At 65.4% G+C, this 57,535-nt stretch carries 52 protein-coding genes and 3 pseudogenes (1 of these 55 cut by a window edge); 27 read left to right on the forward strand and 28 right to left on the reverse strand.

Translation table 11 applies throughout. The features are described from left to right. The 4 genes and pseudogenes from ACLP4W_RS08470 to ACLP4W_RS08485 all read left to right on the forward strand — a co-directional run. Positions 1–137, forward strand: a pseudogene (locus ACLP4W_RS08470) (enoyl-CoA hydratase/isomerase family protein); the annotation flags it as partial. 19 nt (positions 138–156) lie between these two features. Continuing rightward, positions 157–2,520, forward strand: a complete 2,364-nt coding sequence (locus ACLP4W_RS08475; protein ID WP_442385696.1) for a CaiB/BaiF CoA transferase family protein — start codon at positions 157–159, stop codon at positions 2,518–2,520. Further along, a complete protein-coding gene (locus tag ACLP4W_RS08480) occupies positions 2,517–3,281 on the forward strand; it encodes an SDR family NAD(P)-dependent oxidoreductase (RefSeq protein WP_442385697.1) in 765 nt (254 codons plus the stop codon). Before ACLP4W_RS08475 ends, ACLP4W_RS08480 begins: the two co-directional genes overlap by 4 nt. 6 nt (positions 3,282–3,287) lie before the next feature. Further along, the gene (locus ACLP4W_RS08485; protein WP_442385698.1) at positions 3,288–4,646 is read left to right on the forward strand and encodes a hypothetical protein; all 1,359 of its coding nucleotides are present in this window, start codon (positions 3,288–3,290) and stop codon (positions 4,644–4,646) included. Here ACLP4W_RS08485 and ACLP4W_RS08490 read toward each other — a convergent pair. From ACLP4W_RS08490 to ACLP4W_RS08520, 7 genes and pseudogenes are all read right to left on the reverse strand, one after another. Then, complete coding sequence (locus tag ACLP4W_RS08490) at positions 4,606–5,736, reverse strand: M24 family metallopeptidase (RefSeq protein WP_442385699.1); 1,131 nt, start codon at positions 5,734–5,736, stop codon at positions 4,606–4,608. The genes ACLP4W_RS08485 and ACLP4W_RS08490 overlap by 41 nt on opposite strands. Beyond that, positions 5,726–6,961: a M24 family metallopeptidase gene (locus tag ACLP4W_RS08495; protein WP_442385700.1), complete on the reverse strand. Its 1,236-nt coding sequence runs from the start codon at positions 6,959–6,961 to the stop codon at positions 5,726–5,728. The genes ACLP4W_RS08490 and ACLP4W_RS08495 overlap by 11 nt, the downstream gene beginning before the upstream one ends. Before the next feature lies 1 nt (position 6,962). Continuing rightward, positions 6,963–8,129, reverse strand: a complete 1,167-nt coding sequence (locus ACLP4W_RS08500; RefSeq protein ID WP_442385701.1) for an amidohydrolase family protein — start codon at positions 8,127–8,129, stop codon at positions 6,963–6,965. Between the two features lie 16 nt (positions 8,130–8,145). Beyond that, a complete protein-coding gene (car, locus tag ACLP4W_RS08505; RefSeq protein ID WP_442385702.1) occupies positions 8,146–11,691 on the reverse strand; it encodes a carboxylic acid reductase in 3,546 nt (1,181 codons plus the stop codon). A 17-nt stretch (positions 11,692–11,708) separates the two neighbouring features. Then, positions 11,709–12,664, reverse strand: a pseudogene (locus ACLP4W_RS08510) (SDR family oxidoreductase). Further along, positions 12,658–13,881, reverse strand: coding sequence for a cytochrome P450 (locus ACLP4W_RS08515; RefSeq protein WP_442385703.1), 1,224 nt, complete (start codon positions 13,879–13,881; stop codon positions 12,658–12,660). The pseudogene ACLP4W_RS08510 and the gene ACLP4W_RS08515 overlap by 7 nt, the downstream one beginning before the upstream one ends. A 41-nt stretch (positions 13,882–13,922) precedes the next feature. Further along, positions 13,923–14,600: a TetR family transcriptional regulator gene (locus tag ACLP4W_RS08520; RefSeq protein ID WP_442385704.1), complete on the reverse strand. Its 678-nt coding sequence runs from the start codon at positions 14,598–14,600 to the stop codon at positions 13,923–13,925. 146 nt (positions 14,601–14,746) lie between these two features. Between ACLP4W_RS08520 and ACLP4W_RS08525 the strand changes: the two genes are divergently transcribed. Both ACLP4W_RS08525 and ACLP4W_RS08530 read left to right on the forward strand, forming a co-directional pair. Continuing rightward, positions 14,747–15,223 (forward strand): nitroreductase family deazaflavin-dependent oxidoreductase, encoded by a 477-nt coding sequence (locus ACLP4W_RS08525; RefSeq protein WP_442385705.1) that lies wholly within the window; start codon positions 14,747–14,749, stop codon positions 15,221–15,223. A gap of 27 nt (positions 15,224–15,250) precedes the next feature. Continuing rightward, on the forward strand, positions 15,251–16,072 hold the full coding sequence (locus ACLP4W_RS08530) for a DUF4396 domain-containing protein (protein ID WP_442385706.1): 822 nt from the start codon (positions 15,251–15,253) through the stop codon (positions 16,070–16,072). 5 nt (positions 16,073–16,077) lie between these two features. Here the strand turns inward: ACLP4W_RS08530 and ACLP4W_RS08535 are convergent, their stop codons facing one another. Both ACLP4W_RS08535 and ACLP4W_RS08540 read right to left on the reverse strand, forming a co-directional pair. Then, entirely contained in the window at positions 16,078–16,671 is a 594-nt protein-coding gene (locus ACLP4W_RS08535; protein WP_442385707.1) for a hypothetical protein, read from the reverse strand. A gap of 172 nt (positions 16,672–16,843) precedes the next feature. Then, the gene (locus tag ACLP4W_RS08540; RefSeq protein ID WP_442385742.1) at positions 16,844–17,800 is read right to left on the reverse strand and encodes a LysR family transcriptional regulator; all 957 of its coding nucleotides are present in this window, start codon (positions 17,798–17,800) and stop codon (positions 16,844–16,846) included. A 232-nt stretch (positions 17,801–18,032) separates the two neighbouring features. Here ACLP4W_RS08540 and ACLP4W_RS08545 point away from each other — a divergent pair, with 232 nt between their 5' ends. Then, entirely contained in the window at positions 18,033–19,145 is a 1,113-nt protein-coding gene (locus tag ACLP4W_RS08545; protein ID WP_442385743.1) for a sulfite oxidase, read from the forward strand. 2 nt (positions 19,146–19,147) lie between these two features. Here the strand turns inward: ACLP4W_RS08545 and ACLP4W_RS08550 are convergent, their stop codons facing one another. The 3 genes from ACLP4W_RS08550 to ACLP4W_RS08560 all read right to left on the reverse strand — a co-directional run bounded on the left by ACLP4W_RS08550 (position 19,148) and on the right by ACLP4W_RS08560 (position 21,327). Continuing rightward, positions 19,148–19,639, reverse strand: coding sequence for a DUF2231 domain-containing protein (locus ACLP4W_RS08550; RefSeq protein WP_442385708.1), 492 nt, complete (start codon positions 19,637–19,639; stop codon positions 19,148–19,150). Positions 19,640–19,743: 104 nt separating this feature from the next. Then, the gene (locus ACLP4W_RS08555; RefSeq protein WP_442385709.1) at positions 19,744–20,373 is read right to left on the reverse strand and encodes a hypothetical protein; all 630 of its coding nucleotides are present in this window, start codon (positions 20,371–20,373) and stop codon (positions 19,744–19,746) included. Between the two features lie 108 nt (positions 20,374–20,481). Continuing rightward, positions 20,482–21,327: a SigB/SigF/SigG family RNA polymerase sigma factor gene (locus ACLP4W_RS08560; protein ID WP_442385710.1), complete on the reverse strand. Its 846-nt coding sequence runs from the start codon at positions 21,325–21,327 to the stop codon at positions 20,482–20,484. 629 nt (positions 21,328–21,956) lie between these two features. On the opposite strand from ACLP4W_RS08560, the gene ACLP4W_RS08565 reads away from it, so the two are divergent. The 5 genes and pseudogenes from ACLP4W_RS08565 to ACLP4W_RS08585 all read left to right on the forward strand — a co-directional run. Further along, positions 21,957–22,847, forward strand: coding sequence for an SDR family NAD(P)-dependent oxidoreductase (locus tag ACLP4W_RS08565; protein WP_442385711.1), 891 nt, complete (start codon positions 21,957–21,959; stop codon positions 22,845–22,847). Between the two features lie 157 nt (positions 22,848–23,004). Further along, positions 23,005–24,201 (forward strand): FAD-dependent oxidoreductase, encoded by a 1,197-nt coding sequence (locus ACLP4W_RS08570; RefSeq protein ID WP_442385744.1) that lies wholly within the window; start codon positions 23,005–23,007, stop codon positions 24,199–24,201. Between the two features lie 65 nt (positions 24,202–24,266). After that, a complete protein-coding gene (locus ACLP4W_RS08575) occupies positions 24,267–24,836 on the forward strand; it encodes a DUF4389 domain-containing protein (RefSeq protein WP_442385745.1) in 570 nt (189 codons plus the stop codon). Further along, a complete protein-coding gene (locus ACLP4W_RS08580; RefSeq protein WP_442385746.1) occupies positions 24,833–25,459 on the forward strand; it encodes a class I SAM-dependent methyltransferase in 627 nt (208 codons plus the stop codon). The genes ACLP4W_RS08575 and ACLP4W_RS08580 overlap by 4 nt, the downstream gene beginning before the upstream one ends. A 177-nt stretch (positions 25,460–25,636) precedes the next feature. Continuing rightward, positions 25,637–26,131 (forward strand): annotated as a pseudogene (locus ACLP4W_RS08585) (PPE family protein); the annotation flags it as partial. A gap of 419 nt (positions 26,132–26,550) precedes the next feature. On the opposite strand, the gene ACLP4W_RS08590 reads toward ACLP4W_RS08585, so the two are convergent. Further along, a complete protein-coding gene (locus tag ACLP4W_RS08590; protein WP_442385712.1) occupies positions 26,551–29,061 on the reverse strand; it encodes an ABC transporter permease in 2,511 nt (836 codons plus the stop codon). Continuing rightward, positions 29,058–29,756, reverse strand: coding sequence for an ABC transporter ATP-binding protein (locus ACLP4W_RS08595; RefSeq protein WP_442385747.1), 699 nt, complete (start codon positions 29,754–29,756; stop codon positions 29,058–29,060). Before ACLP4W_RS08595 ends, ACLP4W_RS08590 begins: the two co-directional genes overlap by 4 nt. Positions 29,757–30,088: 332 nt before the next feature. Between ACLP4W_RS08595 and ACLP4W_RS08600 the strand changes: the two genes are divergently transcribed. The 3 genes from ACLP4W_RS08600 to ACLP4W_RS08610 all read left to right on the forward strand — a co-directional run bounded on the left by ACLP4W_RS08600 (position 30,089) and on the right by ACLP4W_RS08610 (position 32,834). Next, positions 30,089–31,477: a WS/DGAT/MGAT family O-acyltransferase gene (locus ACLP4W_RS08600; RefSeq protein WP_442385713.1), complete on the forward strand. Its 1,389-nt coding sequence runs from the start codon at positions 30,089–30,091 to the stop codon at positions 31,475–31,477. Between the two features lie 188 nt (positions 31,478–31,665). Continuing rightward, entirely contained in the window at positions 31,666–32,451 is a 786-nt protein-coding gene (locus ACLP4W_RS08605) for a heavy metal-binding domain-containing protein (RefSeq protein ID WP_442385714.1), read from the forward strand. Next, the gene (locus tag ACLP4W_RS08610; RefSeq protein WP_442385715.1) at positions 32,451–32,834 is read left to right on the forward strand and encodes a DUF5073 family protein; all 384 of its coding nucleotides are present in this window, start codon (positions 32,451–32,453) and stop codon (positions 32,832–32,834) included. Before ACLP4W_RS08605 ends, ACLP4W_RS08610 begins: the two co-directional genes overlap by 1 nt. Positions 32,835–32,854: 20 nt before the next feature. Here ACLP4W_RS08610 and ACLP4W_RS08615 read toward each other — a convergent pair whose 3' ends face one another. The 5 genes from ACLP4W_RS08615 to ACLP4W_RS08635 form a co-directional block, all read right to left on the reverse strand. Further along, the gene (locus ACLP4W_RS08615) at positions 32,855–33,124 is read right to left on the reverse strand and encodes a nuclear transport factor 2 family protein (RefSeq protein ID WP_442385716.1); all 270 of its coding nucleotides are present in this window, start codon (positions 33,122–33,124) and stop codon (positions 32,855–32,857) included. Between the two features lie 269 nt (positions 33,125–33,393). Further along, positions 33,394–34,062: a cutinase family protein gene (locus tag ACLP4W_RS08620; RefSeq protein ID WP_442385717.1), complete on the reverse strand. Its 669-nt coding sequence runs from the start codon at positions 34,060–34,062 to the stop codon at positions 33,394–33,396. A 128-nt stretch (positions 34,063–34,190) separates the two neighbouring features. Beyond that, positions 34,191–34,691, reverse strand: coding sequence for a hypothetical protein (locus ACLP4W_RS08625; protein WP_442385748.1), 501 nt, complete (start codon positions 34,689–34,691; stop codon positions 34,191–34,193). A 251-nt stretch (positions 34,692–34,942) separates the two neighbouring features. After that, positions 34,943–35,614, reverse strand: coding sequence for a TetR/AcrR family transcriptional regulator (locus ACLP4W_RS08630; RefSeq protein ID WP_442385718.1), 672 nt, complete (start codon positions 35,612–35,614; stop codon positions 34,943–34,945). Between the two features lie 159 nt (positions 35,615–35,773). Further along, a complete protein-coding gene (locus ACLP4W_RS08635) occupies positions 35,774–36,370 on the reverse strand; it encodes a TetR/AcrR family transcriptional regulator (protein WP_442385719.1) in 597 nt (198 codons plus the stop codon). 199 nt (positions 36,371–36,569) lie between these two features. On the opposite strand from ACLP4W_RS08635, the gene ACLP4W_RS08640 reads away from it, so the two are divergent. The 3 genes from ACLP4W_RS08640 (at position 36,570) to ACLP4W_RS08650 (ending at position 39,157) form a co-directional block, all read left to right on the forward strand. Next, positions 36,570–37,634, forward strand: a complete 1,065-nt coding sequence (locus tag ACLP4W_RS08640) for an NAD-dependent epimerase/dehydratase family protein (RefSeq protein WP_442385720.1) — start codon at positions 36,570–36,572, stop codon at positions 37,632–37,634. A 10-nt stretch (positions 37,635–37,644) separates the two neighbouring features. After that, the gene (locus tag ACLP4W_RS08645) at positions 37,645–38,226 is read left to right on the forward strand and encodes a class I SAM-dependent methyltransferase (protein ID WP_442385721.1); all 582 of its coding nucleotides are present in this window, start codon (positions 37,645–37,647) and stop codon (positions 38,224–38,226) included. 82 nt (positions 38,227–38,308) lie between these two features. Further along, the gene (locus ACLP4W_RS08650) at positions 38,309–39,157 is read left to right on the forward strand and encodes an enoyl-CoA hydratase-related protein (RefSeq protein ID WP_442385722.1); all 849 of its coding nucleotides are present in this window, start codon (positions 38,309–38,311) and stop codon (positions 39,155–39,157) included. A gap of 64 nt (positions 39,158–39,221) precedes the next feature. Here the strand turns inward: ACLP4W_RS08650 and ACLP4W_RS08655 are convergent, their stop codons facing one another. From ACLP4W_RS08655 to ACLP4W_RS08690, 8 genes are all read right to left on the reverse strand, one after another. Beyond that, positions 39,222–40,922, reverse strand: coding sequence for an FAD-binding protein (locus tag ACLP4W_RS08655; RefSeq protein ID WP_442385723.1), 1,701 nt, complete (start codon positions 40,920–40,922; stop codon positions 39,222–39,224). Next, a complete protein-coding gene (locus ACLP4W_RS08660) occupies positions 40,919–42,286 on the reverse strand; it encodes an aromatic ring-hydroxylating oxygenase subunit alpha (protein WP_442385724.1) in 1,368 nt (455 codons plus the stop codon). The genes ACLP4W_RS08655 and ACLP4W_RS08660 overlap by 4 nt, the downstream gene beginning before the upstream one ends. Positions 42,287–42,311: 25 nt before the next feature. Further along, positions 42,312–43,847: an acyl-CoA synthetase gene (locus tag ACLP4W_RS08665; protein WP_442385725.1), complete on the reverse strand. Its 1,536-nt coding sequence runs from the start codon at positions 43,845–43,847 to the stop codon at positions 42,312–42,314. Positions 43,848–43,866: 19 nt separating this feature from the next. Beyond that, positions 43,867–44,742: an enoyl-CoA hydratase-related protein gene (locus ACLP4W_RS08670; RefSeq protein WP_442385726.1), complete on the reverse strand. Its 876-nt coding sequence runs from the start codon at positions 44,740–44,742 to the stop codon at positions 43,867–43,869. 26 nt (positions 44,743–44,768) lie between these two features. Further along, positions 44,769–45,005 carry a biotin/lipoyl-containing protein gene (locus tag ACLP4W_RS08675; RefSeq protein ID WP_442385727.1) on the reverse strand — a complete coding sequence of 79 codons (237 nt, stop codon included), beginning with the start codon at positions 45,003–45,005 and terminating at the stop codon, positions 44,769–44,771. Further along, positions 44,998–45,996, reverse strand: coding sequence for an alpha-ketoacid dehydrogenase subunit beta (locus ACLP4W_RS08680; RefSeq protein ID WP_442385728.1), 999 nt, complete (start codon positions 45,994–45,996; stop codon positions 44,998–45,000). Before ACLP4W_RS08680 ends, ACLP4W_RS08675 begins: the two co-directional genes overlap by 8 nt. Before the next feature lie 4 nt (positions 45,997–46,000). Beyond that, a complete protein-coding gene (locus ACLP4W_RS08685) occupies positions 46,001–46,939 on the reverse strand; it encodes a thiamine pyrophosphate-dependent dehydrogenase E1 component subunit alpha (protein ID WP_442385749.1) in 939 nt (312 codons plus the stop codon). Positions 46,940–47,036: 97 nt separating this feature from the next. Next, entirely contained in the window at positions 47,037–47,900 is an 864-nt protein-coding gene (locus ACLP4W_RS08690; RefSeq protein ID WP_442385729.1) for a mycofactocin-coupled SDR family oxidoreductase, read from the reverse strand. A gap of 308 nt (positions 47,901–48,208) precedes the next feature. On the opposite strand from ACLP4W_RS08690, the gene ACLP4W_RS08695 reads away from it, so the two are divergent. From ACLP4W_RS08695 to ACLP4W_RS08735, 9 genes are all read left to right on the forward strand, one after another. Continuing rightward, a complete protein-coding gene (locus tag ACLP4W_RS08695; RefSeq protein WP_442385730.1) occupies positions 48,209–49,429 on the forward strand; it encodes a CaiB/BaiF CoA transferase family protein in 1,221 nt (406 codons plus the stop codon). Positions 49,430–49,563: 134 nt separating this feature from the next. Beyond that, positions 49,564–49,833, forward strand: a complete 270-nt coding sequence (locus ACLP4W_RS08700) for a metal-sensitive transcriptional regulator (protein ID WP_442385731.1) — start codon at positions 49,564–49,566, stop codon at positions 49,831–49,833. Positions 49,834–49,872: 39 nt separating this feature from the next. Continuing rightward, positions 49,873–50,295 (forward strand): DUF302 domain-containing protein, encoded by a 423-nt coding sequence (locus ACLP4W_RS08705; protein ID WP_442385732.1) that lies wholly within the window; start codon positions 49,873–49,875, stop codon positions 50,293–50,295. 59 nt (positions 50,296–50,354) lie between these two features. Then, on the forward strand, positions 50,355–50,711 hold the full coding sequence (locus ACLP4W_RS08710) for a carboxymuconolactone decarboxylase family protein (protein WP_442385733.1): 357 nt from the start codon (positions 50,355–50,357) through the stop codon (positions 50,709–50,711). Between the two features lie 108 nt (positions 50,712–50,819). After that, complete coding sequence (locus ACLP4W_RS08715; RefSeq protein WP_442385734.1) at positions 50,820–52,064, forward strand: amino acid deaminase/aldolase; 1,245 nt, start codon at positions 50,820–50,822, stop codon at positions 52,062–52,064. A gap of 23 nt (positions 52,065–52,087) precedes the next feature. After that, positions 52,088–53,293, forward strand: a complete 1,206-nt coding sequence (locus tag ACLP4W_RS08720; protein WP_442385735.1) for a M28 family metallopeptidase — start codon at positions 52,088–52,090, stop codon at positions 53,291–53,293. Then, positions 53,290–54,585, forward strand: coding sequence for a D-arabinono-1,4-lactone oxidase (locus tag ACLP4W_RS08725; protein ID WP_442385736.1), 1,296 nt, complete (start codon positions 53,290–53,292; stop codon positions 54,583–54,585). Before ACLP4W_RS08720 ends, ACLP4W_RS08725 begins: the two co-directional genes overlap by 4 nt. Before the next feature lie 118 nt (positions 54,586–54,703). Continuing rightward, positions 54,704–56,068 carry a wax ester/triacylglycerol synthase domain-containing protein gene (locus tag ACLP4W_RS08730; protein ID WP_442385737.1) on the forward strand — a complete coding sequence of 455 codons (1,365 nt, stop codon included), beginning with the start codon at positions 54,704–54,706 and terminating at the stop codon, positions 56,066–56,068. 498 nt (positions 56,069–56,566) lie between these two features. After that, positions 56,567–56,857, forward strand: a complete 291-nt coding sequence (locus ACLP4W_RS08735; protein ID WP_442385738.1) for an ANTAR domain-containing protein — start codon at positions 56,567–56,569, stop codon at positions 56,855–56,857. 112 nt (positions 56,858–56,969) lie between these two features. Here the strand turns inward: ACLP4W_RS08735 and ACLP4W_RS08740 are convergent, their stop codons facing one another. Continuing rightward, positions 56,970–57,535, reverse strand: partial view of an Lrp/AsnC family transcriptional regulator gene (locus tag ACLP4W_RS08740; protein ID WP_442385739.1) — the 3' portion only. The gene runs 211 nt beyond the window's last position; 566 of the gene's 777 nt are visible here — the last part of the coding sequence; its start codon lies off the right edge, out of view; its stop codon occupies positions 56,970–56,972.

Raw genomic sequence — 57,535 nt, forward strand, 5'->3', positions numbered from 1 at the left:
TGATCCAAAACGACGCGCAAGAGGTCGACCTCACCGAGGGCACCTTCGAAAAGGGCCTCAACAACGTCGTGAAGGACAACGACCTCAACTTCCCGCCGGAGTGGCGTCTGAGCCGCTCGGGACGCAAGAAACCCTAACCGCTTTGCGAGGTCGAGCGTGCCGGCGCTGAGGGGTATCAGGGTCGTTGAGCTAGCCGAATCGGTCGCGGGGGAGTACTGCGGAAAGCTGTTGGCCGACTTCGGGGCCGCGGTGATCAAGGTCGAGGCGCCCGGGCGCGGAAGCCCAACCCGGGCGATGGCGCCCGTCGTCAATGACGACGCCGGGTGCGAAGGCAGCGCACTGTTCGCCTACCTGAATACGAACAAGCAGTCCGTCGTACTCGACGCCGACTCCTCGATCGACGTCGACCAGCTACACCAGCTGATCAGCACCGCCGACGCTGTCATCGAGGACCGCGCCACGGATTGGTCCGAACGACATCCGAATGTCGTGTTCTGCTCGATCAGCCCGTTCGGCCAAAAAATGGGCGCTGCGTTCGACAATGCGAAGAGCATCAACGTGTTTCACGCCAGCGGTTGGGGGTATCACACCCCCAGCCACGCCGACCCCGACAAGCCGCCGCTGCAGGGGCCCGGCCGCTTCCTGGCCGACTACGAAGCGGGACTCGACGCTGCGCTGTGCGTCGCGTCATCGCTGTTCGGGCGGCTGCACACCAGCCAGGGCGAGTTCATCGATATTTCGCAGCACGCCGTACTGGTGTCCCGCGCCGACTGCATCTTGGGCCGATTCATCACCGGCGAGGTCGAAGCCTTCGGTGACCGCAGTGATTATGACCAGGCAGGTCCGGCATCGTTTTTCGCCTGCGCCGACGGCTTTGTCTACCTCTACATGACCAGTCGTGCGCACTGGCTCGGCGTGAAGGCACTCATGGGCGAACCCGAATGGCTCGAGGCTTTCGACGACGACTGGCTGGAGTTCTCCGTCACGGCGGAAAAGGTCGCTGCGTTTCAGCGGGGATTCGCGATGTGGGTGCGAGATCTGGCCAAAGATGCCGCCGCCGACCAAGCCCAGCGCCTAGGCGTCCCGCTAGTCCCTGTCAACGGTGCCGCGGATCTGCACCGATCGCCCCAGTACCGTCATCGTGGTTTTTTCCAGCAGGTTCGGCATCCCGTCCTGGGCGATGCGGCATATCCCACCGTGCCGTATGCGTTCAGTGCATCACCGGCTGAAATCACTGCTGCCGCACCCGCTCTCGGCCAACACACCGCGCCGGTGCTGGGCCGGCTCAACAAGGCGCGCCCGCTGCCGGCGGTCAAGTCGGCACAACTGCGGCCACCCAAGCATCCCCGAGGCGGCCCGCTGGAAGGGGTACGTGTCGTCGAACTCACCAAGGTGTGGGCCGGTCCGTACACGGGAAAACTGTTGGCGCTGCTGGGCGCTGAAGTCATCAAGATCGAAACCGCCGCCAACCCAGAGGAGATGCGCGCCTACGGCGGCACCGACATCAACCACGCACCCTACTTTCTGAGCATCAACCCCGAGATCCTGAGCGTGGATCTCGACATCAAGTCGGCCGAGGGCATGACGCGGCTGCGCGAGCTGATCGCCCGCAGCGACCTCGTCATCAACAACCTTCGCCCGGGCGCGATGGAGCGCCAGGGCCTGGGGTATGAGCAGCTCAAGGCGGTCAAGTCGGACATCATCTCGGTGTCGATCAAGATGTGGGGCAACGACGGGCCGCTGGGACACCAAACCGGCTATGCGCCATGCTTCGCGGCGATCGCCGGACTCGCGTCGCTGGTCGGCTACCCCGGCGGGCCTCCGCTCGGGACCAGCATGCGCTACGGGGACTCCACGGTCGGCGCGGCCGGCGCGTACGCCGCCGTGGTGGCATTACTGCACCGAGAACTCAGCGGCGAAGGACAATTTGTCGACGTATCGGCAGTGGAAACCCTCTCCACGATGATCGGTGACTGCCTGCTCGAACAAAGCCTCACCGGAAAACGCCTCGGGCCCAACGGCAATCATCACCCCGACATGTGCCCGCACGGCTGCTATCCCTGCTCGGACGGTGCCTGGGTCACCATGGCCGTGGCCAACGACGCCGAATGGCGGCGGCTGTCCGACGTGCTCGATGCCCCCGCGCTGGCCCTTGACCCGCGCTACGCGACGATGGCCGAGCGACACCGCCACGCCGATGCGCTCGATGCCGACCTCGCGCGGCGCACCCGCAACCACGATGCGGAGCGCCTCGCGCACCGCCTGCGGGCGGCGGGAGTGCCGGCGAGCAAGAGCGCGACCGCAATCGATGTGATCGGCGATCAACGCTTGTGGGACCGCGAGTTATACCGCTTCGTCACGGATCACCGCGAAGGCCAGCGTCCGATACTCGGACCGTCATGGCGGTTGGCGCGCGCCCCGGCGCAGATTGAGCGCGGCGCACCAGACCTCGGTGAGGACACTGATTACGTTCTGCACGAGATCCTGCGGGCGAGATCTCGAACGGGAGGCGGACCATGACGGCGGCGTTGGCGAATACGGCGGCCTTGGTGACCGGTGCGAGCAGCGGTATCGGCGCGGCGACGGCCAAGGCGCTGGCCGCCGAGGGAGCCACGGTGGCGCTCCTGGCGCGCCGGGCCGACCGGCTGGCCGAATTGAAGAACGACATCGAATCCGCAGGTGGCACAGCGCTCGTCGTGGCCGCCGATGTCACCGACGCCGAACAGGTATCGGCAGCCGTACAGCGCACCGTCGCTGAGTTGGGACGCCTCGACACCGTGGTCAACAACGCCGGGCTGATGCGGATGGGGCCGGCAACCGAAGCGCCGCTGCAGGATTGGGACGACCTGGTGGCGGTCAACGTGCAAGGGGTTCTGTACGTCACCCGGGCCGCGCTTCCGCACCTGATCGATGCCGCCGCCGATTCCCCGCGCGGTGTGGCAGACCTCGTCACAATCAGTTCCACCGCGGGCTGGGTGGCCCGACCAGGCACCGCGGTGTATTCGCTGACCAAGTTCGGGATCAACGCCTTCAGCGAGGGTGTCCGCCAAGAGGTACTCGGTAAGCGGGTCCGCGTGGGTGTGGTGGGCCCCGGGACGGTGGATACCGAGATCAGCACCCATCTGCCCGCACCGTCGCGGGAGGCGTTCGAGCGTCAGACCGCCGACATGGTCAAGTTGCGGCCGGAAGATATCGCCGACGCGGTGCTCTTCATGGTGACGCGCGACCGCCGGGTGGCGGTCAACCACATGTTGGTGCGCGCGGCCGAACAGACCTGGTGATCCCCGATGCATGCCGACGCTCCGAGCGGGCACCGCTGGGTCGTCGGCGACATGCACAGGTTGGCGTTTTCCGCCGACCCCGAGGCATTGCGTAGCGGCGGGGCGCGGTTTCTCACCGACGCATTTCGGGCAACGGGTGTGCTCGCGGACGGTAACGCCGTCACGAGCGTCACCGGGTTCCGGGACGTGAGCGGCGGCAGCACCGGGCGCAAAGTCATACTGTCGGTCGAATACGGCAACTCTGCACCGGATCTGCATACCGACTTGTTCGTCAAGTTCTCGCGCGATTTCGACAACCCGACACGCGATCGCGGAAAGACACAGATGGAGCCGGAGGTGCGGTTCGCCGCACTGTCACGCGCTCCGGAATTCCCCATCGCGGTACCCGGCGCCCAATTCGGTGACTACCACCAGAAAACCGGCACCGGAATACTGATCACCGAACGAATCCGGTTCGGCGACAACGGCATCGAATGCCAGTACCACAAGTGCCTCGACTACGAGATGCCCGAACCCGTCGAGCACTACCGCGCGCTGCTCACCGCGCTGGCCCGCCTTGCCGGCACCCACCGGTCCGGACGCCTGCCGGCCGACCTGATCGCGCACTTCCCCCTGGACGTGCAGGCCGCAACGGTGGGAGAACGAGCGCCGCTGTCCGCGGACAAGCTGGAACGACGATTGCACCAACTGGCCGCATTTGCCGAAACCAATCCCGGGCTGCTGCCCGGCAACGTGGGCTCACCCGAGTTCTTGGCACGCCTACGCGAAGACGTGCCGCGGGTCGCGCACCACGAGCGCAGCATCGCCCGCCAGCTGGCCACCGACACCGACTATGTCGCGCTGTGTCATTGGAATGCCAACATCGACAACGCCTGGTTTTGGCGAGACACCGACGATGTTCTGCGCTGCGGCTTGATGGACTGGGGATGCGTCAGCCAAATGAATCTGGGCATGGCCATCTGGGGAGCCCTGTCGGGTGCCGAGACTGAGATGTGGAATCGGCACCTCGACGAGTTGCTGCACCTGTTCGTCGCGGAGGTTCGCGGTTGTGGTGGTCCTGATCTCGACGCTGACCGGTTATTCCGGCACACGCTGCTGTACGCGGCGGCGATGGGTGCGGCCTGGCTCCTGGACGTGCCGGCGTTGATCCGCGCACGTTTCGGGGCGGCCGCGCCCAACAGCCGCACGGACCCTCGAATCAGGGGCGCTGAGAGCGTGCGCGCGCCCCTGCAGATGCTGTCGAACTTGCTGAACCTGTGGGAGCGGCATCGCCTGGGTGACCTGCTGGACGCGGCTCTCGCCGAAGGGGAACGAGGTGGCCAGGTCAATCCGCGGCATCGTCCGGCCACAACGGGCTGGTGGTGAGCACGTCGGCGCCGTCTTCGGTGATGTGGACGGTGTCTCGGCGGATCACCGCCCCGACCCCGCCCTGCCACACGTAGCCGGTGATCGCCAGCACCATCCCGGCGTCGAGACGGTCGCGTTCGCCGGCGGCCGAGAGCATTTCGGATACAACGGGCGGATCGAAACCCAGTCCCAACCCATACGCAACGGGCATGGGCGGTACCGGTTCGTTGGCTGCTTCATAGGCGGCGACCAGCTCGCGGGTGTCCGCACCGGGACGACACGCGGCAATCATTTTGTCGTACAGCGCATTCGAGCGCACAAATAGCTTGCGCGTCGAATCGTCAGCGGTGTCGCCCGCCGGCCAGGTCCGGCCCACCTCGCCGACATAACCGTCCGCCAGGGCGCCTGCGGCGAACGCGACGAGGTCGCCCTCACGCACCTCGCGGCCGGCCCGCTGCCAGGGGTGTTCCGGCGACGTCACCCACGCGCCGTCCTGGGTGGCCGGCGTGCTCACCCCGCCCGCGGCCATGGCCTCCATCATGATCCCGGCCAGCTTTTGCTCGGACACCCCGGACCGCAACTCGGCCACGGCGGCGGACAGCCCTCCCTCGGCGACGCGCAGCGCCGGGCCCATCGCCGCGATCTCATCCGGTGTCTTGATGCGCCGGGCCGCCCGCATGGCGGGCTCGGCGTCGACGATCTCCGCATTGGGAAACGCCTCGGGCAGCAGTGCGGCGAAAGTGGGTGTGATCGCGTCGGTCCCGACCCGCAGGGCCGCTTCGGCCCCGTCGATTTTCTTCAGCACATCGATGAGGGTCATCGGATTCCAGGCCAGCCCGTAGAGGTGGTCGTGGCCGATCTCCTTGGGGACCCCCTCGTCATCGGTGCTGTTGAGGTAAATCTCTCCGGAGGAGCGCACCACGACGCACATCGGACCGAACGGCCGCGTTCCGGCGATCCACAGCTGTGGCGCACCGCTGACGTAGCGGATGTTGGCTTGCCGCCCCAGCACCAGCATGTCGAGGTCGTAGGCGCCCATCTGGGCCAGGGCCCGTTCGCGCCGTCCGATCCGTAATGCCCTGTTGTCGGGCGAGATTTCAGTCGCCATAGGGGGAGTAGGGGTAGTCGGTGATCGGCATGTAGCCGTTCTCGGTGATCACGATGATCTCCTCACTGCGGTAACCCCCGGTTCCGTCCTCCCAGATCACCGGTTCCAACACCAGAACCATGCCGGGCGGGAAGACGAAGTTGTCGTCGAACTCTTCCCCGAGATCCGTTCCGATCATGGGCGCTTCGGCCGGATAGGTGCCGATGCCGTGGCCGAGGTAGAAGTGCGGCAGCCACGGTTTGCGGCCGCCGTTCGCCGCGATCGCCGCGCGCGCCAAGTCACCTGAGGTGACGCCGGCCTCGGTCACCGCGAGCACGGCGTCCAGGATGGCCCGCCACTGCCGGAATTGATTTTGTTGCCGCGCAGTGGGTTTGTCGCCGACGATCCAGGTGCGGCCGAAGTCCGAGCAGTATCCGGCGTAGGTGAGGCTGATGTCGGTCCACAGCACGTCTCCGGCAGCCAGTTCGCGCGCGGTGGGGAGGAGGGGCAGCGCGAGATCACCATGGGTCGTCCACACGCCGGCTTCCCGTGAGCTGGGCATGACTTGCCAGATGGCGTCGAGCATGTTGGTGGTGGCGCCCAGTTCGAAAGCCCGGCGCACCAGCGCGGCCGAGAGATCGATCTGCCGGACGCCCGGCGCCAACGCCTGCTGCACGTCCACGATGGCCGCTTCGGTGATACGGCACGCCTTGCGCAGACAGGACAGCTCGTCGCGGGTCTTCACCAATTGCGCGGCGCCAAGCACGATCGCGGCGTCCGAGGGTGTTTTAGACCCGAACAACTTGGGCGCGGCCCGGCGCATGGCGCCCGTGAGCTCGTCGACGGCGATGTTGGCCCCCGTCGGAATCAGTGCAGCAAGCTCGCGGGCGAAATGCTCGACACCTTGGTCGAATTCAAGGTAAACAGGACCGTGCAAATGGTCCTCGGGCACCGGCGGTGGTGCTGACGCCCCGCTGCGGAACGGCATGAACAGGTGCGGATGCCGGTCATCGGCCAGCACGACCGCCACCGGGCGCTCCACATGCGACAGGCCCGCGTCCAACAACGGCCAGCTCGCACCAGTCGCGTAACCGACATAGCCGTTCATCAGCAGGATCAGCGCGTTGACCCCCTGCTCGGCCATCGCGGAACGCAGGCGCACCCCGACCTCCGCGCGCATGCGTGCCCAGTCCGGCTCGTCGGGAATGTCGATTGCCGACCCCCGAGCGGCCAGTGAGTTCGTCATGCTAGATCCCCAAGAACTTTTTGACGTTACCGCCGACAACGCGGACCGCGTCCTCGGGGCCCACGGCCTCGACCACGGCGGCCAGCGACCTCTCCGAATAGCCGAAAGTGCTCTCGTTGTGCGGATAGTCAGACGACCACATCACCTTGTCGATTCCGATCTCGTCGATCTGGTCGAGGCCCAGACCGTCAACCATGAACGACGCGCACATGTGATTGTCCCAGTAGTAGCGGATGTCGCGTTCCGGGTGGTTCTTGAGCATGTGCCGATAGGAGGCCAAGACGTGCTCGGCGTCTTGAAGGGCCGGTGGGACCCAGGCGATTCCGCCCTCGAACCAGCCGACACGCAGGCGAGGGTGCCGGTCGAGAATGCCGCCGAAGATGTACTTGGAGAACATCTCCCGAAATGAGTCGATGTTGACCATCATGGCCACCGCCACGCTATTGACCTCGCTGGGGCACTTCGGCTGACTTTCACCGATGTGGTGGGTGACCGGCAGGCCCGCGTCTTCGATCTCGTCCCACACGGCGCTCATCTCGGTGCTCGAATAGTCGATGACGTGGCCGTTGTCGTCATTGCCGGGGCTCAGTGGCAGCAGAAACGTCTTGAGCCCCAGCGACTTGAGCTCCGACAGGGTCCGCCGAGTGCCGTGCGGATCCCACCAGTTGATCAGGCCGACCCCGTAGCAGTGGCCGTTGGAGCGCTCCTGCACGTCGGCGATGCGTTCGTTGTAGATGCGCAGAATCCGTTCGCGCAAATCCTTGTCGGGATCGTGGAACAACGCGAGCACCGCGTTGGGGAACACCAATTCCTTATCGACGCCGTCTTCGGCAAGTTCCCGCACGCGGGCATCGATGTTGTTGGAGACCGCGCCCGCCAGATCGTCGTATTGCATGAGCACCGCGCTGAAATCGCCAACCACCATCGATTGTCCTGGCCGGCCCAGCAGGTAGGCGCCGTCCTCGTACCAGATCCGCGGCGCGTAATCTTTGAGATCGTCGGGGAAGCGTTCGTAGAAGATGTCGTCGGCCACTGAAATATGGTTGTCGGCCGAGAACACCTCCGTGTCGGCGGGCAGGCCGGTATTGGATTCTGCGGCGTGACCACGGCGGTGCTTGGGTGCGCCGATCACGCCCTCCGGGTAAAGGGTGCGGGTTTGACTTGACATCATTGTCCCTTCGAATTTATTGCGATAGCACACCAACCCGTTCGAGGTCGACGAGATACTTCTCGATCAACTCCTTCGAAAGGTGGGGGATCTCCCGACCAGACCCTTGAACCGCCGCCTGGAAGCGCGCTCCTGGTACCGGTGAGCCGGCGACCGCGATCATGGGTTCACGGTAGACGTCCAGCACCGTGAGCACCGACTGCGCACGCTGTCGTTCGGGCAGCGCGCGCATCGCTGTCTCGAACCGACTCAGCCAACTCCGGTAGTCGTCGATCTTTTCGACGGGATGGCCCGCGGCGATGATCCAGTCGACGAACGTGTCCAGGGAGATACCGTCGTCATGCGGATTGGTCGTGTTGTAGGTGTCAAAGCCGGTGCCGTGCTGTGGGCCGATGGCAGCGATCGCGTTGGCAAGGAAGTCGACCGGCAGACCCTCGTAGTGCGGACGCTTGGCTTGCTTCCCGGCACTCTCATCGCCACGGTAGAACGACCGCGGAGCCACACCGGTGGCGACCAGACTGAACAACAGCCGGGTAAATATGTCGGGCACATTCAGCTGCCCCGCGTAGCGGCTGTCGGCGAGGATCATGCCGGGCCGAAACACCGCCACGGGCAATCCGCACAGGTCGTGCGCCTCCCGCAGCAGGACCTCGCCGGCCCACTTGCTGATCCCGTAACCGTTGGCGTAGCCGTCGTTGACCGTGCAGGCAGGTACGGCGCGACGAATATCGGTGTCTTCATCGACGAGCTGATGCGCCACCGCACTGATGCCCATCGTGGAAATGTAGTGGAACGGTTTGAGTCTGGCGGTGATTGCCAGTCGGATCACCTCGGCGGTGCCCACCACGTTACGGGCGAACAACTGGTGGTAGGGCAGCACGTGGTTGACGTGCGCCGCTGGGTGCACGATGAGGTCCACGGTCTGGGCCAGTCGCTGCCAAGTTGCCTCGTTCAGGCCGAGATAGGGCTCGCTGATGTCGCCGGCCAGTACCTCGAGATGCCCGTCGGCCAGCGTCCGGAAGCGGTCGAGGAGCTCGATGTCGGAGCCCAACGCCGTCTCGATGCGCTGGCGCGCCTGCGCCACGTCGGCACCACGGGTCACGCACACGAGTGTGCCGCCCGAATCGGCCAGTTCGTGCAGCCATTCCATGCCGAGGAACCGGCCCAGAAAACCGGTTGAGCCGGTGAGCAGGACCGTGCGGATCTCTTTGGTGGGCTGGGGCAGCGACATCGCGGTCTGCAGGGTGTCGTCGTCGATGAACTTGTCCAGGGTTAGGTCCTCGGCGTGCACCTCGATGCTGCCGGAGTCGTGCGCCCCCCGGTGCACCGAAGCGTATGTCGGTCGCAAGGCGTCCGAGTCACGGTGACGTTGTATGTAGTTGGCGATGCTTACCAGGTCCCCGGTCGGGTCGATGACCACCCCAACGGGCACTTCCACGCCGTAGATGTCGGCCAGCAGGTTCGAAAACGTCAGAGCGGACAGCGAGTCACCGCCCAGGTCTATGAATCGCGCCTCCGGCGAGACGTCGGCCGCCGACACACCGAGAGCGGCCTGCACGGCCTTGGTGATGGTCGCCAGCACCGGTTGGTCCGACCCACCGGTGCGCAGGGCCCTCAGCTGGCTGAGCTGGTCCTGGGCCATCGACGCGTACAGCTGCTCCAGGCTGTCGCCGTAGCGGGCTTTGAGCCTGGGACGCAGGAATTTTCCGACACCCGACAGCAGGCCGTTCGCGAGGCTGAACGGCTCCTTCTCGATGAGAAAGTCGCGTGGGATCTCGTAGCCGTTGAGCCTGTTGTCGCGCGCGATCTGTTGCAGCGATTCGTGGATCGCCGACGCATCCGCCACATCTTCCGTGGGAACGACCACGGCCAGCAGGAAGGACCGTTCGCTGTTGCCGTACATGTAGATCTGGCGGATCAGGGGGCTCGTCGCGTACAACGCCTCCAGCCGTGAGACCGCGACGAACTCGCCCTGCGCGAGCTTGATGACGTTGTTGCGCCGGTCCACATAGCGCAACCGGTCGGGGCCGACCTCGGCCATGATGTCGCCGGTCTTGTAGTAGCCGTCCTCGTCGAACATCGCGGCCGTCAGATCCGGGCGGTTGTAGTAGCCGGCCATGAACCGGGCGGACTTGACCGCCAATTCGCCACGCGGATAGGGCTTGTCGGTATTGAAGTAGCCCGCTTCGGGGACGTCGAGCAGCTTGTAATCGATGACCGGTGGCCGCAACACGTGCTCGTCCGCGACGATCATCCCGCCGGCGATCTCGGTGGACGAATAACCGATCAACAGGTGCTGGTCGAGCACCTGCTCCATGAACTCTTTGATCTCGGGGGATAAGGCGGCCGATCCACAGCCCACCGCGAGCACCCGACCGCCCAGAATCTTCTCGCGGATGGTGGTTTTGATGTCCTCGCCGACTTCGTCGGGATCGACGCCGGGACCCATTCGCCGATCGAGTTCGCGCTGACAATGGTGGAAGAACATCTCGCAGACCCTCGGCACCAGGCTCATCGAGGTTGGCCGGACGAGCGCCAGATCGTCGAACAGCGTCGAGAGGTCGCTCTTGGCGGCGAAGTAGCTGGTGCCGCCGTTGGCCAACGTCAAGATCACGTAGCCGTAGCCGATGAGGTGACTCATCGGCATGTAGCTCAGCGTGATGACGGGCTGGTCGGACTGGGCCAACCAGGTGCCGATGCACAAGCTTTCGGTGAACATGGCGCCCTTGGGTGTGCCGGTGCTGCCCGATGTGTAGAACACCCACGCCAGTGGGTCTTCGTCCGCAGGTGCGGTGTGCAGGGGCGGGGCCGGCAGCGACGTTCCACGCGCGACAACGTCATCGATCGGCTCGATGGTGATGGGACCGCCCGCCGCGGCCAGCCGCGCCTGCGCCGCCTCGTAGATGGTGCGTTGATCGTCGTCGCCGGGTTCGTAGTCGAAGACGATCAGGCGGCTCGGCGGCGCGCCGGCTGGGACCGTCTCCAAGGCGGCCTCGACCGCAGTCTCGAGATTGTCGAGCCCCACGGCGAGGATTCGCGGTTGGGTCTCCTCCAGTATCGGCGCGTGCTGCGCGGCCGGCGCGCTGGTCTGCAGGGGCACAACCACGGCGCCGAGGTGGATGCAGGCGCATTCGATCGCCGTGTAGTCGATGCTGGCGAATCCCAGCACGCACACGAAGTCCCCGGCGCGCACCGGGTGCTGCTCGTGGTGGTGCCAGTCGGCGGCGGTCGCCTGGATTCGGTCCCACAGGTTCGTGTAGCTCACGGTCTCGAAATGCGGCAGGAGCCGGAGTGTGGAGCGGCCGGTGGCGGGGTCGGTGACGACCTCGCGGGCACGCTGTCCCAGGGCGGGCCGATCGGCGTAGCCCTGCAGGACGGTCGCCATGACCTCGGCGATTCGCTTCCCGCGTTCCCGCGCCGCGGCGGCGATTTGGTCGTCCGGCTTGGTGACGCGGAACTGTTCGTCCTCGGCGTACAACCGCTCACGCCGGCGTGCCACCCGTTCCCACTGGTCCTGCTGTGTACCGGGGTCTTTCGCGTCACTGCGACCGACAAACGGCATTGTTTACCACCCTCTGATCAATCACCGTAGGTGACACCGGTGAGTTGTTCGGACAGCTGCCACAGCTTTTCCCGGCCGGGTTCACTGCGGGCCAATCGGGGAAGCCCGGCCAATGTGACCCCGCCCCCGACGGTTTCGTAAAAGCCGCGCGGACCGTAGTACGTGGCGCCCTGGGCATCCGGTGATACCGCTGCATACAGCGTCGGCTTGATGCCTTCGTCGACGTCGAGCCACATGAATGGCACTAGGCGCCACGTCAATTGGGTGAATCGCGCCTGCAGCGTCGGCTTGGTCCGACCGTAGGACGCGCCGCTGAGCAAGTTGGTCTTGCTCAATCCGGGATGGGCGGCGTTCGACGCGAGTCCCCACCCATCACGCCGGCTGCGCCGGTCCAGCTCGAACGCGAACATTAGCTGCGCGAGTTTGGCGATCCCGTACGAGCGCATGGGCTTGTAGTCACGCGGTGCGTTAGCTTCAGAAAAGTCACTGAATTCGAGTTGCCGTTGCGTTGCCGCCAGGCTGCTGACCGTGACGACGCGCGCAGATCCCGTGCCGCGCAGCAGCGGCAGCAAGTGGCACGTCAGTGCGAAGTGTCCCAGATGGTTGGTGCCGAATTGCAGTTCGAAGCCATCCTGGGTTTCCTGGCGTTGCGGTGGTGTCATGACGCCGGCATTGTTGATCAGGATGTCGATCGGCCGGCCCTCGGCGGTCAGTTCGCCACCAGCGCCGCAACGCTTTTCAGTGATGACAGGTCGAGAGCCCTGATGCTCAGCTTCGCTGCGGGGAACTCGCGGCGGATCTCGGCGGCCGCGGCCTCGCCCTTGGCCCTGCTGCGGACCGGCATGACGACGTCGGCGCCTGCGGCCGCCAATCGCTTCGCGAGACCGAATCCCAGGCCGCTGTTGGCTCCGGTGACGACGGCGTATCTGCCGGACTGGTCCGGGATTTCCAGCGTCAGATCCGGCTTCACCATGTCACGGGAAGTTCGTAGACGCCGTAGGCCAGGGTGTCGTGTTTGAACGGAAGCTCATCGAGCGGCACAGCGAGCCGCAGCGTTGGGATGCGCCGGAACAACGTGGGCAGAACGATCTGTAATTCCATGCGGGCCAACTGCTGACCGACGCATTGGTGGCGGCCGTAGCCGAACCCGACGTGCGCTCCGTCTTCGCGCCGGAGGTACAGCCGGTCCGGGTCGGGGAACTGGCGGGAATCCCAGTTGGCCGGAGCGATGTCGAGGATGATGCCCTCGCCGGCCCGGATCGTCTCGCCGCCGACTTCGATGTCCTCGACGGCGATGCGACGCTGGCCGGTCTGGATGATGCTCAGATACCGCATCAGCTCCTCGACCGCGGTGGCGATGGCTTTGGGGTCCTCGGCATCACGCATGAACGCCAGCTGGTCGGGGTGCTCCAGCAGGGCCGCGATGCTCAGGCTGATCATGTTTGCGGTGGTCTCGTGACCGGCGATCAGCACGCCAAGGGCCAGTTGAGTGGCCTCGCGCACGCTGATCTCCTCGGCGTTGACGCGCTCGGCCAGGTCGGACACCAAATCCTCTGAGGGGCTTTGCATCTTGGCCCGGATCAGGTTGGCGATGTATTTCGCCAACGACGCGGCGCCCTGAGCCGTGTCCTCTTCGGTCGCATAGCGGCCGGTGCCCCGCTGAGCTTGTTCCTGGAAGAAATCCGCGTCCTCGTAGGGCACCCCCAGCAATTCGCTGATCACCAACGACGGGACGGGCAGCGCCACGGTGCTGACAATTTCGCCCGGCTTTGGGCCAGCCAGCAGGGCGTCGATGCGCTCGTCGACGATCTTTTGCACCGCCGGACGTAGGCCTTCGACCCGCTTGAAGGTGAAGGGTTTTGACAGCATGCGGCGGAAGCGGGTGTGCTCTTCGGCATCGGATGTGAAGACCGACCGTGGCCTCTTGTGCACCGTCGCCAGCATCCCCTCGTTCCAGTGCGGATACCCGGGCAGCCGGTCGTCGACGCTGGTGCGGGAGTCGGTGAACAACGCGCGAATCGCGTCGTACCCGTGGATCAGCCAGGGCGTGCTGCCGTCCCAGATCCGGACCCTGCTGAGCTGCTTGTCAGCGTTGAGCTCCAACACCTTTGGCGGCGGGGCGAAGGGGCAATCCGGCGCCCGCGTCATCGGAAATTCGGGGACATCCGTCGCGGTCGAGATGTCGGTCATCGTGCTCCTCGGTTCTTGGCCTGCGCCGTTTTCTTCGATTGCTAGCCGCCCGCCACGTTCACATGCACCGGCGCGCGCCACAGCCCGACAATCGCGTCGATCAGCCCTTCGCCGGCAACCGGCCAGCTGGACCGCGACCGTGGGCCGTGCTCGGCCAGCGCGCCCTCGTGCTCGGCGCAGGTGTGCATCAGCAGGTTGCGGACCATCGCGATCCGTTCGAAACGCACTCGCTTGGGCAGGTCGGGAAGGCAGCGATTGATGCCGTCGATCGTCTGCACCAGCATCGGCGACGTGAGCGCGTCCTTGGTGACGACCTGGCGATACGTGGGGTCGGCCATCGCCTGGGCGGCAAACCGTGCGTACCAGGTCGGACTGCCCAACTCGGCCAGGTGATCGGTCAGTGGGCGCACCAGTGCGCTCACCCAGTCGCGCAGTTCGGTCGGATCGCCGATGTCGACCAGCATCTGCGCGCGCAGCTCCTCGATCGGCCGGCGGTGCTTGCTTTCGATCGCCCGGAGCAGGTCGGTCCTCGTCCCGAAGTGATAGCAAGCCGCGGCGTTGTTACCTTGTCCGGCCGCCTCGCTGATCTGCCGGTTGGACACGGCATACATGCCACGCTCGGCGAACAACACCTCCGCGGCCGACAAGAGCGCCTCTCGGGTGCCCGTCGATCTGTCGGAACGAGCCATCCGCTCGGCGGTCATCGCCACAGTCAACACCGCGCACGAGATTAAATCAAGCAATTTATTTAGCGGCGACTCCATCCAAACCGACGCGGTAAGCCGTCAAGTCGAAATGCGCAGTAGCCTGCATGATTTCAGCGGCCTGCCGCCCGGGTCGGCTTCGCGCGGAATAGAGTATTCATGTGAATCCGCTGCAGCGGGTGGCGCGGAACCCGACGGCATACCGCTGGCTGGTTCTGCCAGGCCGACCGGTCGCCGTAGGGCTCGAATCCTTGCTCCGGTTCGCCAGTACCGGGCGCATCGGCGTCCTGGACCTCACCGGCTTGCCCAACGTGCAGATCACCACCTCGGGCCGCAAAACGGGCCTTGCCCGCACGGCGACGGTGCAGTACGTACCCGCCGTGGATGGGCTGATCGTGGTCGGCTCCAATTGGGGCCGAGAGCGCCACCCGTCGTGGTCGGCGAATCTCAAAGCGACACAACGGGTCACCGTTCGCACACGCGGCGATCGCTTCACCGCGAAGGTGCGGTTGCTCACCGGAGAGGAACGCGACAAGGCATGGGCCACCGTCCTGGCGGAGTGGCCGAATTATCAGATCGCCCAAGACCGCGCCGGCCGGCGCCAATTCCGTCTGTTTCTCCTCACGCCGACGGCATAACGTCGTTGCCGCTTTAGGCTATTCGTCATGCTCAACGGGGTAATGCTGCTCTGGTGGATCCTGACGGTTCCGTCGTTTCTTTTCGTTGTCGTCGATATATGGCGAACTAGTCGTGAGTCGCCAGTCCTGAAGTGGGCCTTCGTGATTCTGACCGCATTCACTGGGCCTATTGGCGCGTTCTTTTATGTACTCGGTTGCCGGGAACCGCTGCGCGGAACGCACGATGAATACGTCAGGGCCCCATGGCGCCAAGCGCTCGGGTCGACCATGCATTGCGTCGCCGGTGACGGGATCGGCATCGTCGTGGCAGCCGCCGTCGGGTCGGTGCTTGCCCTATCCTTCTGGCCGGATTTCCTGTTCGAGTACGCGCTGGGTTTTGGGTTCGGGTGGGCTTTCTTCCAAGCCTTCGCGATGCGCGATATGGCCGGCGGGTCGTATCTGGCGTCGTTGAAGATGACTTTTCTGCCGGAACTGTTGTCGATGAACTTGCTGATGACCGGAATGGTGCTCACTTCCCGCTTCGCCATGATGCGCGTTGGGGGAGCTGACAACCCAACTCGCCCGCAGTTCTGGTTCGTCATGTCAATGGCGCTGCTAGTCGGGTTCGTGTGCGCCTATCCGATCAACTGGTGGCTGGTTTCCAATCACATGAAGCACGGGATGCTCACCGTTCGCCGCCAATCCGAGCCGACGCCGATGCCCGGGATGGCGATGGGGGAAATGGCGGGAGATGGGCCACAAGAACCGCGAGCGGGGCGGCCCAGTCCGGGCGTGAAAGCCGCGATGACGGTGGCCAGTTTCGCCATCCTCGGTGTCGCGCTCGCAACCGTCGTGCTGGTCGCCATGTGAGCAGCTCAGCCGGCGAGTCCCTGCTTGATGGCCGCATCTTGTTTCTGGCCGACATCGGTCACGAAGTCCGGTGGCACGAGTGCGTCGGGCGGGCCGTCGAATTCCAGTTCGGCGAAGGCCCTGCCCTCGGTAAACAGCAGCACCGTCACTCCCTTGGAGCCGTCCGGCGAGGGCCCCGAAATCGTCGTACCGGCCGTTCCGATGGCGATCGGCTCGGGCACTCCGTGGACGTAGCCGTCCGTTGTCGCCTTCGCCGATTCCAGGGCGCTGGCAGCGGCGGCGGGATCCGCCAGGATCTGGATGCTGTCGACGATTGTGTGGGTGCGGTCAAGGTTACTGAACGTCGTCGTAACGCCCGGTTGGCCGTTGGGATTGTTGATTGGCGTTGTAGCCGTGAAGCTTTCGGGCGCGTTGATGTCGCTCGCCTGGATCAGCAGCCCGGGGTAGTCGGACGTCGGCGTGCGGCTGGTCGCAATTGAGGTGACTGATCTCGGCGCCGCCGGTGATGGCTTCGAACCGCGGCTGCAGGCGACGACCGACAACCCCGCCAGCGTCGCGGCTATCGCCACGGCAGCAACGAGCGTCGCAGGAATCCTCAAGGCACCGATACTCCTTTCCGGCAAAAGCATTGGCACCGGAAACGGTAACCCGGGTTGGATTGCTCGCCATCACAATTGCGAGGTCAATTCACCTGGACCCGAGAGCGGCAAAGATCAGCGTCCCGCCAGGTTTCCCGTCCGGGCCGAACCGAGGTTCCCGGGCCCATCCTGTTCACCGCCTGGGCGGTGGGTGTGCGTGGGTGATGATGTGCGCGAGTAGGTCCCGGGCCGCGCCGGCGGGTGGGGTGCGCCCGCCTACCCAGATGGCTCGGAGCTGGCGCCTCAGGTTCAATTCGGGAACGGCCACCGTTCGCAGACGTCCGATTGCCAGGTCGTCGGCAACGGCCAGTCGGCTCATCACGGCTGGCCCCGCGCCCGCGGCGACGGCAGCACGCACCGCAGCGGCAGAGGACAGTTCGAGGACCGGGTGCGCCTGCTGTGTGGTGTCTCCCAAGGCTTGGCGCAGGGCGGCGGTCAACGCGTCGCGCGTCCCCGATCCTGGTTCGCGACTGACAAGCGGCGTTTCACTCAGTTCCGCCGCGGTTACTGATCGCTGACGGTGCGCCCACTTGTGGTCAGCGGGCACGATCAGCACAAGCTCGTCGTGCCCGACGACACCGCTGCGTAATCCCTTTGGCACATTGGGGGATTCGATGAATCCGAGATCCGCGGTCCCATCGCGCACGGCGCCGATGGCCTGGTCGCTGTTGGTGGCTGTCATGACGACCTCGGGAGCGGTGGCGCCGAGCCGCTTCGTCGCAATCTGTAGCGACACCAGCCATCTTGGCATGAGTTGTTCGGCGATCGTGAGACTGGCTGCGACTTTGACCCGCTTGCGCTTTTCTGATCGCAGCGACGCTAACCCCGCATCTACGTACTGGGCGACGTCGAGCAATCGATCCGTCCACTCGGCTACGACGACTCCGGCCGACGTCAGTTGCGATCCGCGCGGGGTCCGGACGACTAGCGCGACGCCGGTCTGCGCTTCGATTGACGCTAGTCGCGCCGAAACCGCCTGCTGCGTCAGCCCGAATTCCCGGGCCGCGGCGCCGAGACTGCCGGTCCGGGCGATCGCCAAGAAGATCTCGAATGCGGATAGGTCGGGCATGTGGGCGCTGAGCGATGGCATGGTGGTCCTCACGTGATCCTCCAAGGAGAGCATACAAGCGGGCCTTGTGAGATCTCACTTGCCGGGCTGACTGAACCGTTCCGTGGCGGCTAACCATGAGTGGCTTCGCTGCAGCACGTGTCGGCACACAAGTAAGGCTTGTGAGTTCACAAGCACTACCCATCTAGTCGTGGCTCGTCAATGCGTGAAGGATTCCTCACATGGCAAGCCAATCGAGGAGCAGACGGTGACAATGGTCGCCATGACGCCGACGACGGCGATGTGGGGTAAGCGCGACGACATGATCGTGCGTGCACACGTCCCGTACAACGCCGAACCGCCGCCCGCGGTGTTGGCCGGGTGCGACATCACCCCTACCGACGCGTTCTACGCCCGCAATCACGGGCCATTCCCCGACATCCCGCCTCATCAGTGGCAACTAGCGGTCGACGGGTGCGTGGACAGGCCGCTCACCCTGACCTACCAGCAGCTGATGACCGAATTCGACCAACACGCTGTGGTGGCGACGCTGGCGTGCACCGGCAATCGGCGTGCTGAAATGCTGCGGTTGCGGCCGATCCCGGGGAAAGAGCCGTGGGCGCATGGGGCGATCTCCACGGCTGAGTGGCGCGGTGTCCGGCTGGCAGACGTCCTTGCGGCCGCCGCAGTGCGTCCAGACGACGGGCTGCATGTCGCCTTCGAAGCTCCGGATGTCGCCGAAGAGGCTCGGCCCGTTCAGCCCTACGGCAGTTCCATCCCGCTGAGTAAGGCGATGTCGCAGGAAGTGCTACTCGCGTGGCAGATGAACTCCGAACCGCTTCCGCGCGCCCACGGTGGCCCAGTTCGGGTGGTGGTGCCCGGGTACATCGGCGCTCGCAGCGTCAAGTGGGTCACCGCCATCACCGTGCAACCCGGCCCGTCGACAAATTACTTTCAGTCCCACGATTACCGGATCCTGCCTTCAGACGCTGACACCGACGCCGTCGCGGCGGGCGAGGGCATTTCGCTGTCGTCGCTGGCGCTGAACTGCGACATCCTCGATCCAGCCGACGACGACCGCGTATCGCAGGGGCAGCTGACCATCCGCGGCTATGGGATCGCCGGCGATGGCCGCAGCGTCGAGCGAGTTGACGTGTCGCTCGACGACGGACTCAGCTGGCGGCAAGCCAACCTACGCACCGCACCCGGTAAATGGACATGGCGGCCGTGGTCGCTGACCGTCGACTTCGCACCGGGCCCGTTGCGCATCACCGCCCGCGCCTGGGACGATACCGGTGCCCTACAGCCGGAATCAGTGGCGTCCCTGTGGAATCCGCGCGGATACGGCAATAACGCTTGGGCCCGCGTCGCATTGCACGTGGTTTGAGGCTAGATCCCGTTGGACTTCTTCAGCCGCGCAATCTCACCGCCCCAGACCGACTGGGCGCCGGCATCACCCGTGCGGTAAGTCTGGATCATCGACAAAATTCCAACGGCGAGAACCACTATCGCCACGATGACCTGGGTTACCACGCGGCGCTTGGGGGATCTGCGTTCGATCAGGCGCAGCACGACGAGCCCGATCGCCACCGCCAGCAGAGCGGCGGCGAAATAAGTCATTGTGCTGCCGAGCTCGGCGTGCTTGCGCAAGATGGGAGTGGGCTTGGTCCGCAGGTCATAGAGCCACTGCCCTGCGTTTGCAGTGACGGGCGTCAATACCATCGTGGCGATGGCCAGTGCGAGCGTGAACCACAACAGGTGGCCGCGTCGTGCGGCCGGCCATAAACCGCATGCAATCTCCAGCAGCGCAGTAAGCGGGACGAGCACCACCACAAAATGCAGCAATAGGGCGTGAGCCGGCAGGCCGTTGACGATGGTCATAGAACTCCTCGGCTGGTGAGCGATGAGCTGCGCCTCGACCGCGGCCGTGCGGTCCGTCCGTAACGGTCGCTCGCCACGATAGCGCCGCCGAGACAGTGCCTAGCTCAGCCGCCGAGCCCCTTCTTAATCGCCGCGTCTTGTTTCTGCCCCAAATCGTCGACGAACTCGGGCGGCGCGAGCGAATCGCGCGGACCATCAAATTCCAGCGTGACGAACGCCCTGCCCTGGGTGAACAGCAATATCGTCACGCCCTTGGAACCATCCGGCGAGTTCCCCAACAAGGTTGTTCCGTTAGTGCCGACAGTGGACGGTTGCGTCGTCGGATTCTTGACGGCGTCACCCTGTTTGCCTTTCGCCGCGTTCAACGCGTCGGTGGCCGCGGCGGGGTCCGCGAGGACCTGGATGGTGTCTTTGATGACGTGGCTGTTGTCTTGGGTGCTGAAGGTTGTGGCGACGCCCGGTTGGCCATTCGGGTTGTTCGTCGGTGGACTGCCCGTGAAGGTTACCGGTGCGTCGATGTCTGTCGCCTGGATCAACAACCCGGTGTAGTCGGTCGGCTGTGCTGATCCCGAGGAAGTCGCCCCTGAGCTGCGGGTCGTGGTGGCCGAGGCGCCCGATCCAGGGTTGGATGTCGACGACGTTGACGACGTGGGCTTGCTGCCGCACCCGGTTAGCGAGACCGTCAGCGCTGTCGCCGCCGCCAGGCCCGCGACCGCCGTGTGAGAAATCCTCATCCCCATCGTGCTCCTTCCAGGCTCCTTCGGGCGACACCGTCGAGTTCGTTTCCGAATCGCACAGTACATCGATTCGTGTCGCCGAAGGTCCCGGTGGGCCAGAACGGGCTACTCCAGTTGGTCGCGCAGGCAGCGCAGGGTGCTGGCCAGGATGCGCGAGACTTGCATCTGCGACACGCCGATTCGCTCAGCGATCTGGCTTTGGGTCATCGACTCGAAGAACCGCATGTAGAGCACCTCACGTTCCCGCTCGGGCAGCCTGGCAACCAGGACACGCACCGCTTCCCGGTTGGTGATGTGCTCGAGTTGTGGATCGATGTCGCCGACCGCGTCCGCCACCACTCGGGGCCTGCCGGAAGTGTCGGCACCAAGGGGTGCGTCGAGGGACTCGAGCCGATAGGCATCGCCCGCGACAAGGCATTCGACGATTTCCTCGCGGGGGACTTCCAGCACCTGAGACAGCTCACCGGCCGTGGGTGCACGCCCAAGCTTCTGAGCTAAATCACCTGTCGTCCTACTGATCTGGACGTGTAGCTCGCGCAACCGCCGCGGCACCCGCATGCCCCAGGTGTAGTCGCGAAAGTGACGCCGAACCTCGCCCATCATGGTGGGGACCGCGTACCCGACGAAGCTGGGTCCTTTGGCGGGGTCGAATCGGTTGACCGCGTTCATCAGTCCCAGACGCGCAACCTGGATCAAGTCGTCGAGCCCTTCGCCGCGGCGGCCGAAGTGGGCGGCCACATGGTCCGCCAACGGAAGGCATCGGGCCACGATGCGTTCACGCAGGCGGCTGTACTCGTGAGATTCGGCTGGCATCTGGCGCAGAATCACGAACATCTCGAGAACGTCCTGGTAGGAGTCCGGGTAGGAGTCCTCGTAGGAATCCTCGGGGGACTCCTCCGACTGGGTGCCGGCCGAAGGGGTAGGGCGGGGTGGAGTTCTTACGTCGGTCATCGGCTGCGGCGCCTTCTCCCGACACGAACCCTGGTGTAAACACAAACGCACAAACGGGTTTGCATCGCAAGCCCACTTCCTCTGCGTCGTGTGCGGCGAGACATCGCAGGAGTGTCGGGCACAATCGCGTCCGCTGCACACAGTTATCCGCAGGACGGGTCGGTTGCCGGGCGCACGCGTACTGAGGGGAGGGTGACTGGTGTGGTTTCGCCGAAGCCACGCGAAGCCCAGCAACCGTGCGACTGACTGACCGCTTTGAGCTAAACGGCGACAAGTCCAGAACGAACTTCACTGGCGACTATACGCTCCATTCGCACCAACCGGCGATCGCTCGCCCGTATTTCGCTTCGGAAGTTCGCTGCATGGCGGTCTGTCAACCGTTATCATAGGCCGGCTCGGCGGTGCGATGGGCGCCCAATTAGCCGACACGTGGCCGATCCCCTACGGGGCGCCGCTGGGAGCGAGTGTTCGGCAGGCCGGGGCTAATTCCGGCTGTGGTTCTGATTGGTTCTCATTTGCGTGTGGGCTGGGTACTGTTCGGCTGATGTCCGTTATCGGTGCGAAGCTTTTGATCGCCCTCGAGAAATCCGCGCGCACAACGCATTGCGAACGTTCCGGAGCCTGTGCCGATGAGTAGCCAGGGCCTACTGGGCGGGCTCGGTGCGGTGGTGTCTGGCGGCAGCCGCGGTATCGGCCGCGCGGTCGCCGAATTGCTCTGCAGCCTTGGCGCCGGCGTGGTCGTCAACGGGCGCGACGCTGACGCCGTAGAGGAGACCGTCGCGGCAATTACCGCCTCGGGAGGGCGTGCCACCGCGGTGATCGGAGCCGCGGACGAGGAGCGCATTGCCAGCGCGCTTATCGGCGAATGCATGAGCACGTTCGCGCGGTTAGACATCCTGATCAATTGCGCCGGGATCGCCGAGCCTGCCGGCTCCTCAATCCTGAACATCTCACCGGAGGACTTCGACCGGCTGATAAGTGCGCACCTCGGCACCGCGTTTCACACGTGCCGGTTGGCGGCCCGCGTGATGGCGGCGCAGGGGCACGGGACGATCGTCAACACCAGCTCGGTGGCGTTTCTCGGCGACTACGGCGGCACCGGCTACCCCGCGGGGAAAGGTGCCGTCAACGGACTGACGATGGCGATCGCCGCCGAACTGAAGGCCCACGGTGTGCGGGCTAACGTGGTGTGTCCCGGTGCGCGGACGAGGCTGTCCACGGGCGTCGAGTACGAAATGCACATCGAGGACCTGCACCGCCGCGGACTGCTCGACGAAATGACCATGCGAGCCTCACTGGACAGCGCTCCCGCCGCGTTTGTGGCTCCGGTCTATGCCTATCTCGCCAGCGACTTGGCGCGTGACGTCACGGGCCAGATCTTCATTGCCGCGGGCGGATTCGTCGGCAGCGTCGATCGGCCAACACCGCGAGTGTTGGGGTATCGCGACCACCATGACTCGGGACCGTGGTCGATCGAGGATCTGCACCAGATGATCGGCGGCGCACCAGCCAGGCGATGAGCGTGCAGATCGCGGGAAGCGCGGCCTGACCCGGGCCGACAATCGAGTTGGCTGCTGTTTGAACCGATTGGCACGCGCTTTCGTGTCCAACAGAGTGACGAGCCGGAGCGCGGCCCGAGCGGCGGTCGCGGCAGCGCCGTCGACGCGACCGCTTCGGATACTTGTCGTCGGCGCCGGTGTGAGCGGCATTTCCGTTGCCCGTGGATTGCTGCGAGATGGCCATGACGTCAGCGTCTTCGACCAGCGCAAAGATACGCGAGCCGGTGGCGGTGCCGTGACCATCTGGTCTAATGGCGAGACGGTTCTGCGGCAGCTGGGCGTCAACATGGATGGGGCCGGTCAACTGCTTTCCAGCGTGCGGGTGACGACCTCTACGGGGCGCCGGCTCGCGACCTTGGACCTGACCGCGATGGAGAACCGGCTGGGTGCACCGGTTCGGATGGTCCCGCGTCGCGTCCTGCTGGAAAGGCTGCTCGAAGGCTTTCCCATTGATCACATCCGATGCGACTCCCGCGCGGTCGGCGTCGCAACCACGCCCAATGGTGCGCGAGTCGAGTTCGAAGACGGCGGATTTATCGAAGGCGACCTGGTGATCGGTGCGGATGGTCTGCATTCGACGGTTCGAGATGTCGCCGGCGCGCAAGCCGCGGAATCCACCGGGTGGTGCAGCTGGCAGGGACTCGTCACGCTTCCGCAGCTTGCCGACAAGCAGGTCGCGATGATCGTCATCGGCGAGCACGGAAACACGGGCGTGTGGCCGGCGGGAGGGTCCGATGTGCAGTGGTGGTTCGACTTGCCGTGGTCCTACGACTTTGTCAGGCCGCACCGTCCGATGGATGTAATCCGGTCCAATTTCGCCGGCTGGTCCGAACCCGTCGACCTGGTGCTCGCAAATCTGAGCGACGCAGATCTGGCCCACTCGCCATACCCGCATTTTCGGCATCCGATTCCCCGCGCGTCGGCCCCTGGGGCGCTGACGTTGCTCGGCGATGCGGCCCACACCATGCCGCCGACCCTGGCGCAAGGAACCAACCAGGCGCTGCTCGACACTATGGTGTTGCGCAAGGCGCTTTGGGATCTACGGAATGGGGCGAATGGCTACAGCGGCGACCTTTCGAGGGCGCTGCGCTGGTACGAGAAGACCAGGCGGCGCCGGGTTTGGGCCGTGTCCCGCGTGGCATCGCTGCAGGTTGCCCACGGTGAGTCCGTGCTAAGACCGGCGGCGTTGATCTCGGACCGGCTACACACCTCGGCCCTGACCATGTTTCTGCGTTGGACCAGTCACCGCCGGATGTCGGCGGAGATCAACCGAGCCCTCAGGGCACCAACTCCTATCGTGTCGAGCCGTCCGTGAACGAGCTCAGAACCGCCGAGTCGAAAGCGGTGCGCGCGGTGCACACTGTGGACGGTCCCGTGCGAGTGCGCGGTGATTTCGACGCACCCTCGCGCTGGCTATGGCTGGTCAAGTGGTGCGTGCTGGCCGCGCCGCACTACCCCATATTGATACTTCTTTATTTGGTGTATCCGATGCTGACGATCGTTGCCGGCGTCGCGATCCTGTTCACCGGGCGCTACCCGCGCCCCATCTTCGACTTCAACGTCGGGGTGCTGCGTTGGTCGTGGCGGGTCATGAACTACCGATTTCCGATGAACAGCACCGACAAGTACCCGCCTTTCACGCTCGCGCCTAGGCCCGACTATCCAGGCGACCTCGAGGTCGACTATCCGCAGCACCTCACGAACTGGGCCGTACTGGTGAAGTGGTGGCTGCTGGGGCTCCCGCAGATACTCCTGTGCTGGGCGATGGAGCCCCTGCTGCAGGTGCTTTGCGTTATCTCCGCGTTGTGGTTGTTGTGCACAGGGACGACCCACCGGGGCATGTTCGACCTGCTCATGGGCATCGTTCGATGGCGCTACCGGGTGGCGGTGTATGTTTCTTTGATGAGCGACCAATATCCGCCGTTCCAACTGGATCTAGGTAGCCGATAACGCGCGATAATCCGTTGTTCCCCTACATATATCGGTTCGGTCAGCCGATCTTCGACCGACTTTTCTACAACCGATATCGGCGAGCGGCGGTCGCACATGCGACCGGCCGCCTGCTGATGGTCGGTCTGGGGCCGGGGACCGACTTGAAGTTCGTGCCGCCCGCGGTCACCTCGATCGCCGCCGTGGAGCCCGTGGCCGCATTCCGGCGGATGGCGTCCCGTCTTGCCCTTCGTCATGGCATCGCAGCCGACATCGTCGATGGGACCGGTGAGTCGATTCCGTTCCCGGACAACAGTTTCGACTCGGTGCACATCGGGCTGGTGCTGTGCTCGGTCGATGATGTGGCCGCTACCCTGAGCGAGATCCGGCGCGTGCTCGCGCCCGGAGGGAGGTTGGTTGTCCTCGAGCACGTCCGCGGGGAGGGCGCGATGGGTCGGTTCCAGGACCTGATCGCGAAGCCGTGGTCGCGGTTGGCGTCGGGTTGCGAACCGAACCGCCGGACCGTCGACGCCATCGCCGCAGCCGGATTCGATACTTCGCTACTGCGCAGCATCCCACGGACATTGGTGCCGCCCCCGTGCACACCTCATCTGCAGGGATTCGCGACGTTGGCCGACGAGTAAGGCTTGAATTCTGGATCTGCTCGCGCGGGGCCGGACACGCTCAGCTCCACCGGGCCTGGAGCTAGATCACATTGAACTATTGGGGTGCGGATCTCGTGTAGCGGTACACGGGGCTTGTAGTCGGTGATGACGCAGCTGGCGTGATCGCGACGGGTCCTTAAGGAAGGGACTGTGGCGATGAACTTTTCGGTGTTGGCGCCGGAGATCAACTCGGCGCGGATGTTCTCTGGTGCGGGGTCGGCTCCGATGCTGAATGCGGCGGCGGCCTGGGATGGGCTGGCCTCCGAGTTGGGGTCCGCGGCATCGTCGTTTGCGTCGGTCACATCGGGATTGACGGAGCAGGCGTGGCAGGGTCCGGCGTCGGCGGCGATGACGGCTGCGGCGGCGCCGTATGCGGGGTGGTTAAGTGCGGCGGCGACGCATGCAACGGGGGCCGCCGGGCAGGCTCGGGTAGTGGCCGGCGCGTTTGAGGCCGCCCGGGCGGCGACGATGCATCCGTTGCTGGTGGCTGCCAACCGGAATGAGTTGGTGCAGTTAGTGATGTCGAATCTCTTCGGGCAAAACGCGCCGGCGATTGCGGCCGCCGATGCCGAGTATGAGCAGATGTGGGCCCAGGATGTGGCCGCGATGGCTGGCTATCACGCGGGGGCGTCAGCTGCCGTCGCGCAGCTGCCGTCGCGCAGCTGCCGCTGCACGGTCTGGCGAGCCGGCTCGCCGCGGCGCTGGGCCTCAGCCCAGTCACCAACCCCGTACCCGCCGACCCGGATCTGATGAGTCAAACCACCAATTTCGGGGGATTGCTGTCAACTAGGTCCCTTGCCGACCCTGACGACAATAACTTTGTTGCGACCACCATCTCGAGCCCGCTCTTCACGGCTGCTGTGACTTCCGGGGCTGAAGCCACCTTGGGCTTAGGGGCGCCCGGGCAGACAATACTTACGTTCCAAAGTCCGGTCGCTCCGTTCTTGAATAGTTCGATCGCCCTTCCTGTCACGGATCCCTTAGCCCCTCTGTTTACTGCGCTTCTTCCTCTCGGCTTCTGAACTCAACCAAGACGGGTGCCGCGCCGAGGAAACGGCGGGCGCGCGAGCTTATTCGGCGCTCACGGCTTCAATGATGTTCAGTCGCGCCGCGCGCCGCGCGGGTGGCACCGAGCCGAGCAGGCTGATCGCCAGCGCGCCGAGGGTGAACACAAACGCCATCGTGCCTGGCCGGAAGGCGACCTGGAAATTCATCATGTCTCCGCTGACCAGGCTGAACAGCCACTGGTCCGCCAGGCCGAACAGCAGCCCCAACACACCGCCGATGACACCGATGCCCGTCGCCTCGGCCAGCACCATCCGCAACGTAAACCGGCGGCTGGATCCCATCGCCCGCAGCACACCGATTTCGCGGAGCCGTTCAAGCACGGAGAGCGTCAACGTGTTCAGCAGCGCGACTGCGGCCACGAACACGACGATGATCCACACGGCATTCGCGATGAACATGCTCTGATGCATCGGCGCCTCGAGGCCCGCCAGCTTGGCGGCACCGCTATAGACGTAGTTCGGTGCGGGCACCACCCTGCGGACGTCGGCCAACAGGCGATTGAGGTCCACGTTTGGTGCCGCAGTGATCTCGAGCGTGGTCGCCACCGGGCGGTCGAACCACGAGCGCATTTGATCCAGGCCCATCCCGACCGTGCCGATGACCGTCGAGAAGTACGGCACCAGCGCGAGCACGGTTGCCCGCTGCACGCCGCGTGGGGTCTGCATCCCCAGTTGCTCGCCGACCCGAACGTGCAGAGTCTTGCCCAGATTCTGCGAGAGCACCACGCCCCGCCCGGCGAGCACTTGGTCACGAACCTGCTCGCCGAGCGCGCGGTACAGCGGATCAGCCGTTCCGGGAGAAAACCCGTCGAGCATGACCCGCGAGCCCCCGACCTCGGCGAACCCGAACGCACCCTCGGCGACGCGTCCGACGCCCGGCACCGCGGCCACCTTTTCCGAAAGACCTTGCGGCAGAGGATCCGTGGGATAGCCGTCGGGGGGATCTGCGCTCACCCACACGGGAACATCGGTAACCGACGAAAAGATGCCCCTCGCCGAGCGAATCATGTCGGCGTTCGTGCCGGTAATCGCGACGGTGGTGACCACCGCGATGAGCACCGTCATCACCGTCGCCCATACCCGTCGCGGCGCACGCTCGATGGTCGCCGCCGCGAGCGCCCCGACGGAGCTGAATATCCGGGCCGTCGCGGCCGTGGCCCTGACGATTGGCACGGTCAGTGCAAAGCCAAGCGCTATCTCGGCGGAAAACACCGCCGACATCGCGACAAAAGCCATGACCCCTCGCTGCTCGACGACCACCACGATCGCCACCGCAAAGACCACGACGGCTCCAACTCCGCTGGCGATCCGCAGCCATCGCGGCACACGATCCGCCGCTGACACCCCAACGGGGGCCAACGCCTCGATCGGTGCCACCTTGTACACCTGCCGCGCCGCCATCGCCGACGCAACCACACTGGTGAGCGCGGTCGCCGCGACCGCGGCAGGTATCGCGTAGCCGGGCAACCAGTACTCGATGCGAGCTTCCAGCCCTTGGGTGATGGCCGCAGGCAATCGGCCAATTGCGATGCGGCCCATCAGTATTCCGATAGCCGAGCCGATGGCTCCGCCGATCACTCCGAGAACCGCCGCCTCGGCGAGCATGTCACGCACAATGGTGGCCCGGCGGCCGCCGATCGCACGCAGCAACGAGATGACCGGCCGGCGCTGGGTGATCGCCATGGTCATCGTCGTGTAGATCAGGAATGCGCCAACCAGCAAAGCAACCATCGCGCCCATCAGGGCCATGTAGTTCATCAGCTTGACGCCGTCGCCGGCGCGGGTGGCCCGCATGCTGGGGTCGGCGACGATGGCCCGTCCGTTCACCGCGGCGGTGACCGCGGCGCGAACTTGGGCTGGATCGGCACCGGGTTTGACGGTGATCAGGATCGAGTCGAGCTGACCCTGACGCCCGGTAATGTTCTGCGCCAACGCAAGGGGCGCAAGGACATAGTGTCCGCCATTGAGAGCCGCAACCTGCTTGCCGTCGAGCACCTCGGTGACCGTGACCGAGCCCGAGCCGAGCTGGAACGTCTCGCCTCTGGCATCACCGACAGCTGGCCCGACGCGGACTCCGTTCGCTGGGGGATTCGTGACCTGTGCCGCCCTGCCATCTTTCACGGCATCTTTCAGGGCGCCCCCTAACGCGGCGATGCGCTCGTCGGCACCAAACAGCAGCACCGGCCCCGACGACGTGGCCGCCGACGTCCGAATCATCGGTGCCACGACCGCGACGCCGGGAACTGCGGCGACGTCGGCGGTCACCGTGTCGGGAAATCCCGCGTCGGTGATACCCGACACCTCTAGCGAAGCGATGCCGGCGATGCCGTCCGCCAGCCGATTGACCGATCCGGTGATCGACCCGAAGATGCCGAATACCGCGACCAGATACATTGCCGACACGGCCATTACCGCGATTGATGCCATCGTGCGCCGGCGATGCACGGCAAGCTCGCGCAGGCTGAAAAGACGTAGCCGGCCCGCTGCGGCACCTATCGCGAAGCGTGGTCTCACACCAGAACCGCCGACAGCTCGTTGGAAACGACCCGACCGTCTTGCAGCATGATCACCCGGTCGGTCGCTTCCGCGGCCTCCGCGTTGTGGGTCACCATCACCACCAGTCGGCCGCGCCCGGCTTCGTGGGCCACTTCGCCAAGGAGCGTCAAGATTGAAGCTCCCGTAGTGGAATCGAGGTTCCCGGTTGGTTCGTCGGCAAGGATCAGCGGTGGGTCCATCATCAATGCGCGCGCCACCGCGACCCGCTGCATCTGCCCGCCGGACAGTTCGGCGGGTCTGTGCTCCGTCCGGTTACCCAGCCCGACGCGGTCGAGCAGCCGAATCGCCTCTGGTTTGGCCCTGCCCAGCCGGACACCGTCGAGCAGCTTCGGTACCGCGACGTTCTCCCACGCCGACAGCGTCGGCAATAGGTTGAAGAACTGAAATATGAAGCCCACGCGATAATGGCGAAACTCCGACTGCTGCTCATCGCTGAGGCGGCCGATCTCGTCGCCGTCGAATTCGATCGACCCCGAATCGGGGGAGTCTAGCGCGCCCAGTAGATGCAGCAGGGTGCTCTTGCCCGCTCCCGACGGCCCCACAACCGACATGAACTGCCCGCCGTCGAGCCGCAGATTGATCTCGTCGAGCGCACGCACCGATTGACCGCCGACCCGGTATTCGCGCACCACATCGCGGAGTTCAATGGTCAGCAGTTTGTGCTTGGGAGCATCGCATGTGTCGACTCGTCTGAACATGATCCTCCCGCGAGTCCGCACTCGTCAGCGCACAACGCCCCGACCTGCCGCCGACCAGGCACCCGAACCCGTGCCCCAAAGGCGCTGGTATCGGATATCACGAGTCCGCATCGCGATTGGTTCATCCTGTGATGGTGGCGACGGCTCGTAACGCGCCGCGGTGTCACACCCCGGCCATCAACATTTAACGCGGACGGGCCCCTCGAGCGCTGGAGCCGCCCAGTTGGGCTGCCTAGACTTGTGCGGAGTGGGGCGGGGATTTAAAAGTCATTGGTCGAGCGGGGGCTATGGAGCGACTAAGCGGACTTGATGCATTTTTCCTGTATTTGGAGACGCCGACTCAGCCGTTGAATGTGTGCTGTGTTTTGGAGTTGGACACCGCGACGATGCCTGGCGGCTACACATATGGCCGCTTTCGCACCGCGTTGGCGAAGCGTGTGAGCGCCATGCCGGAATTCGGGATGAAGCTCGCCGATACGCAGCTGAACCTTGATCATCCGGTGTGGGTGGACGACGAGGACTTCCAGCTGCGGCGCCACCTGCGCCGTGTCGGTGTGCCGGCCCCCGGAGGTCGCCGCGAGCTGGCCGAGATCTGTGGATACGTCGCGGGCCTGCCGCCGGACCGCGATCACCCGCTGTGGGAGATGTGGGTGCTCGAAGGCGGCGCCCGCAGTAGCGCGGTGGCAGTGATGCTCAAGGTGCACCACGCCGTGGTCGACGGAGTCGCCGGCGCGAACCTGCTGGCCCAGCTGTGCAGCCTGCAGCCCGACGCGCCGCCGCCGCAGCCCGTCCGCGGCGCCGGTGGTGGTAATCCGGTGCAGATTGCCGCCAGCGGTCTGATGGGGTTCGCGCTGCGGCCACTGCGGCTGGCGACCGTGCTGCCGGCGACGATGCTGACGCTGGTGCGGACGGCGCTTCGTGCGCGCGAGGGCCGCACCATGGCCGCGCCGTTTACGGCTCCACTGACCCCGTTCAATGGCGCCGTCACCCGGCACCGCAACATCGCTTACACCCAACTCGATATGCGCGACGTCACGAGGGTCAAGGAGCGGTTCGGGGTGACCGTCAACGACGTGGTGGTGGCGTTGTGCGCCGGGGTTTTGCGGCGGTTCCTCCTGGAGCGCGGCGAGCTTCCCGACAACCCGCTGGTGGCAACCGTACCGGTGTCGGTCCACGACAAGTCCGACCGACCCGGCCGCAACCAGACCACGTGGATGTTCTGTCGGGTGGATAGCCAAATTGGCGATCCGGCCGAACGTATCCGCACCATCGCCGCGGGAAACTCGGCCGCCAAAGACCACACCGCGGCCATGGGTCCCACCCTGCTGCACGACTGGACCCAGTTCGGCAGTCAGACCATGTTCGGCGCGGCCATGCGGATGCTGCCGCGCATGCCGATAACCCTCAGCCCCGCTTACAACCTGATCCTGTCGAACGTGCCCGGCCCGCGCGAGCAGTTGTACTTCGTGGGCTGCCAAGTCGACACGATGTATCCCCTCGGCCCGATCATCGGCAACGCGGGACTCAACATCACCGTCATGTCGCTCAATGGAGACCTCGGCGTCGGCATCATCGCCTGCCCCGACCTGCTGCCGGACCTGTGGTGCATCGCCGACGGCTTCCCCGATGCGCTCAAAGAGCTGCTCGAATGCAGCGACTACCACCCCGCAAGGTAGCCACCCGAGGGAGTCGTGAGTGCGTTAGCCAGGCTTAACGAGCTGCCCAGTTCCGCAGACCCGACGCATCGAAGGGCCCTTCAGCGCAGCCACTGCGGTCGCACGTTATCGTGTGCAAAACCGCTCCGCGGGCCCGGGCGAGCCTAGCCCGGCTACGCTGTCCGGGGACCGCAGGAGGGTTTTTGTCGATGCAACCGAACCCGCTCGACCCCGTTGCCAGCGAACGACTGTCGCACGCCGGCAAGGTGTTCACGTCTGACTTGTCGATCAATGAATTCGTCTTGCTGCATGGGGCCGGATTCGAACCGATCGAACTTGTGATGGGCGTTTCGGTCTATCACGTGGGCTACCAGTTCACCGGAATCAGGCAGCAGTCTGAGCTGCCCGTGCTCACCGACGCGACATATCGCGCGCGCTGGAATGCGATGTCGCGAATGCAGGCCGAGGCCGATTCGTTGGGAGCCGACGGGGTGGTCGGCGTCCGTTTGGAGTGGCGTCATCAGGGGGAAGGCGAGCACCTCGAGTTCATCGCGGTCGGGACCGCCGTGCGATACACCGCGAAGCCGGGGGCGTATCGCCGCCCCAACGGGCAAGCGTTCACCAGCCACCTATCGGGCCAGGATCTGACGACCCTACTGCGGTCCGGATTCAGTCCGGTCGCGTTCGTGATGGGCAACTGCGTGTTCCACGTTGCGGTACAAGGGTTTATGCGAACCCTCGGCCAGGTGGGGCGCAACGCTGAGATGCCGCAATGGACGCAGGGCAACTACCAGGCCCGGGAGCTGGCGATGTCACGCATGCAGAGCGAAGCCGAGCGGGACGGCGGAAACGGCGTCGTGGGAGTGCATTTCGCCATCTCGAACTACGCGTGGGGACACCACACCGTCGAGTTCTACGTGGCGGGAACGGCAGTACGTCGCAGCGGCGAGGCGCAAACCCTGACGCCGTCGTTCGTACTGCCGATGAGTGATTGATGACGGGCTTCGACCCCGAGCGGGTCAGTCTCGCCATCGGCTCGGCGTTGGCCGGTCCCGGGGGAGTGGGGCTGGTGGTCAAGGTGTTCGGCGGTGTTCCGGGGGTGATTCTCGTCCCGGCGCGGCGCGGCGTTTTCCGGTCGCAGCCGGAGCGGGTCCAGATCGGTGACTGGCGGTACGAACTGACCGCTGACGGCCGCCTGAGCGCCGCCCACCTGGTGAATGGCATCGTCCTGGCCGAGGAAGTCCTCGCAGCCGGCGCCGTCGGTCCGCACATCGCCCGCGCGCTCGGGCAGGTGGTGCACAATTACGGTCCGACGATCATTCCGAATATCGATGCGGCCCTCGAAGTTCTCGAGGCTGGAGCCGGGCCCCGCTACTGACTCAACTCCAAGCGCAGCGTTCACTCGTCGTTGTGCGGCTCTGTCTGGTCGATCGCCACCACCCACCTGCTGAACCGCCACGCCCCGTCCTGCTTGACCGCGGTGAACTCGTAACAGCCGGTGAGGTCGGGAGTGGGCGGGCCGCCGTCCTTGATGGCGAAAACCTGGACATAGCAACGTCCGGTCGCTGCGCGCGCGCTTTGAGTGGAAAACCAGAACGAATTCAGCGCGTGGCGTCGCTGGTTGTTCTCGGGCTTGAAGGCTCCCTTCCTGACCGCGAGCAGACTCATGACCGTATCCACATCCGCTGACAACGTGCGGCAACTCATGCACCAACACGAGCTCCGGTGACTCGGTGAACAACGCACGAAACTCGTCCAGTCGGTTTTCGTCGTAGGTGTAGGCGTAGGCGCCGAATAGGTTGATGATCGCCAATCTATCGGCGGCATCGAAGTCCACGCTCCCGACGTCACCGGTCGGCGCGGCCTGCCCGTCCATCGCCACTCGACCTCCCCAATCTCAAATCGCCGGACGCGCTCGGCCCCTGAGTCGCACCGCTCTAGAGGCGACTCGCGGCGAAATCGGCCGCCTGATCGACCATTCCGGCCTCCACATACTGCCTGTGGGCGGCCGGGAATCCCGAACCGGAACAGACCGGATCGTTAGTAACGCACAAGTCGATGGTTTTGGGTGCGTAGAGGGGGCCGATTGTGACGGGCGGCTCGTTGATGATGCTCATGAACTGGGTCGACGGCTTTCCGAAGAGAGTGACCGCGGCGACGTGGCTGGCGATTTCGGGCGGCATCGGCTGGGGCGGCTGTGCGAGATCTGCCCCGTCCGGGACCGCGTTCGCGGTCACGAAACCCATCACGGCCGCGCCTTGGGAATACCCACCGAGCACCATTCTGGTTTTAGGGCAGTTCGTCGCCATCGACTCAACGTGGTGGCCCGCGTCAGTGATGCCGTCGATCGCCGTCGGAAAGTCGGTGGTGGCCGGGTAGTTGACCGGGTACACGCCCAGCGATTTTGCGCCGACGCGCGAGCGCAGCGTGTCGACGAAAGTCTGACCGATGTGGCCAACGCCCGGTGGCTCGGTGGTACCGCGGGCGAACACCACTTCGACGTCGGGGCACGGGTCGGCGGACGCGGCCGGGACGGGTGCGACCAGCAGCACCCAAACTGGCGCCACCGCAGCACAAATGAGACCGGTGAGGGGAGGTAGTTTCACGGCTCAAATTTTGTCACAGGATGATAGCGGCTGCTCGGCAAGCAGTCGCCGCGTCGAAACCCCGGGCGCGCGCAAGCAGCGACGAGTCAAATTACTCGTGGATTACCCGAGGTGATCGGGTCGGTCATTTATCTGTTTAAGTTGGCACCAGGAAGTGGATGCTGCCGATCGGCACTGTGCCGCTTGCGCGTGAACGAACTGGCGGAGCGCACCGCGCCACGGAATGCATAGGCGGCGGCCACCACTGACAGCAGGATCAGCAGGATGAACATCGGCAGCCAATTGCTCCGGCTGTGATTCACGTCCCACCAGATGACGGTGAACAACAGCACACAGAGCAAGAGCACAATATCCCGCCAATTGCCCCGGTAAGACACTGCGGCATTACGCAACGCGCGACTCCTGTCAGCGCCTTCGACCAAATCATCGATGCGGTCATCGATGGTGCGTTGCAGCTCGGCGCGTCTGTTAACGGCGTCCGGTGGGAGCCGATCCAGCAAATCCATGTCCTGTTTGATCAGTGCTCGATAGTCCGGCCCCCTGAATTGGCCGGCTGCGACGGCCAGCATTAGGCCACCTAAAACGGGCGCACTGTTCAGTGCTATCTGTCCCAGACCCACCACGTCCAGTCCTCCTTCGGCTGTTCTTCAACCCGTTGAGGATCCCCGAACTCGGGGAACGGATCAACCACCCGGCTGGCTAGGCGATGGTCGATTCCGGGATGGTCCCGAAAATTGGGGAGCTTGATTGCCATTCGCGCCCGGCCGCATTTCGTAGCCAGCGGGCGCCGTCGCTTGTCACGGGCTCGCGAATTACGTTGCGGACCAAGGCATTCGAGACATTTGACCGGAGCCCAGTCAGCGGCCGCCGAGTCAGCGCATCACGATGCTTTTGACGGGCGCCGGCGTGTTCGCGGCGGCTCGGGACCCCGAAGCGCTTCCATCGCGCGCACCATCTGCGGATGGGCGATTGCCGGTCCAATCCAGCGGGTGAGATAGCGCCGAAGATCGGCACCGCTGCGGGGCGGACGGCCCGGGTCGGCGAGAAAAGAGTGCAGCACCCGAAGGCTGAATTCGTTCAGCTCGTCGAGACCTGCATCGTCGAAACCGTAGTGCTCCCAATCGACGTCGGAGCGATGCAGCATTGAACGTCCGAAGGCCAGCGCCGTATCCGAGATGATGGAAACCGTCTGGCCGCCGCGGTGGCGTTGATTCAACACGAATTCGACCTGAGTGTCGGAGGCCAGCTGTTCGATCGCGAATGCCATTCCTTCGGTCATCGCCACGACTGGATCGGTTACACCTTTGAGATGGGCCGCCAAATGATCGAGAAAGCCATCGGCCGACCGCAGCGCCGTTGCCACCAGCAACGCCTGCGTTCCGGGGAAGTAGCGGTAGACGGTCTGTCGTGTCACACCAAGGGCCCGCGCCACGTCGGCGATCCGCATGGCCGAGCCGCGTTCGTCGATGATCTTGTCGGCTGCATCCAGGATGCGCTCGATCGCCTCCTCGTCGGAGGCGGGTGTATTTCCTGCCCAACCGTGACTGCGCATGCTCAGCGAACGGCGAACCCGTTGTCGATCATGGCTGGATCATAACGTCTATCTCGCCGTGTATTGGCGGCGAGACACTGTGCGCCGTGTGTATGATCGCGTCGAGCCGGTCCTTCGGCGAGCGACCCACGGAACTGAATTCGGTTGAGCCGCTGCGCTTCAGGCGACCGATGCCCCGAGAATGAGGTTGACCGCCTCGTCGAGCTGTCCGGCGATCTCTTGATAGCTGACGAATCGGGCCGTCATCAGCGCACCGGCGAACGTCATCTGCAGGGTGGACTTCACCGCGCGTGGCCACCCGGGACCCAGCGCAGCCCCGATCCGCCTGGACACCTCTTCGCCGATCTGCTCCCGCAGTGGCTTGACCGCCGGATCGTCGGCCATCAGGGCTGCGCCGCAGGCGGTTGCCAGCTCGGGCTCATCGGCGGCTACCAGAGCCATATCCCGCAACGTTGCGCTGACCCGGGTCTTGGTCGTGTCGTTGTCGGTGTGCAGCGGCAGGTCGCGCAGCAGGCGCAGGTACACCGCAGCCACCAGGGCGCTCTTCGACGGAAAGTACGTGTACGCGCTGGCCGGGGATACTCCGGCGCGGGTCGCAACCGCTCGCATCGTCAGGTCGGCGTACGACGATTGGCGTAGCTCCTCCAATCCGGCATCGAGCACTTTGCGGATCGTCTGGCCCGGCCGACGGTCTGAACGGCGGGCCGCGCCGCCGCCTCCGACGGTAGTGACTGGTCCGGCCGCTTCTCTAGACACCAGTCCAGTGTAGGAAGGGCGACGGGTGTCCGACAACGCGTCTCGAAACCTAGCCTGACCAGCCGGTTATGGCGGTCCGCGGTGCGATTCGTGGGCCGGTTCGGCCTTGCTCGGTAAACGTCAAACTACTACCCTCGAGCATCAAATACAGACTGCTGTCCAGAAAAGGCCGATTCCGGTGCGGGAACGAGGGGCCGCCATGTCGAATGACGATTGCGTTCTCGTCACCGGGGCATTCGGTCTGGTCGGCTCCGCAGTGGTGTCCGCATTGGCCGGCCGGGGCGGCCGAGTTGTAGCCACCGACCTCGAGATACCCGCGAATCGCAAACGCGCACAAGCGTTCACCTCCCGCCCGGGGGTCGAGGTGCGCTGGGCGGACCTGACACCGCCCGCCGACGTGGCGGCCCTGCTCGAAGCGGTCGCACCAACGGCCATCATCCATTTGGCCGCCATAATTCCGCCGTTTTGCTATGCCAGGCCAGGGCTCGCGCGGGCGGTCAACGTCGACGCCACCGCGAGTTTGGTAAATGCGGCTTCGGCCATGCCGATCCCGCCCCGATTCGTGCAAGCCTCAAGCGTCGCGGTCTACGGCGCCCGCAACCCCTATCGCAACGATGGGCTGCTGACGGCGTCGACACCGTTGCGGCCCAGCGATCTTTACGGCGCGCACAAGGTCTTGGCGGAGCAGCACGTGACAGGCTCCGACCTGGACTGGGTGGTGTTGCGGCTCGGCGGTGTGCTCTGGGCCGAACCGCGATGGTCGCTTGACCGCGATCTGATTTTATTTGAAGCGGTGCTGCCCTCCGACGGACGCATCCAAACCGTCGACGTGCGCGACGTTGCCCATGCGTTCTGTGCGGCAACCGTCACCGATCGCGTCCGCGAGATATATCTCGTCGGCGGCGACGACACCCATCGCATCACGCAAGCCAGCCTCGGGACCGAGTCCGCGGCCGCAATGGGTTTGAAGGGTGGCTTGCCGGCGGGAAGGCGCGGTAATCCCGATGACGACCGGACATGGTTCGCCACGGATTGGATGGACACCGAGCATTCGCAGAATATCCTTGCCTATCAACATCATTCGCTACCCGCAATGTACGCCGAGACGCGGGCGAAGGTCGGCTGGCGCCGGTGGCCGCTGCGGGTGCTCGCTCCAGCGCTGCGCTGGTATCTAGCCTGGCGATCGCCGTATCGCGGGTTTCCCGGTACCTATGCCGACCCGTGGGGGGCTATCAGGCAACGCTGGGGCGATCCTGGCCCGTAGGGTTGCGCCTGTGGCCGAGGAGGACCGGCGCCGCTGGGACGAGCGGTACGCGAGCCTGGAACCCGCATCCGCCGGTGCGGTTGGGCCGCCCGGCGTCTTCGCGGCGCATGCGCAGGTGTTCCCAACCACGGGACGGGCTCTTGATCTGGCGTGCGGGCGGGGTCTCGGCGCGGTCTGGCTGGCCCGGCGAGGGCTGGAGGTCTTGGGTTTGGACGTCTCGCCCGTGGCCATCGCCCAGGCACGGGACCTGGCCCGGCGCATTGGAGTTGGCGATCGCTGCCGGTTTAACGTAACCGATTTCGACGACGGCCTGCCGGCCGGACCGCCCGTCGACGTCGTCGTCTGCCACAAGTTCCGGGACCGCCGCCTTTACCGGGCGATCATCGAGCGCCTGGCGCCGGGCGGGCTGCTGGCGATTGCGGTGTTGAGCGAAGTGGGTGCCGCCCCGGGGCGGTTCCGCGCTCTGGTCGGCGAGCTACCGGCGGCGTTCGCCGAACTCGACCTGGTTGCCGCCGGCGAAGGGGAGGGCTGCGCCTGGCTGCTCGCGCGAGCCGGACGGTCAGGCTTCCAGTCTGGCGCGCACGGCCGCTAGTCGCGGCGCCAGGAATTCGGGGTGCAATGTACGCCGTGTTTTAGGCCTTTCGGGTATCGCCGCGTCCGGTAATGTCCCGAGCATGGAGCGGCGCGTGCTCGAGGCGGTCATCTATGAACGCGAACCGCCGATTGCGCGGATCATCCTCAATCGGGTCGACAAGGCCAACACCAAGGATGCGGTCCTGGTCACCGAAGTCGACAACTGCCTGCACGAGGCCGACCGCGACAACGAGATCAAGGTTGTCATCCTCAAGGCCAATGGAAAGGGCTTCTGCGGCGGACACGTGGCCCGCTGGGGCCCGGACGAGAACCCCTACCCGGACTTCGGAAACACCTTCGAGGAGCTGTACAAAGGCACCGCCGACCTGTTCCTGTGGCCGACGTTGTATCTGTGGGAGTTTCCCAAGCCGACGATCTCTCAGATCCATGGCTACTGCATGGGCGGCGGGATTTATCTCGGCCTGCTGACCGACTTCTGTGTGGCGTCCGAGGACGCGTATTTCCAGATGCCACTCGCCCAGAGCCTGGGGGAGCCCGGCGGGCACACCATGATCGAGCCGTGGCTGCTGATGAACTGGCACCGCACCATGGACTGGCTGCTGCTGGCGCCAACCCTGTCCGCCCAGCAGGCGCTCGACTGGGGCCTGCTCAACAGGGTGGTGCCACGCGCAGACCTCGAAGACACCGTCGAGGAAATGGCGCACAAGATCGCGCAGATCCCCTTGACGACCCTGATGGCGGTGAAGAACAACGTGAAGCGCGCCTGGGAATTGATGGGCATGCGCGTCCACCTTCAGGTCAGCCACATCTTGACCAACATGGTCGGCGCCGCTTCCGATGTTCAGGCGCGGCGCGCCGAGCTCATGCAGTCGGGTATGAAGCCGCGTGAATTCGTCGGCCGCGACGAAAAGGACGCCCCGCCAACGTGAAGCTGGCTTCACGCTCGACGGCGAACGTGAAGCTGGCTTCACGCTCGGCGGGGTCGGCGGTGGATTACCGGTTCTTCTCGCCGGCGATTCTGCGCCCGGCGGCGTGCCGCGCGGCGACGTAGCCGAACACCATCGAGCTGGCGATGCTCGCGCCGGCGCCCGGATAAGTGCGGCCCATCACCGTTGCGGTGGTGTTGCCGGTGGCGTACAGGCCCTCGATCACCCGGTCCTGCTCGTCCAGAACCTGCGCGTGCTCGTTGGTGATCACACCGCCGCAGGTCCCGACGTCCGCCGGGAAAACCCTGGTCGCGTAGTAGGGCGCGCGGTCGAGCGGGCCTACGGCAGCGTTCGGTCGATACCCGGGATCGCCGAGGCAGTCGTTGTAAGCCGACTGGCCGCGTCCAAAGTCCGGGTCCAGACCCTTGGCGGCGAACCGGTTGAACCGCTCGATCGTGCGCGCCAATTCGTCGGCCGGAAGCTCGATCTGGCGGCCCAGGTCGGCGATGGTGTCGCCGCGCTTGACCGCACCGCTTTCAATGAGTTCCGGCGGCAGGTGTTGCTTCCGTTTGAGTGGGTTCGTGCTGGTGACGTATCTGCGCACGTACCCGTCGTCGAAGATCATCCAGCAGGGGACGGCCTTGTTGGCGTACATCGCCTTGCCGACTTCGACGTAGGAGTTCGACTCGTTGCAGAATCGCCGGCCGGTCGAGTCGACGTAAATGGCACCGGGTCGCTGTCGGCCCGACCCGAGCGACGCGGCAGCGGAGCCGCCATTGGCGATGAAAACCGAAGGAAGCCACCACGCTTCGTCCAGCAGATCGGTTTTGGCGCCCAGACGCATCGCCGTCTGCAGCACCTCGCCGGTGTCACCTGCATTGGCGATCGACCACTTCGCCTCGTTGGGCTGATCGCCGCTGTAACGGCGACGCATCTCGGCGTTGTGCCCGAATCCGCCCGCGGCCAGCAAGACTCCCTTTCGCGCCTCGACGTTCAGCGGTGCGCCTCCGCGGGACACGCGCGCGCCGACGACGCGGCCGTCTTCGACGATGAGGTCCTCCATCGCGGCATTGGTCCACAGCGGAGGCTGGCCTTCACTGAGGTCGATCAGCGCCTTCAGCATTTGAGCGATGAGTGATGCGCCATTGGTGAGGATTTGGCGACGGCCGACCCGCGCGGTCGCAGTGCGCAGGAACACCTTCGTCGCGACCGCGAACGCGTGCGGCGAACGGTTGTAGTACTGGACCGAGCGCAATTCATTGGTCAGGACCACGAACCCATAGTTCTTGGCGAGCGGCGGCTGCACTTTGTCGCGCCAGCTCCCCAGCTCGGCGGCATCGAAGGGAATGCCTTCGATGGCGCGGCCGGACTCGTTGCCGCCCTTGTGATTCGGATAGTAGTCGCTCCAGCCGGCGCATCGGATCAGCCGGACACCCTTGCGGATCAGGAAATTGATCATCTCGTAGCCCGCGGTGAGGAACATTTCGCGGCGCGCGGGCGAGGAGGGCGCACCAATGTCGCCGACCACGTCGGCCAGGTAGGCCATGCCGTCTTCGTGCGAATCGGCGATGCCGTCGGCGCGCATCAGCGGGTTGTTCGGCAGCCAGACGATACCGCCGGAAAGCCCCGTCGACCCGCCGACCAGCGCCTGCTTCTCGACAATCAGCGGCTCGAGCCCGCAGTCGAGCGCGGCAAGGCCGGCCACCATGCCGCCGCCGCCGCTGCCCGCGATGAACAGGTCGACGGAGCGGTCCCAGTGCGTGGTCATCGTGCCTCCGAGCCAAATCCCAGATCGGCGACCGGCACGTCAATGGTGGTGTTGGTCTTCTGGATCGCGGGTACCAGGGCGTCGTACGGCAGGCCGGCGAGGAAGCCGTCGATGACGCGTTCGAAGTTTGAGATCAGCCCCTCGATCCGGTTCGACAGTCGCATGTATTCAAAGCCCTTGGAGTGCAAGCCTTTCTGCTGTCGCGGCAAGTTGGAGAAATCTTGGGCGGGGATCGGCGGCCAGCGCGGGTCGTCGGGCGCCATGGGCTCCGGTGGTGTGGGCTTTCCCCGCGAAAGATCGGAGGGGAAACGGGTGAGGGACCAGATCTCGAACAGGGTTTCCTCGGGGCCCAGCGGACGGATCCGGTAAGAGGAGGCGCTGCTGTACTGGGGCAGCAGAAAGTAGTGCGGGAAGCAGAAATTGATCGCGTCGACGATGCCTTGCCGCTGCAACTCATTGAGGTCCGGGATGTCACAGCCCCGGGCCCGATGCCAACCGACGATGGCGTCGTTGAGGGTGCTGCGCCAGATGGCCATCGCCGCTGCCGGATCGGCCGGCAGCTCCATGTTCTGCCGGCCCTCGGCGATGCGGATGTCGTTCTCGTGGGTCATGCCGGCCATGCCTTCGCCCAGGGTGCGCATGAAGTACAGGTTGGTCTGCGCCAATCCCGGTGGTTTGGACGACGTGGGCTGCGAAGAGGGCAGCAGCTGCGGGTGGGTTTGGGGGACATGGTAGCCCTCCATGAACGCGGCTGTCGCCAGCTTCCAATTGACCGGGAGCCGGCACGACTGCCACCACTCGACGCGCAGCGACTCCACCTTCCAGGCGTCATAGATGGACGCGAACGGCTCGAAGCAGTCGCGTAGCGGTGGGGCTTCGTCATCGAGGTTGATCCACGCACACCCACCCCAGAGCTCACATCGGACCGAAACCAGACGGAGATCGTCCGGGCTGAGGTTGTGCTCGTCGAACTCCTCGGGCCGTAGGACGAAGGTGTTGCATCCGTCGATGCCCCAACACCAACCGTGGAAGGGGCACACGAAGGTGCGCCGCGTCCCGTTGCCTTCCACCAGCTTTACGCCGCGATGGCGGCAGGCGTTGTGATAGGCGCGCACGTTTTCCGCGTCAAGGCGGACCACGATGATCGACTCTTCGAGGATCTCGTACTCGACGTAGTCCCCGGGCTTGGGGATCTCCTCGAGCCGGCATGCCATCTGCCACACGCGTGGCCAGAGCAGCTCTGCCTCCAGCGCATAGAACTCGGGGTCGTAGTACCGCTGCTTGGGAATCCGATCGGCGGTTTGCACCGCCCACGGCACCCGAAGCGGGGTCCGGTTCACATTGGTGCTGTGGGTGGTCACCATTTCATCCCCTTTTTCGTACCCTCGTTCATACGATCCGTGACGCCCGCCCCTGCCAGTAACGTTCGCTAATACGTCTCTTGTAGAGCTTTCCGTTCGGGTCGCGGGGCAATTCCGGGTCGAATTCGACTGTGCGCGGGCATTTGTAGCCGGCAAGGTGAGTTCGGCAGTACTGGATGAGCTCGGCCTCGAGGTCGGGGCCGGGGCTGACGCCGTCGGCCAGTTGCACGACGGCCTTGACCTCTTCACCGAACTCGTCGTTGGGAACGCCGAACACCGCGGCGTCGACGAGTTTGGGATGCATGACCAGCAGGTTCTCCACCTCCTGGGGGTAGATGTTCACCCCGCCGGAGACGATCGTGAACGTCGACCGGTCGGTCAGGTACATGTATCCGTCCTCGTCGACGTAGCCCACGTCCCCGAGGGAACGCCACCCACGTTCGTTGGACACCGACGCGGTCTTGGCGGGATCCTTGAAGTACTCGAAGTCGGGTCCACCTTCGAAGTAAAGCTCGCCGGACCGCCCGACCGGAAGCTCCTGCCCGTCTTCGCCGAGCACGTGCACCGGCGCCATCGGTATGCCCACCGAACCGGGATGCGCGAGCCATTCCGCGGGGCCGATCGTGGTTCCCGCGAATCCCTCAGTGCCCCCGTAATATTCGTGAATGATAGGGCCAAACCAGTCCATCATGCGGTGCTTGACATCGACCGGGCAGGGCGCGGCGGCGTGAATCACGCAGCGCAAGCTCGAGACGTCATACTTCCGCCGGACCGCCTCGGGCAGCTTCAGCATCCGGACGAACATCGTCGGGACGAATTGGGCATGGGTGACGTGGTGGTTTTCGATCAGCCGCAGGGCGGTCTCGGCGTCGAACTTGCGCATGATGATCGATGCGGCGCCGACGCGGTTGACCGCCATGGTGTAGTTCACCCCGGCCGCGTGGTACAGCGGCGCGGGGGAGAGGTACACGCTGGAACGGTTCATTCCGTAGCGGTGGGTCAGTGCCATCTCCAGCACCGCCTGCGCCCAGGAGCCGTTGCCGTCGGCGGGGAGCGGCCGGCGGACGGCCTTGGGCCGTCCCGTGGTGCCCGACGAGTAGAGCATCTCCGATCCGTCCGAGGGCGGCGGCGCGCCGCCCACCGCCGCCAGGGCGCCCGCATAGGATCGCCAGCCGGGCAGCTGGCCTCCGACTGTGATGTGGACGTGGACGCCTGAGTTAACGTCGCGGATGTGTGCGGCGAGGTCGCTCATCGTCGCATCCAAGAACACCGCCTTCGCGTCGGAGTCGTCGATGACGTAGGCGACCTCCTCCGGAGTGAAGTGGGTGTTCACGGCGGTGTAATAGAGTCCGGAAAGCTGGCAGCCCCAAGTTATTTCGAAGAACTCGGGCCGGTTCGGCAGGACCAGGGCCACGCCGTCGCCGCGGCGCAATCCCGCACTGTGCAGCAGCGCGGCGACCCGTTGGCTCCTCGCGTATAAATCGGCGAACGAGATCGTGTCGTCGTCCGCGACGATGAGGGCCGGGGAATCCGCGGCCCTCATCGCGTGGTCGGCGATGTTCACGAGCAGACCTCGAAAAGCCTCAAGTGGCCGCCGCGCCGTCGCCCGTCGATGCGGCCGCGGCCGCCTGGCGTCGGGCTTGCTCGGACGGCAGCACCTTGTCCTTGAACACCGTTTGAATCAGCTGCTGCACATCCTTACTGACCGACGCGAGCGCCACGAGATCGTTGGAGCTCTGCCAGTGCACCCGCATGCCCATCAACTCCCAGGCGCGCTTGAGGTTGGCCTTGGTCGCCAGCAGCGTCGTCATCGGCGCCTGGGCGATGTGGCGGGCGATCGCCTCGACCCGGTCGTTGAGTTGCTCACGCGGAACGACCTCGTTGACCAGACCGAACTCCAGCGCCCTCTTGGCGTCGATGACCTCGGCGAGGTACAGGTAATACGCCGCGCGCCGCCAGTTCATGAAAACCCACGGCTCGATCGAGCATTCACCCGAGGGCATGCCGAAGCCCTGCAGCGGCGGGTAGGAGAAGTAGGCGTCCTCCGACGCGATGACGATGTCGGTGGTCAGCCCGTAGTGGGTGCCCCCGCCGACGCAGTAACCGTGCACCTGCGCGATCGTCGGCTTGGAGAACTCCCAGAGGTTCAGGATCGGTTTGACGAACAAGTCGGTCTGCGGCTTCCATGGCGTGCCCATCACCTTCGCGCCCTCAACGAACGCCGGGTAGTCGACCGCGTTGTTGCCGATGGCGTGTCCCGAGCAGAAGCCCTTGCCGTTGGCCTTCAGGATCAGGACCTTGATGTCGTAGTCGCGGTCCGCGTCCAGCAGTGCGGCGTCGACCTCTTCGGCCATCTTCTGGTCTTGGGCGTTGGCCTTCTCGGGCCAGTTGAGCGTGACTCGTGCGATCGGACCTTCTTTTTCGTAGATGATTCTCTCGCGGGTCTCGTTGAGATCCATGTAGCCTTGCCTTTCGCTATTTCGGTTTATGAGGTGATGACGCCGATTTCGGTGCCGATGTCGTAGGTGGTCCCGACCTGGCCCGTCCATCGCACGGTGCCCGAGGCTCCGGCTTCGATTTCCTGTTCCACCTTTTCGGTGGCGATCACGTAGATCGGCGTGCCCTCGTCGACATGCTCGCCCGCGTCGACGAGAAGGTCGGTGAGCTCGGCTTCCGAGACGGCCACCGATACGCGTGGAATACGAATAATGAAGTCAGCCAAGGGTTTTGGCCTTCTCGAGAGCGCGTTGCGCGGCCGCGACGATCCGTGCCGGCGACGGGTACACCTGCGCCTCGAGCGCCGCCGCGGCCGGGTTGGGGACGAACCGGGCGCCCACCCGCTCGACGGGCGCGGCAAGTTCGCCGAATAACTCGGATTGCAGGATCGCGGCGACTTCGGCTCCCGGACCGGCGAATTGGACCGCGTCGTGGACCACCACGGCCCTGCGAGTGCGCCGGGCGGATTCGACGATCGTTTCGACGTCGAGCGGTACGAGGGTGCGCAGATCGACGACCTCCGCGCTGACGCCCTGTTCGGCCAGCGTGGCCGCCGCAGCGAGCGCATCGTGCACACTGCGTCCGTAGCTGATCAAGCTCACATCGGTGCCCGGTCGCTTGATGTCCGCCCGGCCGAGCGGAATTAAGAATCCGGGTTCGACGGGGACGGGCCCCTTCTTGCCTTGCAGCCGGATCGTCTCGACGAACAGGCAGGGGTCCTCGTCGAAGATCGCCGCCGTCAGCAGGCCTTTGCCGTCGCGCGGGGTGGCGGGGACGATCACCTTCATTCCGGGGATGTGCATGAACCATGCTTCGAGGCTCTGCGAGTGCGTCGCGCCGGTGGCCAATCCGGCGTAAACCTGGGTACGGATGGTGATCGGCGCCGTCGTCCGTCCCGCGGTCATGAACCGCAGTTTGGCGGCGTTGTTGATGAGCTGGTCGGCGGCGATGCCGATGAAATCCATGATCATGATCTCGGCCACCGGCAGCATCCCGTCTATCGCCGCACCGATCGCGGCGCCGACGATCGCGGCCTCCGAGATGGGAGTGTCCAGCACCCGGTCGTGGCCGTACTTCGTCGACAAGCCCGCCGTCGGTCCGGATGCGCCGGGATCGGCGATGTCCTCACCGAGCAAAAACACCCTGTCGTCGGCACTTAGCGCCTCGTCGAGCGCGAGGTTCAGCGCCTCGCGCATCGTCATCTCTTTTTCTTGCATATCGTCACACCGGGAACTTGATCGGGGTTGCGTAGACGTCGCGGTCGAGTTCGTCGATCGACGCGGGATCCGAACTCATCACCGTGGCCAGGGCGCTTTCCACCGCCGCCACTGCCTCGTTGTCGATGCGGTCGAGCTCGTCCGGACTGCAAATGCCGGCCTCGGCGACGTGATTGCGGAACCGCGGCACCGGGTCGGCCGCCAGCGCCGCTGCCAGCTGGTCCTTGGGAATGTAGGGCATCCGGTCCCCGAAGTAGTGGCCGCGGAAACGGAATGTCACGCACTCGATGAGGGTGGGGCCGCTGCCGCCGCGCGCCCGCTGCAGCGCCTCGTCCAGCGCTGCTTTCACCGCCAGCGGGTCATTGCCGTCGACGCGAACACCCGGCATGGCGTATCCGGCCGCCCTCTCGGCGACGTGCTCGAGCTTCATGGTGTCCGAGGTGGGCGTCATTTCGGCGTAGAGATTGTTTTGGCAGACGAACACCATCGGCAGATCCCACAGCGCGGCCATGTTGGCCGCCTCGTGGAACGAGCCGGTATTGGTCGCGCCGTCCCCGAAACTGACCGCCGTGACGCGATCCAGGCCTTTGCGTTTCGCGGCCATCGCCAACCCCACCGCGACCGGCGGTCCGGCCCCCACGATCCCGGTCGACAGCATGACGCCCTTGTCCGGGTTGGCGATGTGCATGGTGCCGCCCTTGCCGCGGCCGGCGCCCACGGTGCGACCCATCATCTCGCCGTAGATCTCCTCGAGCGGGACACCCTTGCCGATGAGATCGTGCAACCCACGGTAGGTCGTCACCAGCTGGTCGTCGGGCCGCAGCGTTACCCCCATCGCGGCGGCGATGGCCTCCTGACCACGCGACGGCCAGTACACGCACATGAACTCCCCGGTAGAGATGCCCTTGGCCAGCCGGTCGTCGGCCGCCTTCATCAGGACCATCAGCTCATAGAGGCGACGCTCAACTTTTGCGGAGTTTCGGTCGATCACCGGGTTCCTCCAGTTCCACTGCAGCGCAGTCCGATTGGTACCACCGCCGTCACGCGCCCGACCACGGCTTGACCTTGAGGAAGCCGCCGCCGTCGACGCGCAACTGCTGTCCGGTGACATAGCGTGCCGCGTCGGAGGCGAGGAACAGCACGGCCTCGCTGATGTCCTCGGGCTCGACGTAGGGGATCGGCATCGCCTGGACGAACGGGAAAACCGGTTCGGCATCCTCGCGGGTCGGGTCCTTCAGGTCGGGCCGGAAGGCCCGGTACATCGGCGCACTGTGCAACATGTCGGTGTTGACGTTCGTCGGATGCACGGCATTCATCCGGACGGAGAACTTGGCCAGCGCCAAGGCAAAGTCGTTGACGTAGTGCGCGGCAGCGAGTTTCGCGAACGCATAACCGGCTCCGCCTGGACCGCCGTCGATGCCGGTGGTGTTCATCGACGACATGAATGCCGCGTTGGACCCGATCACTATGATCGACGCGCCGGCGTGCAGATGTTTGAGGCTCGCGTGCACGAGGTTGAGCACGCCGACCAGGTCCACATCGACAGCGTCGGCGAACGCCTGGGGCGGTAGGCCCGCGGTGAGCGGGCAGATGCCGGCGTTGGCAACCACGATGTCCAGATGGCCGAACTCGGCGACGCCCTGATCGATCGCCGCGGACAGAGCCACCCGGTCGCGAACGTCGGCAATCGCCGTGAACGCGCGCTGCCCCTCTTTCTCGACCAGCCGCGCCGTCTCGTCGAGATCCTCCGGCCGGGCCAGTGGGTACTCGTTGGTTTCGATGTCCGCGCAGAGGTCGACCGCGATGACGTCGGCACCTTCGGCGGCCAGCAGCCGCGCATGCGAGCGCCCCTGACCGCGGGCCGCCCCGCTGATTACGGCCACTTTGCCGGTTACCCTGCCCATCGCCAGTCCTTCGCCCGTGTACCTACCTCAACGACACGCGTTGGCCCCCAACGCTGTTCGCTACCATAACTCCCGCTGTATCGCGCATTTCGCGCGATTCGCGGATGGAATGAATCGGTTGGTCGCTGAGCTGCGCTGTGATTCGCCACGCGGTCACTGCAGCGGGCACCGGAATCGGACCAACGGTCGGCTCCATCGCATCTCTTCCACGAAAACTGCGCTGGCCCGCAGCCGGGCTATCTCTATTCCCTAGGCTAACTAGAATATCTAAAATAGCAAGGAATAGCCGCGACCCAGGGGAGTTGGCGATGTCTGGCGTACTCAGCGGTGTCCGGGTTGTCGAATTGGCGTCGTGGACCTACGTGCCGTCGGCCGGTGCCGCCCTTTCCGACTGGGGCGCCGACGTCATCAAGGTGGAAGGCGTCGCGTCGGGCGACCCCGGGCGTGCGCTGGTGGTCGGCGGTTTCACCCGGGAAGCGGCCCGCCCTGACGCCGACTTCATCCTCGAGTTGGGAAACCGTGGAAAGCGCAGCATCGCCATCGACATCAAATCCGAAATGGGCCGCGAATTGTTCGGCCGGCTGTTGGCCAGTGCGGATGTTTTCCTGACCAATTGGCTGCCCGGCGCACTCGAACGGGCCCGGCTGACCGTCGAAGACATCCGCGCGTTCAACCCCAAGATCATCATCGCGCGCGGCACCGGGCTGGGGGTCCGCGGCCCCGACCGGGATCGCGGCGGGTTCGACGCCGCCACGTATCTGGCGCGCGGCGGGGTGGCATACACCCTCACGCCGTTCGGAACCGAAACGCCCGCCGTCCAGGGTCCGGCATTCGGCGACCTGCAGGGTGGGGCAACGCTGGCCGGTGGTGTGTGCGCCGCGTTGTTCCACCGGGAACGGACCGGTGAGCCCACGATCGTCGATTCCTCACTGCTGGCCCAGGCGATGTGGGCCATCGCGCCGTCGATCTCAGCGGCCGATTTCTTCGATATCGACGGCATTCCGGGCGCACCTCCCGGTTTGGCCATCAATCCACTTGTGAACCGGTACAAGACCAAAGACGGCAGGTGGATTCAGCTGGTGTTCTTGCAGCCCGACAAGTTCTGGGCCGGCTTCTGCGAACGCATGGGTCTGGCAGAGTTGGCCACCGACGAGCGATTTGTACCGTCGAGCAACCTGATAGCCAACGCGGCAGCGGCAACCGAGATCGTGGCGAAGGCATTCGCCAACCATGACCTGGCGCACTGGCAGCAGGTGCTCGAAGACGAACCCGGCGTGTGGGGCGCGCTGGCGACGCCGCGGGAGACCCTCAACGACCCGCAAGTCGAACCCAATGGCTACGTGGTGACCAACGTCGACGACCATGGCGAGAAGTACCGGATCGTCGCCGCGCCGGTTCAATTCAACGAGACCCCACCGGCCGCCGCGCGCGCTCCAGAACACGGGCAGCACACCGAAGAAATCCTGCTCGAACTCGACGTCGACTGGGACGACATCGCCAGGGCGAAGGACCTCAAAGCCATCCTGTGAGGCCGGACGGATTGTCGGGTTTCACCTGGGTGATCGTCTCGGATTGCAGTGATGCCCTATGGGGTATATTCTGGGTGTCCGCTTTATACCCCCACGGGTACTCTGTCGGGTAACACAATGAGACGGAGGATCCAATGATTGGTGATCAAGACAGCATCGCCGCGGTGCTGAACCGGCTGCGCCGCGCCCAGGGGCAGCTCGCCGGGGTGATCTCGATGATCGAGCAGGGCCGCGACTGCAAGGACGTCGTCACCCAGCTCGCCGCGGTTTCGCGTGCCCTCGACCGCGCCGGGTTCAAGATCGTGGCGACCGGATTGAAGGAATGTGTCGCGGGCACAACGGCAAACGGTGCGACTCCGCTGAGCGAAGCCGAGTTGGAGAAGCTGTTCCTGGCGCTCGCCTGAGCGGCGACAAAAAGGATCTGAGCAAGAAAGGGAGTCCCTATGAACATCGCGATTGCGACCCGGCTGCACACCTCTTTCGAAGACGCGGTCGCGCGGACGCGCGAGGCGCTCGCGGAGCAGGGCTTTGGCGTACTGACCGAAATCAACGTGAAGTCCACGCTTAAAGCCAAACTCGGCCACGACATGGAGGACTACCTGATCCTCGGCGCCTGCAACCCGCCGCTGGCCCATCGCGCGGTGGAGGCAAATCGCCAGATCGGCTTGCTGTTGCCCTGCAACGTCGTCGTGCGCGCCGATCCCGACCACGCCGGCACGGTGCTCGTCGAAGCGATGAATCCGGGGCTGATGGTCGAGTTCACCGGCGAGCCGGAGCTGCGCCCGATCGCCGAGGAGGTCACGGGCAAGCTGCAAGCGGCCATCGACTCGCTCAAGCACAGTTCGCCGGTGACCGCCGGCGAATAAGCCCCAGAAACCGCGGGCAGTACTGGTGATTAATACCCATGGGGGTATACGATGAGCGCATGTCAGACCACCATCACAGCGGGGTCCTCGAAGACCTGTTGCCGCAGCATCGCGCCCTACGCAAGCAAATCCCCGAGGTCTACAAGGGATTTGCGGCCCTCAGCAGCGCTGCCCTCAGCGACGGAGCGCTGAGCCGCAAGGTCAAAGAGCTCATGGCGCTCGCGATTGGGATTGTGCAGGGATGCGATGGTTGCATCGCATCGCATGCCCAGGCAGCTGCCCGCGCCGGTGCCACGGCGGAGGAAGCCGCCGAGGCCATCGGCGTCACCATCCTCATGCGCGGTGGCCCTGCCACCATCTACGGGGCGCGCGCTTACACGGCATTCTGCGAATTCGCCGACGCCAACCCGTCATAGCCATAGATCGCAGCGGGGCGCTGCAACTGAACGTTTTGCGGCGGCATCGCGAACCGGGCATCAGCCCTCGCGGAATTGCGGGGCGCCATGTTCAGTAGGGTTTGCGGCGTGCACGAGGTGCTCGGTCGCGAGCGAGGTCCGGACGGGCCGGTCGGGCTGGACACGCAGGCCCGGCTCCGGCGCTATCAAGAGGCGTTCGCCGATTGCGATGCGCCGTTCGCGTTCGTCGACCTCGACGCGATGTGGTCCAACGCCGAGCAGATGCTGGCGCGCGCGGGGGACAAGCCGATCCGCGTCGCGTCAAAGTCGTTGCGGTGCCAGCTGTTACAGCGTGAAATCCTGGATGCCAGTGAGCGATTCGACGGGCTGATGACGTTCACGCTGCCCGAGACGCTGTGGCTCGCGGGGCTCGGTTTCGCCAACCTCTTGCTCGCCTACCCGACGACCGACCGTGCCGCACTCGGCCAGCTTGGCGAGATGACCGCCGAGGACCCTGACGGTGCGCCGATCGTGATGGTAGACAGCGTCGAGCACCTCGATCTGATCCAAAATGCGACCGACAAGCCGATGCGGCTGTGCCTGGACCTCGACGCCGGCTACTGGCGCGCTGCGGGGCGGGTGAAGATCGGCCCCAGGCGATCGCCGCTGCACACCCCGGAGCAGGCCCGGGCGCTCGCGGTGGAGATCGCGCGGCGACCGGCGCTGCGGTTGGAGGCGCTGATGTCCTACGAGGGCCACATCGCGGGCTTCGGCGACCAGGTAGCCGGCAAGCGCGTGCAAAACACCATCGTCAGGTGGATGCAGCGCCATTCGATCGCGGAGTTGCGCGAACGCCGCGCCCGCGCGGTCGAACTCGTGGGCCAGGTCGCCGACCTCAAGATCGTCAATGCCGGCGGCACCGGCGACCTGCAGTTTGTCGCACAGGAGCCGGCCATGACCGAGGCGACCGCCGGTTCCGGGTTCTACGCGCCGACATTGTTCGACTCCTACTCGGCGTTCACACTGCAGGCTGCGGCGATGTTCGCGCTGCCGGTCTGCCGCCGGCCCGACGCAAGCACCGTGACCGCGCTCGGGGGCGGCTACCTGGCCAGCGGCGTCGGCGCCAAGGACCGCATGCCGACGCCCTACCTGCCCGCCGGCCTGAAGCTCGATCCGATGGAAGGCACGGGCGAGGTTCAAACGCCGCTGCACGGCGATGCGGCCCGAACCCTGAAAATCGGCGACAAAGTCTATTTCCGCCACGCCAAGGCCGGCGAACTGTGTGAGCGATTCGACCGCTTGCACCTGGTCCGCGGCGCACAGATCGTCGACACCGTCCCCACGTACCGGGGTGAAGGACGCACGTTTCTTTAACGAAGTCCCTAGAGGAGCCTGCCATGACCGCGATCACCGCGTTGCCGACCGAGCTGGCCACCATGCGGGAGGTCGTCGAGACGCTCGCGCCGATCGAGCGCGCCGCCGGCGAGCCGGGCGAGCAGCAGGCGGCCGAGTGGATAGTCGGGCGGTTGAGCGCGGCGGGCGCGAACAATTCGCGTGTCGAGGAGGAACAGTTCTACGACGGCTACCCGCGGCTGCACGCCAAGCTGTCGGCGGTCGGGGTTGCCGCGGCCGCCGCGGGCCTGATCAGTCGCCGCTTGCGAGGGCCCGCCGCGGTGGCGGGGTTGGGTGCCGGGCTGGCCATCGCCGATGACTGCTCCAACGGCGTGCGGGTTGCGCGCAAGGCGATGCAGAAGCCCAGGCCGACATGGAACGTCGTGGCAGAGGCCGGTGATCTGGCCGGCGAGCGGACGGTTGTCGTGTGCGCGCATCACGACGCGGCGCACAGCGGAAAGTTCTTCGAACCCGGCTATCAGCGGTATTTCGTCGAGCGCTTCCCCGGGATCGTCGAGCGCATCGACACGTCGCTGCCGAACTGGTGGCCGTCGATCTTCGCCCCCGCGGTCGCCGGTGTCGGCGCGCTGCGCGGCAGCCGCAAGATGATGCTCGCGGGAGCCGCGATGAGCGCCGTCGGGATGGCCGTGTTCGCCGACATCGCCCGCAGCCCAATCGTTCCCGGCGCCAACGACAACCTCTCGGCCGTCGCGCTGATCGTCGCGTTGGCGGAGCGGTTGCGCGACCGGCCGGTGCCCGGGGTTCGGGTGCTGCTGGTATCGCTTGGTGCCGAGGAGCAACTGCAGGGTGGCATCTATGGGTTCATGGCCCGCCACAAGCCCGGGCTCGACCGCGACCGCACCCACTTCCTGAATTTCGACACCGTCGGCTCGCCCGAGCTGATCATGCTGGAGGGCGAAGGCACGACGGTAATGGAGGACTACTACCACCGGCCATTCCGCGATCTCGTCGCGCGGGCCGCCGAACGGGCGGACGCGCCGCTGCGGCGCGGCATGCGATCGCGCAACAGCACCGACGCCGTGCTCATGAGTCGGGCGGGCTACCCGACCGCGTGCTTCTCGTCGATCGACCGGCACAAGGCGTTGTCGAACTATCACCAGATGTCGGACATCCCGGAAAACCTGGTCTACGAGACGGTGATGCACGCGGTCACCGTCGCCGAGTCCGTGGTGCGGGAGTTGGTGCGTTGAGCCCCAGCTGGGGCAACTGGGCGGGTGAGCAGTTCTGCGCTCCGTCGGCGATCGTGCGGCCCACCTCGGAGGGCGAGCTGGCCGAGGTGGTTGCGCGGGCAGCCCGGCGGGGTGAGCGAGTCCGCGCCGTCGGCACCGGGCACTCCTTCACCGACTGCGCGTGCACGGACGGGGTGATGATCGACATGACCGGCCTGCAGCGGGTCGTCGACGCGGACTCAACGAGCGGTTTGGCGACGATCGAGGCGGGTGCGAAGTTGCGCGCGCTCGGCCCGCAGCTGGCCGCGCGCGGGCTCGGGTTGGAAAACCAGGGTGACATCGATGCGCAATCGATCAGCGGCGCCACCGCGACCGCGACACACGGGACCGGGGCGCGGTTTCCGAACCTGTCGGCGCGGATCGTCTCGCTGCGGCTCGTCACCGCCGGCGGCGACGTGCTCACGTTGGCGCAGGGTTCGAATAGTGATGACTACCTGGCCGCACGGGTATCGATTGGGGCGCTGGGGGTGATCTCACAGGTCACCGTCCAGACGGTGCCGCTGTACACGTTGCATCGCCGGGACCGGCGGCGCGCCCTGACCGAAACGCTGGAACGCCTCGACGAATTCGTCGACGGCAACGATCATTTCGAGTTTTTCGTATTTCCTTACAGCGAAACGGCTCTGACGCGCACCACGCGCCGCAGTAACGAGGAGCCCGCGCCGACGCCGGGGTGGCGGCGCAGGTTCACCGAGGATTTCGAGAACGCGGGCCTGAGCCTGATCTGCCGGACCGGCCGGCGCCTCCCGGGTGCGGCGCCGGCGCTCAACCGCCTGATGACAAGCCTGATGTCGGAATCCACCGTCTGCGGCCGCGCCTACCAGGTGTACGCCACCGAGCGCAGGGTCAGGTTCACCGAGATGGAATACGCGATCCCGCGCGGGCATGCACGTGACGCGATCCGTCGAGTCATCGACCTCGTGCGCCGTCGCAACTTGCCGATCCTGTTCCCGCTCGAGGTGCGTTTCGCGGCATCCGACGACGCCTTCCTGTCGACCGCGCACGGCCGCGACACCTGCTACATCGCCGTCCACCAATACGCCGGCATGGAGTTCGAAGCCTATTTCCGGGCCGTCGAGGCGATCATGGACGACTACGCGGGCCGCCCACACTGGGGCAAGCGCCACTACCAGAACGCCGGCACGCTTGGCGGGCGTTATCCCGGCTGGGATCGCTTCGCCGCGGTCCGCGACCGCCTCGACCCCGACCGCGTCTTTCTCAACGATTACACCCGGCGGGTGCTCGGCGACTGAAGCCGGGAAGTGCACACACCTGACGAATGGCCCGATCTGTAAGGACCAAAGTCATTGTGTGCCAATAATCTGATGACCTTGGCCACCACGAGTCGTAGGTTTGTGCCCGGAGGACATGATGACCGAATTCATGCGCAACACCGACGCCTTCACCTGGGCGATGGAAAGCGATCCACGGCTGCGATCAACCGTGGTCAGCGTCGTGCTGCTGGAGCGATCCCCGGACTGGGACGAGGTGCGCGAACGATTCGACCTGATAAGCCGGAAACTGCCCATGTTTCGGCAACGGGTGGTGTCGTCGCCGCCCCCGGCCCCGCCCCGCTGGGAGTATGACCCGGACTTCGACCTCGACTACCACATCCGACGAGTCGTCGCTCCCGGGCCTGGCACGCTCGACGACGTGCTCGAGATGGCCCGATTGGCCGAGATGCAGGACTTCGACCGCGCCCGGGCGCTCTGGGAGACGACGCTGATCGATGGCCTGGAAAACGGTGGCGCGGCCATGATCTGCAAGTTCCACCACGCCCTCACCGATGGAATCGGCGGCATCCAGATCGCGATGAACCTGTTCAACCTTTCCGAAAAGCTGTATGAGCATGAGCCCCTGCCGCCCGAGCCGGAGGTGTCCAGGCCGTCGTGGCTCAGCGGCTACCGGGAGAGCTGGCGCTTCGACACCGGCCTGCTCGCGAACGCCTTGACGGGCGCGGTCAAAGCGGCACCGCGACTGGTATACGACAGTGTTCGGCGACCCGTCGCGACAGCCCGATCGGCGGCGGCCACCGCGGCATCGGTCTATCGGACGGTTCGGCCGATAAGTCACACCGGGTCTCCGCTGGTAACCGACCGCGGCATGATCCGGCATCTGATGGTGCACCAGGTGCCGATGCCACTACTGCGGGAAGCGGCGCACCGCTGCGGTGGGGCACTGAACGACGCGTTTGTCGCCGGCGTGGCCGGTGGGTTACGCCGATACCACGAGAAACACGACGTCGCGATCGGCGACCTGCACCTCACGATGCCGATCAGCCTGCGGACAGAGGCCGACGATATGGGTGGAAACCGGATCACGCTGATGCGGTTCGACGTGCCCGTGGGCGAGGCCGACCCGGCGGCACGAATCAAGGCAATACACCAGCGCACCGGCGCGGTGCGTGACGAAAGGTCCCTGCCGTACACACAGCTGATCGCCGGCGCCCTCAACCTGATGCCACGCTGGTACATCGGTTCGGTCCTGCGCCACGTCGACTTCCTGGCCAGCGACGTGCCGGGTGTGCCGGTGCCGGTCTTCCTGGGCGGCGCCCCGGTGCACGCCCAATACGCGTTCGGCCCGACGATCGGCTCAGCAGTCAACGTCACATTGCTCACCTACGTCGACTCCTGCGCCCTGGGCATCGACATCGATACCGCCGCGATACCCGATTACGACGTGTTCTACGAAGCCCTGGTCGCCGGCTTCGACGAAGTGTTAGCGCTCGCGGGCTGATTCGGCCGTCGCTGAGGCGAGCCCACCGGGCCCGGTTGCCGCCAGCACCCGGCGTGCCTCGATCCGCCCGCCCGCATGAATTCGGCCCAGTCGCGCGTGCTGAGGAACTGGCGGTAGAAGCCGACACGCCGCACGGTCTCGTACGAAACCGGCTCGATCATCATCACAACTCCCGGGTGCGGGTTATCGCATCGAAGTACTGGCGGAGGCGAAAACGTCGAGTAGCGCACCGAGCATGGTGCTTCACTGCGCCCTGCCGGCGGATCGGGATCGACCGGCCGGGATGCTTGGCCACTCGGCTGGTAGCCGGGTGATCCCGAAACGGTCACAGCTGCATACCGATGCGGATGACAATCTGGCACAACGGGACAAATTCGCAAATCATGGCACAGGGCGCCATTGAGGATCACGGCCACGAGCCGCGCGCAGCTGCACCGATCCTCGCTCCGCTGCGCGGGTAGCGGATTTCGTTAGGGCGCAACAGGAGGTACCGACAGCATGATGGCGAACTGGGTTCCCGCCCACGCTTCCTATGGCCCGAACTCCGGTCGCATCCTCGACACCGCGCGGGGCATTCTCATTGGCCTTCGCCGATGCCCTTCTCACGTCGCTCTTGATGAATTGCACGGCGCGGCAATACGTCACAAGGTCCCGGTATTCGCGATGGCTTGGGCGCTGGTCCACCTGGCGGGGGGCGGAGAGAAGACACCCAGCTTCATCGATGCGCAGTCTGCGGCCCGCCACGAATGGGGTCCGCTGTTCGCCGGATCGGCCGCCGCGACCGGTTAGCGGCGACTAGGGACTTGGCACGGCCGGGGTTCCGGGGGGTGCCGCGGCCGTGCCAACTTGCAGTCGATGCCGGCCGAAAGCCTCCGGAACGTGGCGCTTTCCCGCTTGAGTCCTACGTCTCAGCAGGGGCCCACAAGTCGACGGGTACTATCTCCCGCGCGTGGCCGTCGAGCCCCAGTACCCGGCCCCAAGATTTGACGGATCGCAACACCACGTGTGTGTCCAGCACTGTCACCCCGGGGTATTCGGCGATGAGCCGAGAAATCACTCCGTCGAGCGAGGACAGCTTGTGTAGCTGCAATGTGACGAAAAGGCTTGCCGCGTCATCACCCACGATCGTGGCGCAGAACCGGGTTTCGGGGAACTGGACGAGCGCGCGTCCCACTGTGGCTACCGGCGACCCGGTGACCCGGAGCTTGAGCGCGACGCCCGTCAGCCAGCCGGCTTCCACACGGGCGAAATCGGTCCGGAATGCCAGCAATCCCGAGCGGGTCAGAAGACCCATGCGGCGTCGCACCACCGGTTCCGACTGGCCGACTGTGGCGGCCAGATCCCGGCAGCTGAGCCGCCCGTCGCGTTGCAGCGCCAAGAACAACTCGCGGTCAAACTCATCGAACTGGTGCGCGCTTGTGTTTGTCGCCGGATCGGGCGTCACCGCGCGCACTTGGCCCGAGCTGA

Origin of the sequence: Mycobacterium sp. (assembly GCF_052145595.1) — a bacterium.
Lineage (GTDB): Bacteria > Actinomycetota > Actinomycetes > Mycobacteriales > Mycobacteriaceae > Mycobacterium.

Bases quoted from the DNA above. Each gene is read 5' to 3' on its own strand.
- ACLP4W_RS08600 (WP_442385713.1), top strand. From the start codon at position 30,089: ATGGAGCGACTAAGCGGACTTGATGCATTTTTCCTGTATTTGGAGACG.
- ACLP4W_RS08540 (WP_442385742.1), bottom strand. From the start codon at position 17,800: ATGCCATCGCTCAGCGCCCACATGCCCGACCTATCCGCATTCGAGATC.
- ACLP4W_RS08490 (WP_442385699.1), bottom strand. From the start codon at position 5,736: ATGGCGACTGAAATCTCGCCCGACAACAGGGCATTACGGATCGGACGG.
- ACLP4W_RS08680 (WP_442385728.1), bottom strand. From the start codon at position 45,996: ATGCAAGAAAAAGAGATGACGATGCGCGAGGCGCTGAACCTCGCGCTC.
- ACLP4W_RS08615 (WP_442385716.1), bottom strand. From the start codon at position 33,124: ATGAGTCTGCTCGCGGTCAGGAAGGGAGCCTTCAAGCCCGAGAACAAC.
- ACLP4W_RS08735 (WP_442385738.1), top strand. From the start codon at position 56,567: ATGATGGCGAACTGGGTTCCCGCCCACGCTTCCTATGGCCCGAACTCC.
- ACLP4W_RS08515 (WP_442385703.1), bottom strand. From the start codon at position 13,881: ATGACCGACATCTCGACCGCGACGGATGTCCCCGAATTTCCGATGACG.
- ACLP4W_RS08685 (WP_442385749.1), bottom strand. From the start codon at position 46,939: ATGGTCCTGATGAAGGCGGCCGACGACCGGCTGGCCAAGGGCATCTCT.
- ACLP4W_RS08530 (WP_442385706.1), top strand. From the start codon at position 15,251: ATGCTCAACGGGGTAATGCTGCTCTGGTGGATCCTGACGGTTCCGTCG.
- ACLP4W_RS08650 (WP_442385722.1), top strand. From the start codon at position 38,309: ATGGAGCGGCGCGTGCTCGAGGCGGTCATCTATGAACGCGAACCGCCG.
- ACLP4W_RS08695 (WP_442385730.1), top strand. From the start codon at position 48,209: ATGTCTGGCGTACTCAGCGGTGTCCGGGTTGTCGAATTGGCGTCGTGG.
- ACLP4W_RS08480 (WP_442385697.1), top strand. From the start codon at position 2,517: ATGACGGCGGCGTTGGCGAATACGGCGGCCTTGGTGACCGGTGCGAGC.
- ACLP4W_RS08610 (WP_442385715.1), top strand. From the start codon at position 32,451: ATGACGGGCTTCGACCCCGAGCGGGTCAGTCTCGCCATCGGCTCGGCG.
- ACLP4W_RS08565 (WP_442385711.1), top strand. From the start codon at position 21,957: ATGAGTAGCCAGGGCCTACTGGGCGGGCTCGGTGCGGTGGTGTCTGGC.
- ACLP4W_RS08560 (WP_442385710.1), bottom strand. From the start codon at position 21,327: ATGACCGACGTAAGAACTCCACCCCGCCCTACCCCTTCGGCCGGCACC.
- car (WP_442385702.1), bottom strand. From the start codon at position 11,691: ATGCCGTTTGTCGGTCGCAGTGACGCGAAAGACCCCGGTACACAGCAG.
- ACLP4W_RS08655 (WP_442385723.1), bottom strand. From the start codon at position 40,922: ATGACCACGCACTGGGACCGCTCCGTCGACCTGTTCATCGCGGGCAGC.
- ACLP4W_RS08550 (WP_442385708.1), bottom strand. From the start codon at position 19,639: ATGACCATCGTCAACGGCCTGCCGGCTCACGCCCTATTGCTGCATTTT.
- ACLP4W_RS08710 (WP_442385733.1), top strand. From the start codon at position 50,355: ATGTCAGACCACCATCACAGCGGGGTCCTCGAAGACCTGTTGCCGCAG.
- ACLP4W_RS08605 (WP_442385714.1), top strand. From the start codon at position 31,666: ATGCAACCGAACCCGCTCGACCCCGTTGCCAGCGAACGACTGTCGCAC.
- ACLP4W_RS08545 (WP_442385743.1), top strand. From the start codon at position 18,033: ATGGTCGCCATGACGCCGACGACGGCGATGTGGGGTAAGCGCGACGAC.
- ACLP4W_RS08690 (WP_442385729.1), bottom strand. From the start codon at position 47,900: ATGGGCAGGGTAACCGGCAAAGTGGCCGTAATCAGCGGGGCGGCCCGC.
- ACLP4W_RS08670 (WP_442385726.1), bottom strand. From the start codon at position 44,742: ATGGATCTCAACGAGACCCGCGAGAGAATCATCTACGAAAAAGAAGGT.
- ACLP4W_RS08700 (WP_442385731.1), top strand. From the start codon at position 49,564: ATGATTGGTGATCAAGACAGCATCGCCGCGGTGCTGAACCGGCTGCGC.
- ACLP4W_RS08730 (WP_442385737.1), top strand. From the start codon at position 54,704: ATGACCGAATTCATGCGCAACACCGACGCCTTCACCTGGGCGATGGAA.
- ACLP4W_RS08660 (WP_442385724.1), bottom strand. From the start codon at position 42,286: ATGGTGACCACCCACAGCACCAATGTGAACCGGACCCCGCTTCGGGTG.
- ACLP4W_RS08485 (WP_442385698.1), top strand. From the start codon at position 3,288: ATGCATGCCGACGCTCCGAGCGGGCACCGCTGGGTCGTCGGCGACATG.
- ACLP4W_RS08500 (WP_442385701.1), bottom strand. From the start codon at position 8,129: ATGTCAAGTCAAACCCGCACCCTTTACCCGGAGGGCGTGATCGGCGCA.
- ACLP4W_RS08495 (WP_442385700.1), bottom strand. From the start codon at position 6,961: ATGACGAACTCACTGGCCGCTCGGGGGTCGGCAATCGACATTCCCGAC.
- ACLP4W_RS08555 (WP_442385709.1), bottom strand. From the start codon at position 20,373: ATGAGGATTTCTCACACGGCGGTCGCGGGCCTGGCGGCGGCGACAGCG.
- ACLP4W_RS08705 (WP_442385732.1), top strand. From the start codon at position 49,873: ATGAACATCGCGATTGCGACCCGGCTGCACACCTCTTTCGAAGACGCG.
- ACLP4W_RS08630 (WP_442385718.1), bottom strand. From the start codon at position 35,614: ATGCGCAGTCACGGTTGGGCAGGAAATACACCCGCCTCCGACGAGGAG.
- ACLP4W_RS08720 (WP_442385735.1), top strand. From the start codon at position 52,088: ATGACCGCGATCACCGCGTTGCCGACCGAGCTGGCCACCATGCGGGAG.
- ACLP4W_RS08640 (WP_442385720.1), top strand. From the start codon at position 36,570: ATGTCGAATGACGATTGCGTTCTCGTCACCGGGGCATTCGGTCTGGTC.